Source organism: Arcticibacter sp., assembly GCF_045629565.1.
Lineage (GTDB): Bacteria > Bacteroidota > Bacteroidia > Sphingobacteriales > Sphingobacteriaceae > Arcticibacter.
This window is the reverse complement of sequence record NZ_JAZQRL010000042.1, coordinates 1-57,671: the sequence shown is the minus strand read 5'-3', so window position 1 is coordinate 57,671 and position 57,671 is coordinate 1. Positions and strand designations below refer to the sequence as shown.

The following is a 57,671-nucleotide window of genomic DNA, read 5'->3' as shown; positions in this document are numbered from 1 at the left end:
CCCAGCGTTGTGCTGAACAGCTTTCCGAAGAGGGTTAACAAGGTGACACCGAGAACCGTCCAGCCGTGCTCCATAATGGTGACGGGATCAATCAGCATACCTACTGATACAAAAAAGATGGCGCCGAAAAAGTTCTTTATTGGTAATGTGATATGCTCGACCTTCTCCGCTGAAGTGGTTTCTGCGAGAATGGAGCCCATGATAAAAGCACCCAGCTCCGCTGAGAAACCAACCTGGGTAGCAACAACTACCATGCCCAGGCAGAGGCCGATGGATAGTATCAACAGCGTCTCGTCGTCGAGGACACTTTTAGCCTTTCGCAGTAAGGTTGGGATCAGGAATATACCGGCCAGGAACCACAGGATCAGAAAGAAAAGCAGCTTCCCGACGGTAAAGAGCATTTCTGTACCTTCAAACTGCTTGGTGACGGCTACTGTGGATAGTAACACCATCAGGAGGATGACCACGATGTCCTCCACGACAAGAACCCCGAAGACGATACGTGCGTACTGCTTGGTTTTAACGCCGAGCTCATCAAATGCCTTGATGATGATCGTCGTAGAGGAGCTAGCCAGCATACCTCCGAGAAACAGGCTGTCCATGGTCGACCAACCCATCCATTGACCCATGAAGTATCCGGCAAAGGTGATAAAAATGATCTCTACAAAGGCCGTAATGGAGGCCGAGCCTCCCACCCGGACGAGCTTCTTGAAGCTGAACTCAAGACCTAAACTGAACAATAGGAATATTACGCCGATGTCTGCAAAGGTCTTTACATTCTCTGTGTCGGCCACGCTGGGAGTTAGTGACAGATAGGGGCCGACCAGCAATCCCGCAATGATATAACCTAGAACCAGAGGTTGCTTTATGCTTTTAAAAAGTATAGTCACGAAGGCCGCGACAATTAAGATTAGTGCTAAGTCCTCTATAAGTTTCGGTAAGTGTCCCATTCAGTAAAATTGTGTGTGATCGCGACCTAATTTAATAAATTCCGGGGCGTTTCTGAAACATCAGCACTTTTTTACGGGCCCAAAGGTTGAAGGGGTGTGCCAGGGAGGGGCGAAAGCGGGGGGAGGCCATGATAATGATGGTAATCTGTGGCCAGATGATATGACATAGAAAAAGGACGGCTCCTGTCGGATACCGTCCTTTCAAATTATGAGGCTGGAAGAATTAGGCTTCTTCAGCCAATACTTTGGTCACTAGGTCGGCAGCTTCCTTTAGAAGGATTGCTGAGAATACCTGAAGACCTGACTCGTCGATTAATTTTTTCGCTTCTTCAGCGTTTGTTCCCTGCAGACGAACGATGATGGGTACGCGGATATTTCCAAGTTCCTGATAAGCATCAATTACACCCTGAGCAACACGGTCACAACGAACGATACCACCGAAAATATTAATCAGGATAGCTTTCACATTAGGATCTTGAAGGATAATGTTGAATGCCGCTTTTACAGTCTGAGCGTTAGCCGTTCCGCCTACGTCAAGGAAGTTAGCCGGCTCACCACCTGCAAGTTTAATGATATCCATGGTTGCCATAGCAAGACCAGCACCGTTTACCATACAACCCACGTTTCCGTCAAGCTTTACGAAGTTTAGGTTTGATTTGCTCGCTTCGACTTCCATTGGATCTTCTTCAGACTCGTCGCGCAATTCAGCGTATTCTTTGTGACGGAACAAACCGTTATCGTCCAGGTTTACTTTAGCATCAACAGCAAGGATCTTGTTGTCAGATGTTTTAAGAACCGGGTTGATTTCGAACATTGCCGAGTCAGTTTCTTCATATGCCTTATAGAGAGCAGTGACGAACTTGGTCATTTCTTTCATAGCTGCACCGCTTAAACCCAGGTTGTATGCGATACGGCTTGCCTGAAATGGACGAAGACCTAACAGAGGATCGATTTCTTCTTTGAAAATGAGGTGAGGAGTGGTTTCAGCTACGTGCTCGATATCCATTCCGCCTTCAGTAGAATACATAATGATGTTACGTCCTTTTGCACGGTCAAGTAACACGCTGATGTAGAATTCTTTTGGTTCAGTCTCTCCCGGATAGTATACATCCTGAGCAACAAGCACCTTATTTACCTTTTTACCTTCAGGGCCAGTCTGAGGAGTTACAAGCTGCATACCGATGATCTGCTCTGCTCTTTCTTTCACCTCGCCGAGGTTCTTCGCCAGCTTTACACCACCGCCTTTACCACGGCCACCCGCATGAATCTGGGCTTTAATTACTACCCAGTCAGAGTTAAAATCTTCTTTCAGCTTCTTAGCCGCTTCAACTGCCTGCTCGGGGGTATCAGCAACGATACCTTCCTGAACTCTGACACCGAAGCTCTTCAGTATTGCTTTGCCTTGATATTCGTGAATATTCATTATTTTGAAGTTTGCGTGGCGTAAAGCTAATATTTTTTTTCTTTATAGAATACCGAAGACGGGAAGATTCATTCTTTTAAGTAATTTCGTGGGATGCTGCAAGCGACAGGGATTTACAAGAAATACGGCAAGCTGGAGATACTGAAAGGCGTTGATCTGAAGGTTGCCAAAGGTGAGATTGTGACCATTCTCGGTGCCTCGGGCGCGGGTAAGAGTACCCTGCTCCATATTGTGGGGACACTGGATAAATCAGATGCCGGACAGGTGGTGATCGACGGGATAAACGTTTCTGCACTTTCGGCGGCTAAGCTGAGTGCGTTTCGTAATCACCGTCTGGGCTTTATCTTTCAGTTTCATCATCTGCTGCCTGAGTTTACGGCACTCGAAAATGTCTGTATTCCGGCTTTTATCGCCAAAAAAGGCAAGAAGGAATCACAGGTTCGCGCGCTTGAGCTCCTGGATCTGCTTGGGTTGGGTAGTCGTGCGGAACACAAGCCTTCGGAACTTTCGGGTGGTGAGCAGCAGCGGGTGGCTGTCGCACGCGCGCTCATTAATAGCCCTGCTTTAATTCTCGCGGATGAACCATCGGGAAACCTGGATTCAGAAAATGCCCTGAGTTTGCATAGCCTGTTTAAGGACCTCAGGGACCAGTTTAATCAAACCTTCATTATTGTAACGCATAATGAAGAACTGGGCGAAATGTCAGACCGCAAGGTCTTCATGAAAGATGGATTAATATTAAGTGAATAAAGATTGAATATTCTGATTACAGGAGCAACAACATCAAAGGCCTATCAGCTGGAACGGTTACTGAACCGTCCGGATGAGATCATCCTGGCCGACTCCGCAGAGCTCCCTGCCTTTTTATTGAAGAGTAAACGGTTTCTGAAGATCCCCGATGAAAATGCTTCTTCATTTGTTCATGAACTTCTTGCCTTGTGTCTCGATCATGACGTGAGAGAAGTTTATCCTTTGAGACCGCAGGAAATAGCCGGGCTGGTTTCGGCACGACTGCTGTTTGAAGAGTACGGAATAAAAGTCATGACACCTGCGGATTATTCATTAGAGAAGAGCCATGATTAATTATTCAGATTTCGATCCCTCAAAGAAGGCGTTCATTTTCGAGCTGGATAATGTATTGTATCCGGAGAAGGATTATCTGCTACAGGTATATTATCTTTTTGCCAATTTCCTGGAATATATTGAGACGGTTCCTCCAGCCGGCGATCTTATCGCATTCATGCAGAAGACGTATGAGCATCAGGGGAAAGAGCAGATCTTTGATAAAGCTCAGGCAGTTTTTGGTATAGACGAAAAGTATCGTGAGAATTTTTTGCGTCTTCACCGGGAGGCAAAATTACCGCTGAAGTTGCTTCTCTACAAGGAGATGCTTGATTTGCTACAGCAGATTACTGTGGATCGAAAGCAGATCTTCCTGGTGACGGCAGGCAATCCGATTCAACAACTCAATAAAATCAGGCACATGGAATGGAATGGTTTGGAGAATTACCTGAAGGTTTTTTTTACGGACGAGCTAGAGCCGAAGCCGGCGCCGGGGGTGTTGCTTAATATTCTGAAAGATAATGATTTAGATGCCAGTGAGGTGGTGCTGATAGGAACTGCCGGGGATGATGAACTATTTGCAAAAAATGCTGCTATAGCGTTTGTTAGCGTGTAATATTTCCTTTACTTAGGGGAAATATTAGAGATGAAACGAACCTCTTTTTCTAGCCTTCTGCGCGCCTTTCTGATTCTTGGAGCCCTGGCGTTTTCTTTTAGTGCCTGTAAGAAAAGTGACGGTCCTGAACGGGAAGTAGGCCAGGAGGAAAGGGAGGGCCTTCTTAAGGATTCTGTTTATCTCTATACCAAGTTCGTTTATTTGTGGGAGGATGTTTTGCCGAATTCTTTCGATACCAGGAGATATGACACTCCGGAGGATGTTTTGGAAGCGCTTGCACAATATAAGAAAGACGCGGGCGGAAGACCTGTGGATCGCTATAGTTTTCTTGATCGTACCGGGGCGGTCTCTGAGGAAATTCAGGAAGGTCTGGCAGGCGACTTTGGGTTTGATATTCGCTATACTGCCGATAATGATCTGCGTGTTAAGCTGGTGCAACCTAATTCTCCGGCAAGTGAGGCAGGATTGCAACGGAGCTGGCGCATCCTCAGTATCAACGGCAATACGAATATCAGCCAGTCAGCTTTGCAACCGGCTAATTTCAAAATATTGTTTGATGCATTGGCGGGCAGTTCCATCGTCTTAAAGTTGCGAAAGCCGGATAATTCAGAGGTTACCGTGACACTTCCACGTAAGCAATATGCGCTTAACCCTATTCCGTTTTCAGAAGTTTACACCACGGGTAATGGCAAAAAGGTAGGTTATTTTGTTTTTAATAGCTTCATTTCAATTGAGAATAATCAAATACCTACTGCTACAAAAACGAAGATTGACGCAATAATGGCTCGTTTTCAAACTGCTGGTGTGACGGAGATGATTATGGACCTTCGTTATAATGGAGGAGGGTCAGTGCAGACGGCGGAATACCTCACTGACTTGCTGGCGCCGGTCACGGCTAACGGTAAGGTGATGTACACATACCATATGAACAAAAACCTGGCCGCCGACAAGAACTTTAAAGCAGCCTTCGCACCTGTTAACATCAGTAAGAAAGGAACGCTGAACCTGAATAATATCTATTTTATCACGACAGGAGGTACTGCTTCCGCAAGTGAGTTGCTGATCAATAATCTTAAACCCTATCTGCCTGTATGGATAGTCGGAGAGCAATATACGTATGGAAAGCCTGTTGGGTTCTTCCCAATCCCAATCTTTGACACGGAGCTATATGCTGTTTCGTTTGAGACGTTGAACAGCAGGGAAGAAGGTCGCTATTACTCAGGCATCGCAGCCAATAGAATGGAGCGTGATGACCTGCTTGAGCCGTTTGGGTCGACCACTGAAGATTGCCTTGCACAGGCGCTATATCATGCCGAACACGGGGCATTCAGCAGTCGAACGATGGCGGGCGTCTCATCAATAGAGCGGTCTGCTTCTGCAAGAGCCAGTGTTCTATTAAATACAGTTCTTGACCGTAAAGGCAATAAGGATATGTTCAAGTTCGACGTGCCGGTTAAGCGACTTCCCTAAGATCGACCGCAACTACTTTCGATACACCTTGTTCTACCATCGTCACTCCGTAGACGACATCGGTGCTGGCAATCGTTCTCTTATTGTGTGATACCACAATAAACTGTGATTCTGCCGAAAATTTGCGGATAATCTTATTGAACTTGTCAATGTTGGTGTCATCCAGCGGAGCGTCCACCTCATCGAAGATACAGAATGGAGCAGGTTTCAACAGGTACAGTGAGAACAATAGGGCGGTGGCTGTAAGTGTCTTTTCGCCTCCGGAGAGCTGATTGATAGATAGTGGACGTTTTCCTTTAGGCCGGGCAACAATGTCAATATCGGAGTCGAGAGGCGACTGAGGGTTTGACAATATCAAGTCACAGCTGTCTTCTTCGTTGAACAGAGATCGGAATACGCGAACGAAGTTTTCCCTTACCTGGGTGAATGCGTCCATGAACTTGTCGCGCGCAGTGTCGTCAATCTCCTTGATGGTAGCCATCAGTGAAGCTTTCGCTTCAGCAAGATCTTTCTTTTCTTTTTGGATAAAGGTGTACCGATCTGTCATCTCCTTAAAGGCCTCCATAGCCATGGAGTTGATGGCCCCAAAGTCGTCGAGTTGTTTTTTGAGCTTATGTGTTTTTTCTTTGAGGCTTTCTTCAGACTCGCCTTGGGGAACTTCCGAATCAAGCAGGTCCTCAATATCTACAGAGAATTCAACGGAAAGACGTTCCTTCAAGGAAGTGAGGTTCATTCGCAGATCATTCTTTTTAGCAGACAGCTCCGCAGCTATCAGTTCTGCATGTTCTTTATTTTTTCTCAGTGTACTGATGTTATTTTCAGTCTCAGTAATCAGGGAACGGGAAGAAAAGTACTCTTTTTCGGATTCGCTTACGCCTTTTTCGAACTCCTCCTTTTGCGCATACATTTTTGCCAGATCATCGTCTGACATGTCAGCATGCCCGAGGATTTCGGTTATTGCAGCTTTGCATTTACTCAGGTCGAGACTGTTGGCAGCCATGTTTTTTTCCAGAGATTCCTGCTGGTTCTCCCGGTGTTCAAGATCTTTTTGCAGTCCCGATACTTTGTTCTGCTGCTGATGGAACCGGATGTTATCCTGGTTATAATCGTTTGCTTTTTCGTTTACCAGCTCCGATAACTCCTGGTATTCCTGTTGTTTTTCCATCAGCTCCATGCCCATTTCATGACGTAGTTCTTTAAGCTTGGTTAAAGCCGGCTCCGAAATGGCCAGTTCGTTGTTGATGGATTGCATCTTCTGCTCGATATCCTGTTTGCGGTTCTGACTGTTTTGAATGAATGTCAGATATTGTTCCTTGCGGGTTTGCAAGGTGATGCGTTCATTGTTCAGGCGGTTGATATCTTGTTCAAGCAGTCTTACTTCCGTTCTTTTGGAGGAGGCTCTTAAGGATTCCAGGCGTTGGGTTTCCTTTTGAAGGGTGTCTTTAAGCGCTTCAATCTGCACATCCAGCAACTGTATATCTTTGCTAAGCTTGTCGAGGTTACGCGCCCGGCCTATACGCTTTCCGTCGAAGAGCCCGACGGAACCTCCGGACATGGTCAGGCGGCTCTTGCTGTATTTTCCGGTGCTGCTCAAGTAAACAACATTTTGGTCGGGCAGGGTTTCCGCCATTTCAGACTCGTCGTTAGATGTCACCAGGTAGACGTTACGCAGCAGCTGGTGACAAAGTCTGTAATATTTTGAGTCGGTTTCTATAATGCTCAGTGCCGGGATAACGTTGTCGGGTACCATGGAAACCTTGCCGGGTTCAGGAAGATTCTGGAGAGCCTCCATAATGAAGAAGTTCGCTCTTCCCTTTGATGCACTGCTCAGGAGTTGGATGGCATGAACCGCTTCTGCCTGTGATTCGACTACATAGTGATTCATGACCGGTTCCAGGTAGTTTTCGATAGCAACCCGATATTCTTCTTTACAGAAAAGTATATCGGATAACAAGGGCGCCTTTTTTGCCCATGTGGTGTTCTTTTTAAGGAAGCGAATGGATTCAGGGAATCCCTCGAGGCTATCAACAAGGGACTTTGTCAGGTTATATTCGTTGCGAAGTGCATCAAGCTTACGGCTGTGTAACGATTGCTGTTCGCGGGTATGAAGTATCGCTTCCTCTGAAAATTTTATCTGATCAGCCAGGGTTCTTTCGAACTCTTCTAATTCAGAAAATTCTTTGTTTTTTATTTCCAGTTGTTGATCGAGGGCAGCGATTGCGACGTTGAATTCATTGAGCTCGGCCTCCTTCGATTGCGTGTCCTCGAGGTGGCGCTTGCTTTCTTCATAAAGCGCGTCGCGCTGGATCTTCAGGATAGTAAGGTCTTTTTCGGTAGTGTAGACCTGATTCTGCACTTCGCTGTTTTGTTTGGCAAACTGGTCGAGCTTATGCTTTGCGGTTTGCTGTTGAAGGCGAAGTTCATCGACCTCCATTTTTCTGGAAGAGAGTGCGGATTCTAAAGTCTGCAGATTTTCCTGTTCCTGAAGATGTTCTTCCGAAAGGCGCTTGATGTTATATACGACGCTATCGAGTTGATTCTTATCTTTGAGGAGCTCGCTATTCAAACGATCTTCTTTATCCCGGAGGTGTCGCAGCTGTTCATTTTTTATCTTCTTTTCATTTTCGAAAGTGCGGATCTTTGAAATGAATTCATTGCTTGCTTTTTGCTGAGCGGAGAGGTTTTTCTCGCGGGTAAGATTTTCAGTTTTTAGCTCGTGTAAAGAACTTTCGAGGCTCTCAAGCTTCGCTATCAGTGCTGTTCTTTCCGCCAATTGCTCTTCTTCCTGGCTGGCGATGCGGCCGAGGGAATCACGGAATCCGGTTATGTGGAAAGACGCGAGTGAGATACTGAGGTTTTTGTATTGCTCCTTAAGCTTATAATAGCGGTCTGCTTTTTTTGCCTGGTTTTCCAGGGTCTTCATATTCTTCTCGATTTCATAGAGAAGGTCGTTGACACGGCTGAGGTCAGCTTCCGTATCGCGAAGTTTGTTGAAGGTCTGCTTTTTACGCAGCTTGTATTTGGATATGCCTGAAGCTTCTTCGAAAAGTCCCCTCCGGGAGCCTTCTTTGTTGGCGATGATCTCGTCGATCATGCGAAGTTCGATGATCGAGTAGGAATCGGATCCGATGCCGGTATCAAGAAAAAGATCGTTGATGTCTTTCAGGCGGCACTGGACATCGTTCAGACGGTATTCGCTGTCACCATTTCGGTATAGTTTACGTGTGATGGTAACATGGGCGAATTCTGTAGGCAGGATGTTTTTGGTATTGTCGAAGGTCAAAGAAACTTCCGCCAGCTGAGACGGCTTACGGGTCTTTGTTCCGTTAAAGATGATATTTTCCATCTTTTCCGAACGAAGCATTTTTGTGCTTTGTTCGCCGAGTACCCACCGAATGGCGTCTACAACATTGGATTTACCGCAGCCATTTGGTCCGGCTATCGCTGTAATTCCCTCATTAAAATTGATCGTTATCTTATCCCCAAAACTTTTGAAGCCTTTGACTTCCAGCCGCGTTAGTTGCATTTCCCCTTATGTTATCCCTCAATCCCCTTACAGGGCATTTTTTTGAGTAGCAAAGTAATGAAATTACTACGAATTATGAGAATCGGTATTTAAGCCTTAACTTTAAAGAATGGGAGAGTACTTACCGTTTTTGTTCGCCATAGCCTATGTTATATACGGGTTCTACAATAACCTGAAGAAGGCGCAGGAAGAAGCCAAAAAGAGAAATCCGGCGAAACCCTGGGATGCGGGTCAGACTCCTGAAAACGAGGAATGGCCCTGGGAAAAGGAAGTGGCACCACAACCTGTACGGCCATCGTACACAGAACCTGAGCCGATTTTGGTGAAAGAGGTCCCTCATCCGGATTATCACGAACCTAAATATGAGTCGGTTTATCAGCAGCCTGCCTATGCGGAGTACGTGAAACCGAAACCTGCCAGAAAGAAAAAGAGTGTTATTCCGACGAGTGTTACGATATCAGATCGAATCAATCAGCATGACGGAGCCGGGGATGCTTATGATTTCAATATGCGGGACGCTGTGATTAAGAAAGCGATATTAGACAGGCCTCAATATTGAGGAATGTATTGATACAATACGAGGTCTTCCTCTTCCCGGATGTTATAAGCAGCATGATTGTGCAACAGAACTATGCGATTGCTTATTTCGAGCAGAGGCTGATACATGTGGTCCGTCAGGATTATACCCTTTGTTTTTCCTAAGCAGCGAATGATATCCTGCAGGACTTCCACCTGGTAAGGCGCGATTTCAGAGAATGGTTCATCTAAAAGAAAATACTCTGCTGGCCGTGATAAAATCCATAAGCATTCGAGAAACCTGCGTTCTCCTCCTGAAATATTGGCTAGCTTCATCTTTTGCAGCTCTGCGTATTTCTGGCTGATTTCAGGGGTAACCAGGGTATGACTGCATTCAGACAATACATCTTTCACACGAAGAAAGCGTGGTATAAAGTTGTCCTGAGGAAGGTATGCTATTGTGCCTCCCAGGTACGAACGGGAAATGATCTTACCCTCTAGCGTTAAATGTTTAAATTGGGGCCTGAGTGTACCGAATATTACCTTCAGAAGACTTGACTTGCCACAGCCGTTGCGACCCAGCAAACCAACCACCTCGCCGCGGTTGCAGCAGATGTAGCAGCCTGATAAGATATCTTTGCTGCCGAATGCCAACGCAACACTATCAACTTCCAGCATATAACAGGGAATTTATGAACGTTATCAATAGCGAAAATGCAATAAAGTCAGCGAGACAAGAGCTTATGTAGAGTTTGGTAGTGCTGTAGCCGTTGTTTTGAAAGTAAGACCAGTATTTTCGGACGTCGAAAATACTGGTGAAATATAGTATGAGATAAAGGGATACCTTCACGGCAAAAGCACCTGGCATTGATGTGGATTCCACATAGACATACAGGGCTGCAATCCAACCAATAGCAAACCATACATAGTATAACCGGTAGAATTGAAGATAAATTTTCACCTAAGCAAATTAGGAAATTAATACCTGTTATACAACGGTTTATTAAGGTGCGCCTTTCAAATTCAGATCTTTTAGTCTTGTGCGAATTTTTCTCATGAACCCCTTTCCCGGATCTGTTTTTACTGTGAGATAGGAAGAGTCGGATTCCTTCCAAAGCTCATGCCCGATAAACTTCTGGTATTCGTAATGTCCGATCAGGTAGTCGATATTGTATTTCGTTTTCAGATATCTGACGAGATTTTCATTCGCTTTCAGCTGCGCCCGGGTCAGCGGATCTTTAGCGCTTCCCACATTTTCCACACCGATGGCACAGTGGTTTAGCCCAATCACATGTCTCGCGAATACAGTATCAGGAAGTAGTTGAAAGATCGTGCCGTCCCGGTCAATCAGGAACTGCGACGATACGTTCAAGGTACTGGCTGAGGAAATGCTTTTTCTGGCTTCTGGTAGCGTAGGGGAATAGAATGCATGGAATGTGCGTTCAATATCAGGGATCGCTGTCCAATGTAAAACAACCATTCTGGGCTGAATGGTTGCCCTGTCTTTTTTTATGCCGTGACGGCTTTCCAGGTATTCGATGGACAACTTTTCCCGCTCATCGTCAAATACTATCGGTTTGTGGAAAATACGAAAGGTTGAAGAAGAGCAGGAAGAGAATAATAGTGCTGACAGGATTAATGACTTAATACAGTTATCAGTTGTTTTTTTTAACATGCGGAGCCTCAATGGATTTAACTACTTAATTTTATTCTGGTTGATTCCACCAAAGCGGGGTGAGTAACCGATACCTTTCAGAATTGTCGCCGACAGCCTCGGGGTTACGATTTTGTTCGTTGGTTTCGTATACCATGGCCTGTATCCACTGGTTAGGGTTATTGACATCAAATACTACAGCATTAATGTTTGCAGGGCGCTGTAAGCCAGGTCCGTAAATTTGCTGGCTGTAGTCCATCCTTCTCATATCAACCCATGTTTCAGGATTTAAGCATTGCGTAATGTACTTCTGCCGCATGATATGGCTTAACCCCTGGGTTAAATCGCCGAAATGGGCGTTTACGCCGTTAGTCAGCTGTGCTTGCCAGTACAGATTAATATCGGTGGCGCTAACGCCCAGTTTTCTCATATTCGCTTTGACTCCCTCTTCATAGGCGACAAGTGCCCCTGTCTGATCTCCAGATCTCAGGCGTGCCTCCGCTTCAATAAGCTTCACTTCAGAGTAAGTAATAAAAGGGAATGGCGAGTCAATATTGGTGTAGTATCCGCTCTGACTGAATCTTCCGTAGTCATTTTCGGAAGTTTTCTCGCCGGTGCCGTTTTGGCCTCCCACCAGGCCTGCACCAGGCTTTAGTCCTCTATACTGCCCGTCAGAAGCGGCCGGTGTCATGATCTTGCTGATTCTGGGATCTTGAAACCTGGTGTTTGTGACCGGGAGGGTATTGAGCATGTCAACGAAAAACTGTGTCCAGGCGAAGTATCTCGGATCGCTGGCACTTGTGAATCCGCCCCAGCTTGCCCAGGGGTTTTGATCAGTAGTCATGCCTCCTCTGATGTAAGCAAACTCTGCGTCCATACCATCGCTGTTGAATGCATTTTGACAAGCTTCAATTATACGTGCGGAGTTATATAAGCTCGATTTTTTAGAGAGATGGTTCAGGTATCTCGCTTTGAGAGCCCAGGCAAAGCGCTTCCATTTTTCAACGTCTCCCTGGTACATGATATCACCTCCGTTAGCGTTGAGATTGGTTTTATTTGATGGATCATTAAACGCTGCTATGGCTTCATCGAGTATCTGATCAATTCGCTGGTAGACGGTCTGCTGATCCTGCATATTGGGGGTGAGATTGATCTGAGCTTTGCCTGAATAGTACTCATCCAGAACAATTGATCCGTACTGATCAGTAAGTAAACCGAAATTCATGGCCAGAAGTGTCTTTCCTGCTCCGACAAAATGGGGATTTCCTTCTTCTACACCCAGATTGATAAGGTCTACGCAATTAGGCATTGTGAAAACGTATGCATTTTGCCAGAGGAAATAGCTTGCGGTGAAACGCCATGTTTCGGCGTTGAGGTTGGTGCCGGTTTTTAATTTTGTGGCGCCATATTGCGTTACGCCTGCGATTTCACGTGCGCCCCTCCACATAGCCGCTCCGTTTGAAGTGGTGATAGCACCCGCAATACGGCTTGCTGCCGGAACTTTCGTGGGGTTATTAGGGTCAACGTTAACATCAAGATATTTATCACATGAGCTGACTAAAAGCGCAGCCGTTATTAAGAGTATGTTTCTTTTTATATGTTGTCTCATTGTTGCAGGTATTAGAAAGTCAATTTAAGCCCAAAATCAAATCCGCGGGTGGCGGGAACCCCAAGATTGTCGAACCCAAAGGAACCTGTGCCCCCCACTCCGGCTCCACTGCCGGATACTTCAGGATCGACACCTGAGTAGTCGGTAATCAGTACGAGATTTCGACCTGTTAGAGAAAGTTGCAGCGTTTTAAAAGGCGTCCTTGAAAGCAGCGCGGCCGGAAGATTGTAAGCGAAAGTTGCATACCGCAGGCGAGCCCAGCTTCCGTTTTCGACAAAGTCATATCCCTGGTTAGCATAGATAGTTTGATAGTAGTCCTGAGTAAGCGCTACGGACCTTGCATTCGGTTGTCCTGTTGACTCGACAATGCCTTCAAACACCATGCTTCCTCTGTCTAGCGTTTTATTGCTTAAACCAGAACGAACCAGCGCATTTTGAGTTCCATTATAGATGTCTCCACCAACTCTGAAATCCCATAGGAAGGATAAAGATGCGTTCTTATATCGGAAGGTATTGGTTATGCCCCCCAGCCAGTCCGGATTTCTGTCACCGATCAGTTGATACGTAGACTGGACCTGTGGATAGCCAGTATCGCCTATGAGCAATACACCCTCGTTATTCCGTTTCCATACTCTCCCGTTAATTCCATACATAGTGCCGTTCAGGAATGCGGCACCCTGGGCTGCGTTATTGTCGACCCAGGCGTCAGAAAGTTCAACACGGTCGATGTTACCTGGAAGATTGCTTACCTTGGATCTGTTCATGCTGTAATTTACGTCGATTGCCCATTTGAAATCTGTGCGTGTTATAGCCTGAAAGTTCAGTATCACCTCGGCTCCTTTGTTCTCGATACGACCGCCATTTAAATAGGCGAGGAAAGAAGCGGAGGAAGGAGGGGTTCGAATGCTTAATATCTGGTCATCGGAATTGGTTTTATAGTAGGTGACATCAAGCCCCAACCTGTTGTTTAAGAATTTGATATCTGCTCCCAGTTCTATGGAGTTGGTAAACTCAGGACGAAGATCAGGATTTCCATAGTTTTCATTCACGTTAGTGATGAAACCCCGTGGGTTAATGGTGGAAGCATTCGTCGTGGTACCAAGCGTTGTCGCCAGAACATGCGCAGGTGCGTCTTTACCGACCCTTGCCCAGGAAGCACGAAGCTTTGCGAATGAAACAAAGTTATTCTCAGCGGTGGAACCCAGTTCTTTCAGGAGGTCTGTAAGAATAATGGACGTACTTACAGAAGGATAGAAGAATGATCTGTCGCTAACAGGTAGAGTGGACGACCAGTCATTTCTCCCCCTGAAGTTCAGATATATTATTTCTTTCCAATCCAGATTCAAATCTCCAAAGAGGCCGATGATCCGTCTTCTTTCGATCCGGTTGCTAACCGTCCTCGTAGCAGTGGGCGTGTTATTCAGACTAGGGAAAGTAGGGTCGTAGAAGTCTATTCCCGTGGAGGTAGTCGTATTTCTTCTAAAATCTTCAATATTGTGACCGATTGTGAAGCTGGCGTTGAATTGGTCTGCAAAAGACTTTTTCACGGTGGCAAGTAAGGTGGATGTGGTTACCTGATTGGTGCTGATTGCTTTTGCGATAGCACCATTCTCTTCACCTGCGACAATCGTTCCGGCTCCGCGTACGCTCTGGAAGTCGTCTGTATAGTAGTCGGTTCCGAGCCGGTAAGTGATGTTCAGGAAATCGAACGGATCATAAACCATATTTCCGATGGCCAGAATTCGATTCACGTCACTGGTGATGGGTTTGTTTCGTATTGTCCAGTAAGGGTTATCGTTTCCAGTGGCACTTAAAACGCGTTGGTTGCCGTTTTCATCGAGATATTCTTTCATATTATCGCTCCGGGGCCAGAAAAGTGCACCCATGATGCCGTTTGCGCTGCCTTGAGAAAAGTAATCTCTGGAAGACTGAATATAATTTGCACTTGCACCTACTGTTAATTTCTTGCCGACTTTTGTGTCAGCGTTAAACCGTGCCGACTTCCTTACAAAATCTGTCTTGTCTACTATACCACCCTGATCAAATAAGGAGGCGGAGGCGTAAAAAGTGCTCCGATCCGTGTTTCCGCTTACGGAGATATCATGACTTTGAGTAAATCCTGTTTTGAAGAAATCACCGAGATTGTCGTATATGGGATCTGTCGCCGCATATTCAGGGCCCCATGAATTGGCTGCAGTAGTGCTGAATGCGCCCCTCTCTCCCTGCTTATACCGGGACTGGAGCTCGGGAAGCTTGTTCACATTATCTAATGAAAAAGCCGTGTTATAGGAAATCGTCGGAGATCCGCCGGACCCTTTCTTCGTGGTGATTACTATGGCACCCGAGGCGGCCCGTATTCCGTATAGGGCCGCCGCCGCAGGTCCTTTCAAGACGGTTACACTGGCGATGTCTTCAGGATTTATATCGACTGCCCTGTTGGACGCAGGGGCGACCCCCGCCGCCAGTCCACCTTGTGAAACAGGAGTAGTGTTGTCAATTGGGATGCCGTCTACAACGAAAAGAGGCTGATTATTCCCACTAAGGGACGTGCCTCCCCTTATGATTATGTTCGAAGATGCGCCGGGTGAGCCTCCTGAATTGGTAATTTGAACGCCTGCGGCTTTCCCCTGGAGTGCATTTACTAAATTCGGCTGCTGTGATTCTCCAATTTCTCTGGCTCCCACGTTTTGAGTAGAAAACCCGAGGCTCTTAGTCTGCTGCTCACGTCCAAAAGCTGTTACAGCCACCTCTTTCAATGTTGTAGCGTCAGATTGAAGACGTACATCTATTGTGCTTTGTGATCCAACTCTTACCTCTTGGGTTACCATTCCGACGAAGCTGAACACCAGAACCTGGCCCGGGTTTACTCTGATGGAGTATCTTCCATCATTTCCAGTGCCTGTTGCTTGCGTTGTTCCCTTGATTTTGACAGAAACGCCTGGCAAAGCAATGCCGTCCTCTGATGAGACGACCCTACCAGTCACAGTTATCTGTTGAGCCATAACTTGTGACAAGCAGATGCTCATCCCAAGTGTTAATAGAAGTAACAGTTTTCTCATATCGTTGTATTTTGTTCTTATAGAAGCGTTAATTGACGCAATTTAGTGATTCGTAATTGGATTTTGTTAGTGTTTGTACGTATTTTGATAAAATAATTGCATGAATGTGCAGGTTTATTGCTCTTATTATTAAAAAAGACTGCTATTTTATGCGATTCTTAGCTTTTTTGTCTTGTTTTTTGTTGGAAATGGTAGTTTTATGGCTGTTTATTTATAAGATGATGGTAGTTGTTGTTGGTTGGATTCTAAATTGCGTCAAAATGACGATTGGTAAAACAGTTTGTTTAGCCATACTGCTTTTTTAGGTTCCTCAGGTTGTAATTGGTTTCTAGTATTAAGTTATAAAAAAGTTTTGATATTAAAAAGACTGCCCTTCATGGGCGACCTTGAAAGTTTATTAAGCTTTCGAGGTCGCCCATGAAGGGCAGTCTTTCCAATAATATGACGATCTTATCCTAAATAGGACTTCAGAATTTTACTTCTTGATGTATGCCTTAGCCGCTGCAATGCCTTGTCCTTAATCTGACGAACGCGCTCGCGGGTGAGATTAAACTGTTCTCCAATTTCTTCAAGCGATAGGGGTTGATTATTTGTTATTCCGAAAAATAAGGAGACTATCTCCCTTTCCCGGTCTGTGAGCGTTTGAAGAGAACGTTTTATTTCTTCTGCCAGTGACTCGTTGATCAAAATACTATCAGTGTTCGGATCTGAATTTTCCAGCACATCAAGAAGCGTATTTTCCTCTCCTTGAACGAAAGGAGCATCCATCGATACGTGTCTGCCTGAGTTGCTAAGCGTATCTGAGATCTTATCTACTGTTGTCTCAAGGGTGTCTGCAAGTTCTTCAGGAGATGGTTCCCGTTCATACTCTTGCTCTAGTTTGGAAAATGCCTTACTGATTTTGCTTAATGAGCCGACCTGATTAAGCGGAAGTCTGACAATACGCGATTGCTCAGCAATGGCTTGCAGTATTGATTGGCGGATCCACCATACTGCGTAGGAAATAAATTTGAAGCCTTTGGTTTCGTCGAATCGTTTTGCTGCCTTTATAAGGCCCAGGTTGCCTTCGTTGATCAGGTCTCCAAGAGTAAGCCCCTGGTTTTGATACTGCTTTGCTACTGATACCACAAAGCGTAGATTTGTTTTGGTTAATCGCTCCAACGCGGCTCTATCGCCTTCCCGGATTTTTTGAGCAAGAATAACTTCTTCCTCTGCTGTGATAAGATCTACTTTGCCAATCTCGTGAAGGTACTTATCGAGTGACTGTGACTCACGGTTGGTTATGGATTGAGAAATTTTAAGTTGCCTCATTTATAGTACGCTACCCCTTTCTGATCGTTAATTCCAATTAGTGCAATAACAACATTTAAGATAAAAAAGTTGTTAAATATTCATAATAAAAATATTAATTCAAAATCAAATAACAACATCAAAATGCCCGATTTAAGGTCAAAGCGCCGATATAGGAAAGGTTTCTTTAACTCCGATACCTTTTTCGGTCATTCGTAAAGTACAGCATTCGATGTCGGCGTCATGTCCGAAGAACAGAACGTATTCATTCTCAAAGGCTTCAGATAAAAACGTCGCTTTCTCGGTCATTGTTTGTAATGGATTGACATCATATGCGGGCACATAGGGAACTGGAATGTGCGCTGCTGTCGGAATTAGATCGGCGACAAAGACGACGGTTTTGTGCTTGTATGGCAAGGTCGGGATCATCATCGATTGAGTATGGCCAGAGCTTATACGGGTCGAAATGCTCTTTGGGAGCTGGCTCGGGTTATCCATATCCAGGAAATGCAAGACGCTATGCTCCTCTAAAGGGAGAAGGTTCTCCTTCAGAAAGGATGACTTTTCACGGGCATTGGGGTTCATTGCCCAGTCCCATTGCGCTTGGTTGGTCCAGTATTTAGCATTTGGAAATGCTGGAACATACTTACCCTCAATAATTTTTACGGCACCGCCAGCATGATCAAGGTGAAGATGGGTAAGGTAGACATCGGTGACATCATTTCTTGAGAATCCTTGAGCGGCTAATGATTTATCAGTAGAATCATCGCCGTGCAGGTAATAGTGGCGCATCAGCTTTTGATCCTGTTTGTCTCCGATTCCCGTATCTATAAGGATCAATCGCCCTTCATCCTCAATAAGAAGAGACCGCATTGCCAATCTGATGAGGTTATTCTCATCCGCGGGCGCGATCTTGCTCCATATGGTTTTCGGAACGACGCCGAACATGGCACCGCCGTCCAGTCTGAAATATCCGTTAATAATTGAATATAAGTTCATGATTTAGATTAGGTTAAATTTTGGTCGAAAAAAAAGACCCGCTTGCAGGCAGGTCTTTGTAATAGGTTAAACAGAGTGCGATTACAAGTGGATCACTTCTCCGTAAGCGTCAGCCGCAGCTTCCATGATCGCTTCGCTCATGGTAGGGTGTGGATGTACCGTTTTTACGATGTCCATACCAGTGGTTTCCAGCTTGCGGGCAACCACCACTTCGGCGATCATTTCGGTTACGTTGGCACCGATCAGGTGAGCACCCAGGAATTCTCCATATTTCGCGTCAAAGATCACTTTAACGAAACCGTCTTTAGTTCCGGCTGCGCTTGCTTTACCCGAAGCAGAGAATGGGAATTTACCCACTTTAACTTCATATCCTGCTTCCTTTGCTGCCTTCTCCGTGTATCCTACGGAAGCCACTTCAGGAGAACAGTAGGTACATCCGGGGATGTTGTTGTAATTCAGAGGCTCGGGATGGTGCCCTGCGATCTTCTCAACGCAAATAATACCTTCAGCAGATGCTACGTGAGCGAGGGCCTGGCCTTTAACGATATCGCCGATAGCGTAAACACCTTCTATGTTTGTTTTGTAGAAGTCGTCAACCAGCACGCGGCCTTTCTCTGTTTTTACACCAGTTTCTTCAAGACCTATGTTTTCGATATTAGGAGTGATACCTACAGCGGAAAGGACGATATCCGCTTCAAGTGTTTCAGTTCCTTTTGCCGTTTTAACCTGTGCTTTACAACCAGCTCCGGAAGTATCAACAGATTCTACGTTGGCGCTTGTCAGGATGTTGATACCCGCTTTCTTCAAGCTGCGCTCCAGTTGCTTTGAAATTTCTTCGTCTTCTACAGGGACGATTCTGTCCATGAATTCCACAACAGTCACCTTGGTTCCCATTGCATTATAGAAGTAAGCGAACTCAATGCCGATTGCACCGGAGCCTACAACGATAAGGCTTTTAGGCTGCTCAGGCAGGTTCATTGCCTGGCGGTATCCGATGATCTTCTTTCCGTCCTGTTTCAGGTTCGGAAGTTCACGAGAGCGTGCGCCTGTTGCCAGGATCGTATGTTTAGCGGTATATTCTTTTGCTGAACCATCAGCGGCCTTCACTTCAACTTTGCCACCTTTTTTAATTTTGGCAGTTCCCATGATCACATCGATCTTATTTTTCTTCATCAGGAACTGGATTCCTTTGCTCATGCCGTCTGCAACACCTCTGCTGCGCTTAACTACAGCACCAAAGTCAGCTTCACCACCCTGAACCTTGATTCCGTAATCAGAAGCGTGATTAATGTATTCAAATACCTGCGCACTTTTCAGAAGGGCCTTTGTTGGAATACATCCCCAGTTAAGGCATATGCCGCCTAAAGATTCGCGCTCAATAATGGCTGTTTTAAGGCCAAGTTGTGAAGCTCTGATTGCAGCTACATAACCGCCGGGTCCGCTTCCGATAACTATCAAGTCGTAATTCATGAATTTCTTATATAAAAATGTAAAACGGTCAAATCTACAAATTGTATGTGGTTTTTAGAAACGAATAAAAAGGCCCTTTTTAAGCCTTTAGCCACAGTGTTGAGCGCTGTTTGAGAACTTCGCGGTGCACTGTGTGAAATTAAGCTAAAAACCTACAAGATTAATAGATTTGATAATAAACAAATCTATTTTATAAAAAAAATTCATCAAATGGTTCAAAATAATGAAACTCTTAACATTAAATTCATGTACAAAGCGGTAATAATCTGAAAAACGTAATTATCTTTGCGCCAATAATTCACAGAATTAAGAATTAATTAAAATTTATGAAGAAGTTTTTACTTTTTACACTTGTTGGACTACTTGGATTTGCCTCAGTGAAGGCTCAGGTGACGACGAGTAGCTTAACGGGAACGGTAAGAGATGCAAATGGAGAGGCTCTTATCGGTGCTACTGTTAAAGCGATTCATGGACCGACTGGAACGCAATACGGAGCTTCCACTAACTCCGAAGGGCGGGTTAGCATTTCCAATATGAGAATTGGAGGCCCTTACACCATAAGGATTAGTTTCCTTGGTCTTAACTCGGAATCGTTATCTAATGCTTACCTTAAATTAGGTGAGCCTTTTAGTTTCGACGTTGTATTAAAAGGTACAGGAAGTGAGCTTCAGGAAGTTGTGGTAACCGGCAAGGTTGATCCGCTATTAAATAGCAGACGCACCGGAGCATCAACTACGATCAGCAAAGATCAACTCGAATCTCTTCCTTCGGTTGGAAGATCGTTAAGTGATTTCACTCGTCTAACTCCACAGTCAAGTGGTAGTGGTTATGGTTTTGGTGGTGCTAGTTATAAGTACACGAATATTACTGTTGATGGAGCTACAAATACGAACTTATTTGGACTTAGTGGCCCGGCTCCAGGTGCCAAAGCTGGTGCGCAGCCTATTTCTCTGGATGCAATACAAGAAGTTCAGGTGGTGTTAGCACCTTATGATGTTGTTTATGGTAACTTCACAGGAGCAGGCGTAAATGCAGTTACCCGTTCTGGTACCAATCAAGTTGAAGGGTCTGCATATTTCTTCGTAAGAAACCAGGATCTTGAAGGAAAAAATCCCGTTACGAACAAAAGATACGATAATTTCCACCAGTACCAATATGGTGTTCGCGTAGGAGGACCACTTATCGAGAATAAATTGTTTTATTTCATCAATGGTGAGCAAACACGGCAGGATAATCCTTCAACATATAATGTTGGTGATGCAGGAGCCGCGATCAGCAAAACTTCAGCAGACGAGATCGCAAGAATTGCAAGAGGCTACGGATATGAAGTAGGTTCATATGATGGTGCTAATCCTCAAAGTACAAATAGCGACAAGTTGTTTGCAAGAGTAGATTGGAACATCAATGATAAGCATCAGTTGATGGTTCGTCATAATTACATCAGCGGATATACAGACAAACTAACCAGAAGTGCTTCTGAATTTAACTTTTCAAACAACGGTCAATCGCAGAAAAGTACTCAGAACATTACTGCGATCGAACTGAGAAGTGCTTTTTCGTCAGGTTGGTCGAATAACCTGATCCTGGGACATACATCTATAAAGGATAAGGCGCAAACCAAAGGCGTATTGTTTCCAATGGTCACTATTAATAATATCGACGGTATTTCGGGTAACAAAGCGGTTATTGGTTCTCAGAATAATAACGTCGCTAACGAACTGGATCAGACCATATTCGAGATTACGAACAACGTGAAGTTCCTTTCAGGTAATCACAACTTTACTTTTGGTACGCATAACGAGTTCTATAAGTTCAGAAACTTATTTATGAGCAACCTGTATGGAAACTGGACTTTTAATAATATAGAGGACTTTGAGGCCGGAAAGGCGTTGACTATGTCTTCCAATTATTCATTGCTTCCAGGCGGTGAACTGCCTCAGGCAAAATTTGGTGCGGGACAGCTTGCTTTTTATGCACAGGACGAATATACTTTCTCAGACAGGTTAAAAGTAACCGGCGGGCTTCGTGTTGATATTCCGTTGATTTTTGATACACCAAGTGCGAATGCGGATGTTGAGGCGGCTTTCCCAGGTCAGCGTACCGACAGAAAACCAAAGTCTTCTCTGATGTTCTCTCCCAGAGTTGGATTTAATTATGCTGCGAATGCAGAGCGTTCATTGCAATTTCGAGGAGGCTTAGGAATATTCACAGGAAGGGTTCCTTTTGTTTGGGTAGGAAACCAGTTTACAAATGCCGGAACAACTCAGGGAAGTATTTCTGCATCTCAACCAGATGCTTTTATAGCTGATCCAAACAATCAGTCTGCGGTGACCATCAATGGCCAGCCCCAGGCAGGTAAAGTAGCTTCACGCGCAGCAATTAACCTTATTGACAAAAACTTCAAGTTTTCACAGGTGCTTCGTGTGAATCTTGCTTCTGACTTTAAGTTGCCGGGCGATATCACTGCAACTTTAGAAGGTATCTATTCAAAAACATTGAATAATATTTTGTTTCAGGATCTGAATATTGAGCAAAACGGAACCCTTAATCCAGACCTGACAGGTGGTGCGGATAAGCGTCCGATCTACAAATCTCAAGTAAACAGCAAGTTCACTAATGTGATGTATCTGACAAATACCGACAAAGGGTATACTTACTCGTTAACGGCTCAGGCTCAGAAATCCTTTGCGATGGGTCTGAATGCGAACTTTGGGTATACATACGGACAGGCGAGAGACGTTACAAGCGGTACCGGTGATGTCGCATTCTCTACATGGAGATTTAACCAAATTTCAGGCGATCCGAACCGTCCTGGACTAGCGATTTCAAGTTATGAGATCCGTCACCGTTTGGTAGGGGGACTAAACTACCGTTTGAATTACGGCAAAGATGATGCCTTTGGAACTACATTCTCATTATTTTACTCAGGTTTCTCCGGCACACCGTTTACATATCTTTATAACAATGACCTTAACGGTGATGCAAACGGATCAGCAGGTAATGACTTGATCTTTGTTCCAGCTAATGCAAGCCAGATCAAGTTTAGCGGAGACGCTACAGCTCAAGCTGCGCAATGGGAAGCTCTTCAGGCCTTCATTGATGGCGATAGCTACCTAAGAACTAGAAAAGGTCAATATGCTGAGCGTAATGGCGCAAGAACTCCCTGGAGTCATAATTTCGATTTGAGAATTCTACAGGATGTTGGCGCAGCTTTCGGTTCAACCAAGAACAGATTGCAGATCTCTGCGGATATTTCCAATGTTGGGAATTTGTTGAAGAAGTCATGGGGACGTCAATACTACGTATCGAACCAAGCATATTCGTTGATTTCATACAGTGCAGCAAACGGAAACTATTCGTTTAAAGCACCTACTACTGGTAAAGCTTACCAAGTAGATGCAATATCTTCTACATGGCAAATGCAGCTAGGTATTAGATATTTATTCAACTAGCGTATTACTGAAAGAATCGAAGGCTCCCTCATTAGGGAGCCTTTTTTTGTTGCGCTGGGATCGAGCAGCATGATTGTATCGTTTTTGCCTCGACCATCGTATGTGTTTATGGTGGACAGCGTGAACTACTAATCAATCAAAAGATTAGAAGACAAGAGTCAGAACCGACTAACCTTGATTATTGCACACTATTTAGTATCAATTACGCCTTATGAATTATCCTAAAACCTACACGACCTTTAAATCCACTCTTGGAAAAGCTTTTGCCTTGTTGACGCTTATCGCGCTTTTAGCCGGCTGTGAAAAAGATGGTTCTCAACGAAGTAACGACCCGCTCGCTAGTGGGTACTCTATTCTCGTCAATAACGGGAATGTTCTCGTCAGTGGTTTTAAATCTAACAATGGCGCGTTCAGTACTAAATATTGGATAAATGGTCAAAGTGCCGAGCAATCCGGATATAATGCGCTTGTGAAAAATCAAACCATTTACAGGCAAGCTGTGGACGAGCAGTTTAGAAACGCTTATACGTATAAAGGCCGTGATGGGGTTATTCAGAACTATAGTTTCGACCAGGGTAGCGGTGCAGAAGGTGGCCGAATATTCTATTATAAGAATAATTCGATGGTGCGTATGGGGAATGATAGTATTGGAACTTTAACATCAGTTAGTTTCCATGATGATAAACCTACGTTTGCCGGTTCTTTGGGGAAAATGTCACCTGGTGTGTCGGGTGGTTTGTCCTATGTTCCTCAAACAGCTTTTATATGGGATGGTCATTCTCCTTTGATTGAATTGACGCTTCCGGAGCAAAGTACGCTTTTTTGGGGAGTTAGCACGGTTTTTTCAAACGGATTTAATGAGGTTTATGTTGGAGGGCTTTGCGGTGTCCCTATGTACTGGCAAAATACCGAACCCGTTGTGCTGGATGCACGTTTTGGCGAAGTTTGGCAAATTACAAAGTCAGGTTCAGATATTTATGCGGCTGGATTGATTAATAAATATAATTCCAACAGTACGGGGCATACGGCATGTTATTGGAAAAACGGAGTTCTTCATGAGCTGGAAGACAATGCCCAGGCTTTTGGGATTTTTATAGATGGAGAAGATATTTACGTATCCGGAGCGGTGGGGGGTGTCCCTGCAAAGTACAGGCCGTGTTATTGGAAAAATGGAACAAGAGTCGACCTGCCGATGTAATACGAGCATGATGCCGTCGATCGATTCGAGTAATATTGGCTAGCAAGTTAGTACAAACAATTTCTTGAAGGCGGTTGTACTATGTTGGATGTCTTTATCAACTCAAATCGTCTGGCTTTTCATCCTCGCAATACCTATAGCGTGTGTTGCCTGGACTTTTACCCATGAGGAAGTATTCCGCGAGCCTCGTGAATACTGCGTGCAATGCAGTCAGAAAGGAAGAACTTTATTTCAGAGAAAGTTCTTCTATCTGTTTACCTGCGAGTATTGCTTCAGTCACTATATCACTATCTTCTTTTTGATATTGACGGACTTCAAGTTGTTAATGGATGACTGGAGAGGATATATTATTGCAGGTTTCGCATTGGTTTGGGTGGCCAATCAGTATATGAGTTTGTACGGATATTTGCGTATTGATCTTAAAAAAGAAAAGCTCCTCACCAAGAAGGAGGAGCAGGAATTGGATCGCTAAACTTTGATGATAATATTCTTTTTATACATAGGCCATAATAGTAATAAAAAGAACAGCACAAATGTGATTGCCCAGGCCAGGGATGCAATATCCGCGGATAACCAGGATGTGAAAAATGAGTTGTATAGCCATGTATGCAAATTCACTTCTTCCCCGTTTGTGTTGACTTTTATCATTCCCATTGTTTTTGCAATCATTGCTGACAGGAAAAAAACCGTAATGGCATTTACTCCGTAAGCTACAAAGATCTTACACCACTTCTTGTGGCCCTGCACGTCAATTATCCAGTAGAATAGAGCTAGTATCATTGAAGCAAGGCCACCACAATAAAGAACATAGGAGCTTGTCCACAAAGCTTTGTTGATAGGGAAGAACAGTCCCCAGGCCATTCCAAGAATCCAGGCGACAAGCCCCAGGCTAAAGAGCCAGGCAGTTTTTTCGGCAGCCAACTTTTCCTTACTTTTTAAAATGCCGCCCATCAATATCCCGAAAAGTCCTGTGGCTACAGCCGGTAGCGTACTTAAGACGCCTTCAGGATCCCAGGTTTTGGAGGATTTCCAGGTATGATTCTCCGTAAGGATTAGTCTATCCGTCCATGCTGCCAGATTTGTTTCTTTGTCCAGATTTGGAGCGCCGAACCCAGGCACCGGCACAAAGGTCATAAGGATCCAATAAAGTATCAGAATACTGGTCATGATAATAAGCTGGGTTTTGGGCTTGGTTTTTATGAAAATGGCAGCACATATAAAGTAAACTATTCCTATACGTTGTAACACACCCATGATCCTTACATTCTCAAAATCAAACTTGGGAAATAATGCCAGGAATAAACCAAGCAAAAATAAAATGCAGCCTCTCTTCGCCGCCTTGCCGAGAAGCTGGCTATGGCTTCCCAAGTCTGCTTTCTTGCTCTGAAGAGCAAAGACAATTGCTACGCCAACTATGAAAAGGAAAAACGGAAATACGAGGTCGGTAGGAGTGCAGCCATGCCATTCGGCATGTTTTAGGGGAGGATAGATCTTAGCCCAGCTTCCGGGATTATTAACAAGAATCATCGCTGCCACTGTAAGGCCGCGAAAAGCATCCAACGACAGAAGTCGGTTATTAGAATGAGCCATTTGTTGTGTATTAAGGTTAACGTAAATATATGCGTTATGATGCGTTTTTGAAAAATAGTACGCATTTATTTGCAAATGCCAGTCCTTCCGTCTATCTTCATTATAACTATTGATTATCACTGTCGTCTGTTGAAAAGCTTTTCATAACGGGGATACGATATTTCCGATGAAACCAATATTCAATAAAGTATTCTAATACTTTAAAGGTAAATTCGGCTACGCAGAATTTTTGATAGAGCGCTTAACGATGAAGAGGTACACATTTACATTTATTTTATTCCTTATTAGTGCAAAGATAGGCCTGTGCCAGGAAGCAACCGGAGAGTCATCCGTGAACGTCAATGAACTGATGCGAAATGTTTTTAAGCGAAAGACCATCTCATCCAAACAATTGAAAAACAGAATTCATTCTGAATTCGCAGCGTATCCGGAAGCTGCATTTGCTGTCGCTTATCGGGACATAGAAACGGGCGACAAGTTTACTATTAATGAGCACGAGAGTTTTCATGCAGCAAGTACGATGAAAACCCCTGTACTAGTTGAAGCTTTTAAGCAGGCTGCTGACGACAAAATTTCGCTCGACGACTCAATACTTGTTCAAAACTCGTTTAAGAGCATCGTAGATGGTAGTATGTTCGCTGTTGATTCGGCAGATGACAGCGAAAAAGACCTTTACAATTTGATCGGGTTCAGAGTTTCAGTGCGTGATATTCTGTTTCGGATGATCACCCGCAGTAGTAATCTGGCTACAAATATGATCATGGAGAAGCTCGGCGCGGAGAATGTGAGTCAGACAATGCACCATCTTGGCGCAAAGGATATTCGCGTTTTACGCGGGGTGGAAGACATCAAAGCCTTTGAACAAGGATTAAACAACACGGCTACCGCTAATGACCTGGCGGTTATTTTCGAAAAGATTGCCATGAACCAAATGGTAAGTGCAGAAGCGTCTGAGGAGATGATTGAGATATTGATGAGTCAACATCATAAAAATATCATTGGAGGCAAGTTGCCTCCTGATGTGAAGGTGGCGAGTAAAAGCGGATCTATCACGTCGGTTTGTCATGATTCGGGAATTGTCTTTTTGCCGGACGGCAGGAAATATGTAGTAGTACTGTTGACACGGGGAATCGAGGATCACAAGGCAGCATCACAGCTCCTTTCGAATGTATCGAAACACATCTACGAGTTTAATAAGAGTAAACATAAATCTCCCAAATAGAAAATGCGGACAGCTCTTATTCTGAAAGCAGATTTAACTCATCCAAAATGGGATTATAGATATGGAATGATAGGATGATCATGTCGGAATTAAAAAGAACCATTACGCAACTTCCTGCCATCCTTCTGGTGGTGAGTTCAATTATAGGTCTGGAGGAGGATATGTTGAACGTAGTGCGGAGGATTAAATGAAAAATTTCTAATAAGAAAAACTTACCGAAATAATATTCAACAATCAGATAACATCATATGAAGTTTGGCAATTTGATTTCCTTTAAGGTTTTTATGCTTTGCAACCTGATTACTTCAGGCGTGTTTTCGCAGCAGCATAAACTCAATACGAGATGGATTAAGGAGAGGAGAGACGTTGAGAAGACTACAGTATTGCTTAATAACGAGCGGGGACTTATTCCTCTGAAGGATCTGACCGACAATCGTATGGTCAGTGTTAGCTTTGATTCCAAGTACGCACCGGCGTTTGACCGGGTTTTAAATCTTCATGCCAAGGTAGAAAGTGTAGATGCCCGGGGATATCTGGGTAAGTCCGGCCGAATGGGAGATTTGAGTTACGATTTAAAGTTCTTTAACACGATAATCGTGCAGATTTCAGCCGATCAGTTACAGGATAATCAAGTTTTAAACTTTATTACGGACAATCAGAAAAATAAGCAAATCATCATCGCGGCCTTCGGTGGTAAGGAGGTTTTGTCCAGATTGAATGATCTATCTGTGCCGATTATCTGGACGCAACATTATTCTGTAGAAGCAGTAGATTATGTAGCCCAGGCAATTTTTGGCGGTCTGCCTGTTACGGCGAGGCTCATGTTCGATATCTCAAAAAAGTACAGGAAAGGTGCGGGATTCGACACTGAGGTAATCCGTCTTACTTATACAGTGCCTGAAGAGCTGGGTATTAATTCTAAAGACCTGCAAAAACCTGTAGACGCAATTATTGCTGAAGCTATTGCTCAACGAGCGACACCAAGCGCCGTCCTGATGTTGATAAAAGATGGCAAAGTAATCCTGAACCAGGCGTTCGGCTCTCACACTTATGAGGGCGGGCAGAAAACGAAGACGACCGATATATATGATTTGGCATCTGTAACTAAGATAACTGCTACTACTCCCGCTGTGATGAGGCTGTTTGAGGAGCGCAAGTTAAACCTGGATACCCCGGTAAGTGCCTATATACCGAAGGCTTGGGACACCGATAAACGAAATATCCCTGTTCGTCAGGTTATGCTCCATGAGGCCGGCTTTGTTCCTTTTATTCCGTTTTTTAAGGACATCAAGGCCAATGATTTTCGTAGAGATTCTTCTGCTGCTTATCCGGTTGCCGCATCGCAGAACTATTACTTCCGTAAGGGTTTTTTTAAAGATATGATGTGGCCGCTAATGCTGAACTCCGCGTTACGCGACACAGGTAAATACGTTTACTCTGACTTGAGTATGTATTTCATGAAGGAGATTGTGGAGAGCATAACATCTCAACCTCTGGAGAGCTATGTTCAGGAGAACTTCTATAAACCCCTGGGAATGCAACGAGCCGGGTATAATCCGCTTTATAGATTTCCTAAAGAGCAAATCGTTCCTACAGAAGTAGATACACTATTCAGGAATACACTGTTGCAGGGCTATGTGCACGATCCCGGAGCATCTATGGTTGGTGGTATTTCAGGTCATGCCGGTCTGTTTGGATCTGCTACAGACCTGGCTATCTTTTACCAGATGCTTCTTAATGGGGGCACTTATGGGGGGATCCGGTATTTCAAGCCCGAGACCATTAAAACATTCAGCTCAAAACAATCGCGCACGAGTCGTCGGGGATTAGGTTTCGACAGGAGTGATGTGAAGACTGAATACCCTTCGAAACTTGCTTCAGGTAATACGTTTGGACATACAGGATATACCGGTATAAGATTATGGGTTGACAGGGATGTAAACTTAATTTATATACTCTTAACAAACAGAGTTCACCCTGTTACGTCAAACAAGCTGAATGATTTGAGTATCAGTTCCCGGCTTATGGATTCGATTTACGAAGTTTTGTCTAAAACGGAATAAAAATCGGTTTGTTTTGCGTTTTTATGCAATGTATTTAACAAAAGTTGCAAGAATTGCTCTATTTTGGGTGATAAATTCAGTATATTTAGGTATTGTCTATTGGCTTAATTCATGAAAACGGTAATTGCAATCTTTATGTGCCTCTTTGGCGCTTCTTTGTTGTCAAAAGCAGAAGGAACGGACTCGCTTTTGGCAAGTCATTACGGAAATATACTGCACCAAATAAGAACCGAGTTTGCTCCTGACAGGCGTACTGACCTTTTTGACCTCACTGTCGTTAATGGTGTGCTAGAAGTGGAAACCACAAGAGAGGACGCCCTGGCAAAGTTCAGGTTGTTGATCAGGGAAAACAAGGAAGGGAAGCTGAAGTTGGTGGAAAAACTGCTTCCCGCCAAAGACTTAGGTGAAAAAGTGTTTGGAATAGTGAGGTTGTCGGTTTCCAACCATCGGCAGGAACCTGCACATTCTTCAGAAATGGTGACGCAGACTCTGCTGGGAACACCGGTGCAACTGCTGAAAAAGCACAAGGGATATTATTTGGTGAGAACCCCCGACCGATATATTTCATGGCTAAGTGCAGAGGAGGTTATCCCGCTCACAAGTCGTGAAATGCAGCAGTGGAAAAAGGCCAACAGGGTTGTCTACATGCCAGAATATGGGCATTCTTTCATCACAGCATCCAATAAGTCTCTCCCGGTGTCTGATCTTGTAAGTGGAAACATACTGGAAGTTGTTGGTAAGCGCAAAAAGTTTAGCAAAGTGAAATATCCCGATGGTCGGATCGCATGGGTTTTAAATAAAGAAGTGATGAGTCTGGATGACTGGCTGTCGAGACCATTGCCTGCTGGTGAGGATGTGCTAAAAACGGCATTTAAATTTGTCGGCGTTCCGTATCTATGGGGCGGCACGTCTTCTAAAGGAATGGATTGCAGTGGATTTACTAAGACCTGCTATTTTCTTAACGGGATCCAACTATCTCGTGACGCGTCGCAGCAAGCGCTTTACGGTGAAAAGATCGATATTTATGATAACGATAGCTTGAGTGTAGAAAAGTGCCTGGCGAACTTAAGAGCCGGTGACCTTCTTTTCTTCGCCGCCGGACGTGCAAAAAATATGAACGCGCGGGTTACACACACTGCGATCTATATCGGCGAAGGGGAGTTCATTCAGGCAGCAGGGCTTATAAGAATAAACAGTTTGAAGGAGGATGCTCCCAATTATGCCGATTTCCAGAGCCGGACGATTGTAGGAGCCCGACGGATCCTTAATTCAGTTGGTACACCCGGTATCAGCCGTATAGGACAAAGTGAACTTTACAAAACAGCATCACAATAATATTTATGCATAGCAGAAGAGATTTTATCAAAACAACAGGTTTGCTAACAGGCGCAACTATGATAACAGGATCGTCCGACTTAATTGCTAAGGCGTCATCAGAATGGGCTGGCAAAGGTAAAATGCAGCTAAGTTATAAGGCATATACGCTTAACCTTCGTCATGCTTTTAACCTTGCTACAAGCTCGAGGACGACCACTCCGGTCGTGCTTACGCAGTTGAGTTATAATGGCGTTACCGGATATGGGGAAGCATCGATGCCTCCGTATCTTGGCGAATCGCATGAAACGGTACTTAGGTTTCTTTCTAAAGTTGACCTTTCGGCATTTGAAGATCCTTTCCAGATGGAAAAGATCCTGGATTATGTTGATGGAATTGAAGAAGGAAATAAAGCCGCAAAAGCGTCCGTAGATATTGCCCTGCATGATCTTATAGGTAAAATTATCAAGCAGCCATGGTACAAAATCTGGGGATATGATGCGACCAATACTCCGAACACATCCTTTACTATCGGAATAGATACACCTGAAGTAGTACGAAAGAAGGTGAAAGAGGCCGATCCGTATAAAATTCTGAAAGTGAAGCTCGGACGGGATACCGATAAGCAGATGATAGAGACTATTCGTGAAATGACCGACAAGCCTCTCTGTGTGGATATTAATCAAGGTTGGACAGACAGACAAATGGCACTGGATATGGCTCACTGGCTTAAGGAAAAAGGGATCGTTTTCCTGGAGCAACCGATGCCCAAGGAGCGGATTGATGATAATGCATGGCTTACCGAAAACAGCCCACTTCCCACTATCGGAGATGAGGCGGTTCAGCGATTGGACGATGTGCTGAAAGCGTATAAAGTCTATAACGGCATTAATATCAAACTGATGAAGTGTACAGGAATGCGCGAAGCACATAAGATGCTGACTTTAGGCCGGGCCCTGGATATGAAGATCATGATCGGCTGCATGACCGAGACCTCGTGCGCAATTTCCGCTGCTGCACAATTATCGCCAATGACTGACTGGGCCGATCTCGATGGTGCACTTTTAATCAGTAATGATGTGTATAAAGGAACAACTGTGGTTGACGGTAAGGTAACGTTGAGTTCAAAACCCGGTATAGGCGTTGAGAAAATCTAATATGTACAGATTTCTGTGGCTTCTTTTGTTTATGATCGGTTCAAGCTTAAGCAAAGGTTATTCTCAGCAAGAAAATGACTGGCTTTTGTCTATGCTGAGGGAGAAGGCCAGTCCGCAATTAAAAGAGATACTTAGTAAACCCGACGAATACCGGGTTCAAGTGGTCTACACTCAGATTGATCGTGACAAAAGGAATAAACCGCATTTTACTTCTTATAAGCTAACTCCTGTTGATCACTATTTTTATCCAGCTTCTACGGTAAAGCTGCCAACAGCACTGCTTGCATTGGAAAAACTCCACCAGTTAAATGTAAAGGGTTTGAATATGTATTCCAGTATGCTTACAGACAGTGGTTTCAGTCGCCAGTTAAAGATATCGCAAGATCTGTCTTCCGATAGCAAAAAGCCTTCTGTAGCGCATTATCTCAAGAAGATTTTTATTGTGAGTGATAATGATGCCTATAACCGACTCTACGAGTTCAATGGCCAGCAGTTTTTAAATGAAAGGCTCTGGGCGCTAGGTTTCAAAAATACGAGAATTACCCACCGGTTCCAATATCCCTTAACGGAAGAAGAAAACAGGCATACAAACCCCATTCGTTTTTATAACGCCGACCAGCTCGTATATGAACAGAAGGGTGAATACAGCAATGTGAAGTTTAATTATCCAAATAGCATCTTGGTTGGAGAAAAGCATATGGATAACGACGATAAGCTCTGGGACGGACCTATGGATTTTTCGCGTAAGAATAATTTCCCCTTAACTGAGCAGCAGGATATGCTCCGGCGCGTATTGTTTCCTGAGTCTGTACCTCGGCATAAGCGCTTTAAACTGAAGGAGGAAGATTATGCTTTATTGTACAAGTATATGTCTATGCACCCTGCAGAAAGCGATTATCCAAAATATGATCCTAAAGAGTTCTTTGAGTCCTATGCGAAGTTCTTCTTTTATAGGGCCGGGAAACAGAAAAAGCCTGATTACATAAAAATTTTTAACAAGGCAGGCTGGTCGCATGGGTTTTTGACTGATAATGCATATATCATTGACCTAAAGAATAATGTTGAGTTTTTGGTGAGTGCTACCATCTATGTCAATAGTGACGGGGTGATAAACGACAATAAATACGAGTACGAAGAGAAGGGCTACCCTTTTTTTAAAGAAGTTGGGGAAATCCTTTATCATCACGAGTTGGCGAGAAAACGATATCATGATCCAGATCTTAAAAGGTTTGAGTAAGATTGCGTAGTTGTGCGTTTTTTATACATTTATCTGCAAGGTGTTGCATGATTCAAAAATTACATTTATCTTCATCTTATTCAGCTACTACACTAACTAATTTCCCTGAACATGATAGTTCTCTTGCGTATCGCACTTGTTTTGATAGGATGTAACGCTGCTTTTGCACAAACAGACTCCAGTGCTGTAGTCAATGCGGAGTGGCTTACCACTAAGATTTCAAAGGGAGTAGTCTTAAAGCGAACTTCCTTCACTCAAAATCTGTTTGCCTCTAACCAATATATCAGCATTCTGGAAATTAAGCAGAAACGGCGATACGCGATTGATCTAGCGTATGAAGATTCCGTACTACGAACGACAAGTGATTTTGGAAAAACGCATAAAGCTGTAGCGGCTATAAACGGTACGTTCTTTAATATGGCTAAAGGCGGATCGGTAGATTACCTTCGGTCAGACGGGTCTGTTATCAACAATAACATCCTGAATAAAGACGGTTCACGGGCCCTGCATCAAAAAGCTGCTATCGCTATCAAGAAGGGCAAACTGTCCCTTTTACAATGGGATGGTTCCGCTAACTGGGAAAATTTTATCAAGGCTGACGACGTTATGGCGACTGGTCCCTTGCTTCTTCAAGACAAGTCGTATGTTTTCCTTGACTCCTCAGCTTTCAACACTGCGCGTCACCCTCGGTCGCTTATTGCTAAGGGTCGAAGAAATAAAGTCTATTTCATTGTCATTGACGGTAGGAGGGATATTGCGGAGGGAATGTCTCTTTTTGAAGCGAGGAAGGTATTAAAATGGCTGAAGCTAAGCGATGGTATTAATTTAGACGGAGGAGGGTCATCCACACTTTGGGTGGCGGAACAGGATTTTGATGGAGTGGTTAGTTATCCTTCAGACAATAAGAAATGGGATCACGAAGGGCAGCGGAAGGTGGCCAATGTAATTTTGCTAAAAAACAATAAAAGATAAGTTATGCTGAAAAAGACATTAGCGAGTATGTTTCTTGTGATTCTCTTAGCTGGAGCCTCACAGGCGCAATTTCGAACGGGTGCCGACCAGACCGAGAGGTATCTTCCCTATCTCAAGGGTAAGAGAATTGGGATGGTAGTTAACCCTACTTCTATAATAGGAAGCAAATCGAGTGTGGATAGCCTTTTTTCTTTGGGTGTTAATATAGTTAAAGTATTCGGCCCTGAACATGGTTTCCGAGGCGATGTCGGCGCGGGAGTTCATGTTGACGATGCAAAAGATCCGGCAACCGGCATTGCTGTAGTCTCGTTATATGGAAAGAATAACAAGCCAACCAGGGAGATGCTGCAAGACATCGACTTAATGGTGTTTGATATTCAGGATGTCGGTGCAAGGTATTATACCTATCTGGCTACAATGCACAGAGTTATGGAAGCGTGTGCAGAGAATGGCAAAGAATTACTGATCCTCGACAGGCCAAATCCAAACGGGTATTTTGTGGATGGGCCGGTACTAAATATGGAGCTAAAGTCCGGTATAGGCATGCACCCCGTGCCAGTTGCTCACGGTATGACCGTTGCAGAATATGCTCAGATGATTAATGGAGAAGGGTGGCTGGCCAATGGGGTTAGATGTAACATAAAGGTCATCCCTCTTATGGGCTATACCCATAATATGCCATATGTGCTTCCCGTGGCGCCATCACCTAATCTGAATTCCAATGCATCTATATTGCTTTACCCTTCTTTGTGTCTTTTTGAGGGAACAATAATCAGTCAGGGCAGAGGAACACCGTTTCCTTTTACCGTGCTGGGCAATCCTGACTTAAAGGGGAAATATGATTTTTCCTTTACTCCTGAAAGTATTAAAGGTATGAGTGAAACGCCCTTATTTCAGGGGCAGCAGTGTTTTGGATTAGACTTGCGTGATGTTGATCTTGAGAAACTGAAAGCCGCAAAGAAAATTAACCTGTCGTGGCTGATAGAAATGTATAAGAGTTATCCTGATAAGGAGAAGTTCTTTGATTTTAAACAAAGTAAGCAGATTGGAAACTTCGACAAGCTCGCAGGAACTAAGGAATTGAAAGAGCAGATTGTTGCCGGTTTATCTGAAACCAAAATTCGCGCAAGTTGGGAGCCTAAATTGTCTGATTTTAAGAAAATGCGAACAAAATATCTACTTTATAAGTAAAAATTCATTAAAAACGCATATTTCTTGAATAAATGCCTGAGGTGCTGTAGTTTTTTTTCCTATGATTTGCATGTTTGTGCAAATTTATAATCAAAAGTTGCATAAACATATCGTAAAATGAATATCTATTATTAAATTTGTTATTGCCAGGGTGCTCTTTATTGCTGTAAAGGACGTTCTGGATTCGGATACATCAAATCAATAAACTCAAACCAAACAAATGTTATGAAAAAAAGGCTACTCACATTTCTAATGGGCCTCATCATGATCACTGTGCAAACTGTTGCACAGCAAAGGACAATAACCGGAACGGTTATTTCCGCTGATGACGGTGGTCCTCTGCCCGGAGTTTCTGTAAAGATTAAGGGTACTACTCAGGGAACCAGTACTGACCAAAACGGTAAGTACACCATACGTGCTAATCAAGGCCAGGTTCTCGTGTTCAGCTTTATCGGTTCAGCCAGCCAGGAGAGGGTAATTGGCTCGGCAGGTCAAGTTGATATTAAGCTGGCCTCAGATGCAAAATCTCTTAATGAGGTCGTCGTCGTTGGTTACGGTACCCAGAAAAGAGCTAACTTAACTGGGGCAGTCTCGACGGTAGATACAGAACTGCTCGAAGCACGGCCAATTACAGATGTCGGTCGTGGTTTGCAGGGTGCTGTACCAGGATTGACTATCACGACAGCAACCGGGGACCTAAATTCAACGCCCAAGATTCGTCTTCGTGGTGTTACAGGTTCATTGAATACCGGATCAGCGGGAGCGCAACCTCTTATTCTCGTAGACAACGTTGAAATTCCGAATCTTAATATGGTTAATCCCGATGATATTGAATCCATATCAGTATTAAAAGACGCTGCGTCTGCATCAATCTACGGAACCAGAGGAGCATGGGGTGTAATTTTGATTACTACTAAGTCAGGAAAAAAAGGAGCTGCTAACAGGATTACCTATTCCAATAATGTGGCCTGGTCTGCTCCAACAACATTGCCTGTCATGGCTAAAGCGTCTGACAACTCGATCGCGTCGTTGACTGCGATTCAGCGTTCGAATCCGAGTGCAACATCTTATGCTGTAATCGGCTACTCTGTTGATCCTGCATCTATTGAAAAGATGAAGGAATGGGAGTCACTTTACTCAGGACAGAATCTCGGAGATGAGATGGTGAAAGGCCGTGACTTCGATATTATTGGCGGCAAGCTGTATTTCTATCGCAGCTGGGATGCCGGGAAGATGTATATGAAAGACTGGACCCCTCAACAAAAGCACGATATTAACATCACAGGCGGTAGCGAGAAAACAAGTTATAACCTGGGCGTTGGATATCTCGGACAGGATGGTGTTTTGAAAGTAAATCCTGATGAGAACGATCGTTACAACTTATCCCTTGGGGTGAATACATCAGTAACTGATTGGTTTGATGCGCGCGGTAAGGTGCTTTACACCAATACCAAAACCAAAACGCCTTTTATTTATAGCGGTACGCAATACGGACCCTGGTATTATCTGTACAGATGGCCGGCAAATTATCCTTACGGAACTTATGAAGGTAAGCCTTTTCGTGGTGCAATCGCGGAAGTAGAGCAGGCGAAAATGGATGCTACAACAAATGCGATGGCACGAGTGTCTGTGGGAGGAACTTTAAAACCCGTCAAGGGGCTAACTATTGATGCTGACTATACCTATACCAATGTAAATGAGCATTTGCATCAAACTGGTGGACCTACCTATGCCTATGACTTCTGGTCATTTAATGGAACCGCGCTCGATTACAAAAACTTTCAAAGTGCTAGTTATAATAGAGTAAGATACTACTCTTACTGGAACGAAATTAATACAGGTAAGTTGTTTGCTACTTACAGCAAGGATATAAAAGATCATTCATTCAAAGCAATTGTCGGTGGTGATATTGAATTATACCGTGCAACAGACCAGTCTTCTGAGAAAAGAAATCTTTTGGATGCCGGCTATGGTGAAATCGACCTGGCAACAGGAGACCAATATGTGGATGGAGCTAATTCGCATTGGTCAACCTTGGGTTTCTTCGGAAGATTGAACTACGCCTATAAAGATAAATATCTTTTGGAGTTGAACGGGCGATTCGACGGGTCTTCGAAGTTTCCGGTTAACGACTTATGGGGCTTTTTCCCTTCAATTTCTGCCGGTTATGTTTTGACGCAGGAAGATTATATGGACTGGAGTAAAACGTTTCTATCATTTCTGAAAATCAGAGCATCCTATGGATCAGTAGGAAACCAGGCCGTGGGAGATTACAAGTTTCTTCCTATTATGGGTGTGCCGGCGGCTGGCTCAGGATGGGTAATGAACGGAATTAATCAACCAACGCTGAACACTCCGAATTTGTTTTCTAGTACTTTGACCTGGGAAACCGTTAGTACAACCGATATCGGTGTCGATGCCAAGTTTTTCAATGGCAGGTTAGGTTTAACGTTTGATTGGTTCCAAAGAAAAACAACCGATATGCTTACTGCAGGAGTAACTGTACCTTCCTCTCTTGGTGCAGGCGCACCGCTTAGAAATTTTGGAGAGCTGGATGCGAAAGGTTGGGAACTGGCTGTTGATTTTAATCACCGCTTTTCGAACGGATTGGGTATCAACCTTGCCGCAAATTTATCTGACGCAACGGAAAGAATTACTAAATTTTCAAGTGCTACAAGAGCCCTTCCAGGACCAATAGCAGGGATAAATACAACCTATTATGAAGGTATGTCTTTGGGTGAAATATGGGGTTATCAAACCGATCGTCTGTTCACCGAGAATGATTTTGCCGGAGTGGGAGCAAATGGCCGTTACATTTATAAGGATGGCGTTCCTTCTCAGGCTCAACTCGAAACAGGATCTTTTTACTTCGGGCCAGGCGATATAAAGTACGTTGATTTAAACGGTGATGGTGTTATTTATCAGGGAACCAACACGGTTGACGATCCGGGAGACAAAAAGGTGATCGGAAACTCTACTCCTCGTTACCAATACGGTTTTCGCGTAGGAGCGGACTTTAAAGGATTCGATCTGGATGTATATTTTCAAGGAGTTGGCAAAAGGGAACTTTGGGCAAGTGGAAACATAGTTTTCCCGGGTTTCAGAGCTGCTGAAGGCTGGTATGAGCATCAAATGGATTACTGGACACCGGAAAATACAAACACTTTTTATCCAAGACCTGCTGACTATGGTGCAGTGGTTGATAAATGGAACTTCCAGCCGCAAACCAGATACCTGCTGGATATGTCTTATTTAAGGATGAAGAATATCACGCTGGGATATACCTTGCCTAAATCTCTTACAGAAAGAATTAGACTTGACAGACTGCGGTTGTATTTCAGCGGTGAAAACCTGTTAACGTTTGACAAGCTTGATGTTCCTATTGATCCCGAGATTGACTTTAGCCAGTCCCAACTTGATTTAGACAGAGCAGGTTTTGGAAGAGCGTACCCGTACAGGAAAACATTCTCTTTCGGTCTTCAAGTTACATTTTAATTAGATACAGATGAAAACCAAGATATATATCATAATAGCTCTTATGGCAACGATAGCCATGGGCTGTAAGAAAACGGACGAGTTCCTTACAAAAAATCCGTTGGATCGTTTGACAGATGACACCTACTGGACCAGTGAAGGGAATGTTCGTACTTTCGCATTTGGATTCTATACCCGTTACTTTCCCGGGTATGCGGCAAGCTTCGATCTGACCTTCGGGGGATATTTTTCGGGTGAAACGCTGAACGACGATTTCGCTCCAACGACACCTACTATCCTCACCCGTACAGTACCCGATAAGGCGGATCTGGTGAAAGAATGGAATTTTACCAATATCAGAAAAGCCAACCTTTTCATCAAACGCGTTCAGCAGGTACCCATGGCGCAAGAGGCCAAAAATAACTGGACAGGAGTTGGTAGGTTCTTCAGAGCTTTGGAATATGCCGACAAGGTTAAAAAGTATGGGGATTTTCCGTACTACAATCAGGAGCTTACAGAAAACGATACTGAGGCTCTTTACAGACCCCGTGATCCGCGTGAGCTGGTGATGGACAGTGTCTTAGCAGATTTTAGATATGCTGCTGCAAATGTTCGGGTTTCTGACGGAGCTACTGGCGCCCAAGGTTTAATTGTAAACAAGTATGTTGTTTTGGCTTTCATGTCAAGAGTGTTTTTGTTTGAAGGTACATGGCAAAAGTATCAGGAAAACAATCTTACAAAGGCGGCGGAGTATCTCGAAGCTTCCAAATGGGCAGCAAACGAGCTGATTACCAGTGGTGCTTTTTCTATAGCTCCAGATTACAGGAAACTGTTTAATTCTCTGGATCTGGCAGGTAATCCGGAAATAATCATGTATCGGAGTTACGTTGTCGGGGTTCTGACTCATGCGCTAAACAGTTATAATAATAAGGAGCCTCAGTCAGGAGTATCAAAAGATGCTGTGGAGTCCTATCTTGACAAAAATGGTTTACCTATTGCTCACCCGTCCTCTGTGTATAAGGGAGACAAGTCAATTGCCAACGTAATGGCCGACCGGGACCCCCGTCTGGCTTTTACCTTAGCTCCAACGGTTCGTTTGAACGGAGTAGTAGCAAATTTTTCAAGTTCTGGTTATGCAACGCATAAATTCCTGAATGAGGATATCAGGGATCTGACAGAAGGGAACTCTAACCTGAATCCAACAGATGCTCCGGTTATCCGTTACGCTGAGGTGCTGCTTAACTATGCAGAAGCGGCAGCAGAACTGGGATCTCTTACCCAGGCTGACCTTGACAAAACAATCAACAGGATCAGAAAGAGGGCAGGTGTCAATTTACCGGATCTTACTGTATCTGGAACGCAGACGCTTGTCAATGGAATGTCCTATGACGATCCTAACCGAGATCCTTCTGTTTCTTCCATTATTTGGGAAATCAGAAGAGAGCGAAGGGTTGAGCTCATGATGGAAGGATTCCGTAATGACGACCTGAAGCGTTGGAAGAAGTATGAATATCTGGATACAAAAGCGAATCCTGATATCAACAGAGGTGCTTGGATAAAGAAATCTGACTATCCAACTACTACAGCTGTGATTGAAGGCTCAGCACCTGAAGGATATATTATTCCAGCTCCTAAAGCAGAGTCTCAAAGGGTATTTGATAATCCCCGAGTATACTTGTCGCCACTGCCTCAAGATCAGATCAAATTATATCAGGATAACGGTGTTACACTAACCCAAAACGCTGGTTGGGAATAGAATTGTCCTAATAACCCTCCGGTAATCTCCGGAGGGTTTTTACTAAAAGAACTATGATTAAAAGTTTTACCTGCCTGCTTCTTTCCTTCCTCTTTATTAGCCATACGGCGCAAAGTCAGAACACAAGCCCCAAGCGAGAGTTCAGGGGCGTATGGGTGGCCACGGTTCAGAATATCGACTGGCCCTCAAAGAAAGGGCTCAACTCCAACAGCCAAAAGCAAGAGCTTACCCAAATATTTGATGAGCATCAAAAGTCGGGTATGAACGCCATCATGTTCCAGATCCGTCCTTCCGCTGACGCACTTTACGCAAAGAGTTCCGAAGAATGGAGTATGTTCCTATCCGGAAAGCAGGGAGTAGCTCCATCTCCATTATATGACCCGCTTGAGTTTGCCATACAGGAAGCGCATTTGCGAGGGATGGAACTGCATGCCTGGTTCAACCCTTACCGTGCTACCAACGATCTTGTCGATGCCAATATCAGCCAGCGGCACATCACCCGTACCAAACCGGAGTGGTTTTTTACTTATGCCGGTAAGAAATATTTTAATCCGGGGATCCCTGAGGTAAGGCAATATATCGTAGCCATCATCATGAATGTTGTTCGTAATTACGACATCGACGGAGTTCATTTCGATGATTACTTTTATCCTTATCCGGGAAAAGATGCCCTTCCCGACAGCTTAGCCTATGCCGCCTACGGAAGCAATAAGTTTGCCTCGATCGAAGACTGGCGACGCAATAACGTTGATATGCTGATCAAGGAATTAAACGACAGCATACACGCGGAAAAGAAACATGTCAAGTTTGGTATCAGTCCTTTCGGAATCTGGAGAAACAAGAAAGATGACGCTTTTGGTTCAGAGACAAACGGACTTTCAGGATATAGTGCCTTATATGCGGATGCCCGTAAATGGCTTTCCGAAGGTTGGATTGACTATATTAATCCGCAGGTTTATTTCCCTTTTAAATACCCCGCAGCAGCTTATGAGAAGCTGGTGGACTGGTGGAGCGATAACGCTTTTGGAAAACATGTCTACATTGGTCAGGGTGTATACAGGGCTGCCGAACAGCGTGATGGGTGGAAGCAAAAAAATCAGCTTCCTGAACAGGTACGTTACCTTAGAAAAAATCCAAGGGTTCAGGGAAGTGTGTATTTCAGCTCCAAGTCTTTAACAAATAATCTGGCAGGCTTCCAGGACTCTCTTCGTCAAGATCTTTACCGTTCAAAAGCACTGATTCCGACGATGATATGGCTTGATGCTATACCGCCGCAGTCCCCGTTGAAACTTGCCGCGAAGCGGTCTAAAGGAAGCAACGAACTTACCTGGGAAAGCCCTCTCCCTGTCCGCGATAACGAGCCTGCTTATGGTTATGTCGTTTACCGGTTTGGGCAAGGCGAAACGATAGATATTAATAATCCTGACAAGATTCTCCATATCAGTTTTGATAGCTCCAAACGGTCTTTTGTAGACACCGACACCAGGAAAAGAGCCAGATATACTTACGTAGTCACAACGCTTGACAGGCTTAAGAATGAAAGTCTTCCTTCAAACAATATTAAGGTTAAATCAAAATAAAATGAGATACATCAGACCCTTCACATTCGTGCTTGCACTACTTTGTTTCAACACTTTGCTGCATGGGCAGTCTGTGCGGTTCGCTTTTGTAACTGATACACATGTTGGCGGTTCTACTGGTGCAGAAGACCTTCGACGCACTGTTAAGGACATCAATGCAGATAGCTCACTGGAGTTCGTTGTGGTAACAGGAGATATCACGGAGTTTGGCTCAGATCTTGAATTGGCTCTGGCACGTCAGATTCTGGACAGCCTCAACAAGCCATGGCATGTGATAGGAGGGAACCATGATTCCAATTGGTCTGAAAGTGGTGCGAATAGCTTCCGTAAAGTGTTCGGGTCTGAAACTTTTGCTTTTGTTCACAGCGGATACCAATTCGCTGCAACAAGCTCAGGGCCAAATATGCGAATGAGTCCCGGACAAGTGCCCCGGGAAAACCTGGTCTGGTTAGACTCCGTATTAAACACGATGAAAGACCCGGGGATGCCCCTGATCTACATTAATCACTATCCTCAGGATTCATCATTAAACAATTGGTACGACGCTCTGGACAAAGTAAAGAAAAGAAATGTTCAGCTGATGCTATGCGGACACGGACACCAGAATCGTCTTTATAACTTTGAGGGGATTCCTCAGGTAATGGGGCGTTCCAATCTAAGGGCTAAAGACAGCATCGGAGGGTACAATATCGTAACCATCAAAGATCGTGTGGCTACATTTGAAGAGCGTAAACCTGTGATCGAAACGCAGAGTAAATGGTTGGAAGTTCCAATGGTCAATTATCATTTTTCGTCTTCCACGCAGCAATATCCGCGCCCTTCTTATGCAGTAAATGCAAAGTTTCCCGGGGTGAAGAAAGTATGGGAATTTCAGGACCAAAGTGACATCGGCAGCGGCATGGCGATTGGCGAAGGACGTGTTGTAGCGGCTAATACCAATGGAAATCTTTACGCCCTCGATCTGAAGACGGGAAAAAAGAAGTGGTCTTTCCATACAAATGGTAAGATCTACTCCACACCAGCCGTTTCCGGCAACTATGTTGTAGTAGGCTCTTCAGATAATAATATTTACTGTGTGTCCATTGCCGACGGGAAGCTTGTGTGGAAATATGAAGCGGAAAAGGCCGTGTTGGGCTCGCCGGTAATTGAGAATAACATAGCCTATATCGGTAGTTCTGACGGTCATTTCAGAGCGCTGGATCTTCAATCAGGCAAGCTTGTATGGGACTTTGCTGATGTAAAAGGATTCGTAGTGACCCGCCCGCTTATCTACCAGGATAAAATCTTCTTTGGGTGCTGGGGACATGATTTTTACGCCCTTGACAAGAAGACGGGAACACTGGTATGGAAGTGGAACAATGGAAATGCAAACAGGATGTTCTCGCCTGCAGCCTGTTACCCGGTAGCATCAAACGGCAGGGTTTTTATTGTCGCACCTGATCGCTTTATGACAGCTTTCGATGCAGCAACAGGCAAAGTCATCTGGAGACAACAGATGAAAGAAGGGCGCGTTCGCGAATCGATGGGGCTTTCCCAAGACGGTAAGCTGGTTTATGTAAAGACAATGGACGGCCAGCTGTTTGGTGTTTCCACGAAAGCTGACTCTTTAGAAATTGGCTTGACTACACAGTTGAAGCTGCCCTATGAGCTAAGCCCATCTGAAATTGTCGAAAATAAAAGTTTGATCTATGTACCAAGTAATTCGGGTCTGGCTACAGCCATAGACAGAAAGAGCGGTCGTGTGGTCTGGCAATATAAAAGCTCCAATGCGCTGGTGAACCCCATGTTGCCGTTTGGTAAAAGGTCGGTTCTTATGAGCACAATGGACGGAAAAATAGTATGTCTTGACTACCAGAATTAGAAAAGACAGCGTAATACAAACAACAATGAAGAAAATTTTACTTATTGCGTTTCTGTTCTCCTCGACAGGAACGTTTGCACAACGCTTTTTAGAAGCTACCGCCGGGTCAACACACTGGGCAGACAGCACATTGAAAAAATTATCAAAAAAGCAGAAGATAGCCCAACTGATGGTTATCCGTACATCTACAACCAGCCCGTCCGGGGTCACTTTTTTTGAGAAGGATGTCTTGAAGTACATTCGCAAATACAATATAGGATCCATCTGCCTGTTCCAGGGAACGTCGATTCAGCAAGCCATGCTCATCAACAAGCTGCAGGCAAAAGCAAAGACGCCGCTAATGGTATGTGTTGATGGCGAAACAGGTCTGGGAATGCGTTTTTCAGACGTTGTTCCTTTTCCGGATCAACTAACCATCGGCGCTGTTCAGCATCCGTCTATCGCCTACAACGTGGGCGAAACTATAGCCGCTCAATGTAAGCGGATCGGTATACAGGTTGACTACGCGCCGGTTGTAGATATCAATAATAATCCGGCGAATCCGGTTATCAATTTCCGTTCATTCGGGGAGGATAAGTATAAAGTAGCATCATTCGGTAGCAGCATCATGAAAGGGATGCAGGACAATGGCATACTTGCCTGCGCAAAACATTTCCCGGGTCACGGAGATGTTTCTGTAGACTCTCATTATGATCTGCCCGTTATTAATAAATCTTTTGCGCAGCTTGATGAGCTTGAGCTCTACCCCTTTAAAACGATGATAAAAGACGGCATCGGGAGTGTTATGGTAGCACACCTGTATATTCCGGCTATTGACACGACGGCCAACCGGGCAACATCTTTATCGCCTGATAATGTCAGTAAATTACTCCGTCAGGACCTCGGTTTTAAAGGATTAACATTTACAGATGCGCTTGAAATGAAGGGTGTTTCCAAGTTTTTCCCCCAGGGAGAAGCCGCGGTGCAGTCGCTGATTGCAGGTAACGACATGCTTTGCCTGCCAGGAGATATAAAAGGCAGTATTCGCAAAGTCCGGAAAGCGATACGAAAGAAGGAATTAAGCTGGAAAGATATTGATGAGAAAGTCAACCGCGTACTTCTTGCAAAATACAACCTTGGACTTCATGAGGTGACAAAAATCGACACCCATTCACTTGCCAGTGATTTAAACGCACGTACCAACGGCCTCAAACAACAGGTCTATAAAAACGCCATAACGCTGCTGCGTAATGACAATTCTCAACTGCTTTCTAACCTGAAAGCAAAAAGAGTAGCATACATTGGGGTTGGTATCGATAAGGCCAACCAGTTTGCAGGCGAGCTGGGTAGCCGGTTAAAAGCAGATTTCTATTATCTGCCGTATTCCGCTAGCCAGGTTTCAGCAGACAGCCTGCTACAACTAATCGGCGATAAATACGACGCCGTGATACTGGGGGTACATAAATACAAAAAATATCCTGCCGGAAATTTTGGTGTAAACGAAGACGTCGTACGCTTTATCAACACATTAGGCAATAAAGAAAACGTATTTAGTTTTATATTCGGAAATCCTTATTTGATCAGCAATTTCTCCGAGACAAAAAACCTTGTTGCATGTTATGAGGATGATCCGCTGATGCACGATACGGCTATTGATTTTATAGAAGGCAGACTTATTCCCGGAGGGTCACTGCCAGTAACAGTGTCTCCCAAATACCTGTTTGGCTCAGGAATTAAGGCCAAACCGGTATCATTTACGTCGCAGGGCCGCTAACACGCTTAGGGCGCCAGTGCGTCCAGACCACGAAATTCCTGCTAGCACAGGAGATGAGTGCTTATATATTATAATTGAGAACAATACAGCAGTTTTAAAATACAATGGAAAGAATAACAGAGAAGGATTCAAATTATACCAACCTAGAGACGATGTCAGTGAAGGAGATCCTCGAAAATATCAATAGAGAGGATAAAACTGTACCAAATGCTGTTGAAAAGGTTATCCCTCAAATTGAAAAGCTGGCCGAAATAGTATCTGAAAAAATGAAGGCGGGTGGAAGAATGTTTTACATCGGGGCCGGCACCAGCGGCCGTCTTGGCGTACTGGATGCTTCTGAATGTCCGCCTACTTTTGGTGTTCCCTTTGACTGGATTGTGGGCATAATAGCTGGTGGTGACACCGCAATACGCAAAGCAGTCGAGTTTGCTGAAGATGATGTAAATCAGGCCTGGATTGATTTGAAGGAATATGATATTGACGAAGGCGATGTAGTGGTAGGAATAGCGGCTTCCGGAACAACACCTTATGTAATTGGCGGTTTAAAAAAAGCCAATGAAAATAATATTGTAACAGGCTGTATCGTGTGTAATACAGGGAGTCCTGTAGCTGCAGAAGCCAAGTACCCGATAGAAGTTGTTGTAGGTCCGGAATTTATTACCGGCTCCACACGTATGAAGTCGGGCACTGCCCAAAAGCTTGTGCTGAACATGTTGAGCACCTGTGTGATGATCCGACTGGGACGCGTTCAGGGCAATAAGATGGTCGATATGCAGCTTACTAACAAGAAGCTATACGAACGCGGTGTGAAGATTATCATGAACGAAACAGGTGCTCCCGAACCAGATGCTGCAGAACTGCTGCAGAAGTATGGCAGCGTACGTAAAGCTATAGAGGCCACAGCCAAGTAATCTCATTCTTTCAAAGTTCATTATGTCTCCAATAGTATTATTATCCTTTCTCATAGGGTACTTTGCTCTTTTGATTGTTGTATCTTACTTCACATCTAAGGGCTCGTCCGATAACTCTTCTTTCTTCATTGCAAACCGTAATTCCAAGTGGTATTTCGTTGCTTTTGGCATGATTGGTACAGCCCTGTCGGGGGTGACCTTCATCTCTGTTCCGGGTGCTGTTATTAACAGTAGTTTTGGTTACTTCCAGTTCGTTCTGGGCAATGCAGTAGGCTTCGTGCTGATTGCTACTGTTTTGTTGCCCTTATATTATCGAATCAACCTGATCTCCATCTATACCTATCTGGAGAACAGGCTTGGTCATTGGAGTTATAAGTCTGGTGCAATGATCTTTCTGATTTCCCGTACCATAGGCTCTGCTTTCAGGCTCTACCTGGTAGCCATTGTGCTTCAGAAATTTATATTTGATGCATGGAATGTCCCTTTCTGGGTAACCATTGCTATCTGTCTGGTTCTCATCTGGTCATATACATTTAAAGGAGGATTGAAAACGATCATCATCACCGATACCCTGCAAACCGTTTTCCTGCTTTCTTCCGTAATCTTATCGATATATTTCATATCAAAAAGCCTCAATCTTGATATCGCCGGAACGATTGAAACCGTTAAAAACAGCTCCTATTCGAAGATGTTCTTCTGGGAAGACTTTATCGGTAACAAGAACCACTTTATTAAGCAATTTTTGGGAGGTATATTTGTAACTATCGCAATGACAGGCCTTGACCAGGATTTGATGCAGAAGAATCTGAGCTGTAAGAACATCGGTGAGGCGCAGAAAAATATGCTTACGTTCACAGGTGTGTTCGTGCTCATGAACATCTTTTTCCTGAGCGTCGGGGCATTACTTTACAGCTATGCAGGAGCGAAAGGAATCGATGTAGCGGGCCTGGGCACTCCAGATCATGTATTTCCGGAGATTGCCTTAAACTACCTGGGGGTGCTCCCTGCTATTGTCTTCATGTTGGGTCTTACTGCCGCGACCTTTGCGACAACCGATTCAGCGTTGACAGCACTCACGACTTCTTTCTGTGTTGACTTCTTGAATTTTAATAAGAAAGACAATCATAATGATTCCAAACTAATCCGTACCCGTCATATGGTGCATGTGGTTTTCTCCGTTATTATGTTATTGGTGATCCTCGTTTTCAAGGCCATTAATGATGATTCGGTAGTCAACTCGATATTTAAAGCAGCCGGCTATACATACGGACCGCTGCTCGGATTATTTGCGTTCGGCATGATTTCAAAAAGAGCGGTTAAGGATAAGCTGGTTCCGTTTTTCTGTATCTTGTCTCCGGTAATCTCATTCCTGATCGACAAGTATTCACCGGCCCTGATAGGCTATTCTATCGGGTTTGAGCTCATCGTTATCAATGGTCTGATTACCTATTTGCTTCTTTTCATAACGAGCAGGCATCATACAGAAGAAGAAAGCAAGAGCGTAGTTTATTAATATTGCACTGGTTTAACTTGTACGACGTTTTATGAATATAGGAACGATGCTTGAGGCGGTCATACCGAAAGCAAGGATTAAGGCGAGGTTGATTGATGTGGTTTCTTATGCTTCAGATGCAGGGTTCTATTACCTGCAGCCAAAAGCAGTAGTCCAGCCCGTCTCAGAAGAGGAGGTGAAACGATTATTCCGTTTCTCACATGAGCATCGTATTCCCCTGACATTCCGTGCGGCAGGTACCAGCTTGTCCGGACAATCCATTACTGACGGGATTTTGGTAGATCTCAGTCAGTACTGGAGCCTGGTGCGGGTCGAAGAGGCAGGAGAATCCATAAGGGTTCAGCCGGGGGTAACTGGGGCGGTTGTCAACGCTCAATTGAAAAAGTATAAAAAGAAGATCGGACCAGATCCCGCCAGTATCAATTCGGCGATGATGGGAGGGATACTTTCCAACAACGCCAGTGGAATGTGTTGTGGCGTCAGTCGAAACTCTTACCACACCACGAAGTATATTCGTTTCCTATTACCCAACGGGTTAAGCTATTCAACCGAAAATAAAGAAGACTACAGCAGGTTTCGCCACGAGAGTCCGGCCATATACGACAAGCTCGTCGCCCTGCGTGAACAGATCCGGAGCAATCCGGAGATGTACGCGCGTATTCGCAGTAAATACAAGACCAAGAATACGGTAGGCTATTCCGTCAACTCTTTTATCGATCACGAAGAGCCGATGGATATCCTTGCACATCTCCTTATAGGAGCGGAGGGGACACTTGGATTTATTGCTGAGGCAGTAATGCAGACGGTGCCCGATTACCCTATGAAATCTACCGCTCTCATTTACTTCCCTGATATTTTTGCAGCCTGCAAGGCTATAGTGCCGCTTACAAACTCCGGCGCTGAAGCGGTCGAATTAATGGACCGCGCATCACTTCGGTCGGTGGAGCATATCCCTGGGGTACCCGATGTGTTGAAAACCCTGCCTGAAAGTGCAGCGGCCCTGTTGGTGGAGTATCAGGGAAATACTCAGCTCGAACTCGATGAAAAAAGCGAGCGCTTCCTTGCCGTAGCGCCAACGCTCTCTATGCTAAACGCGCCTGTGTTCACCACGAACCCCATGGAGCAGGCCTTCCTATGGAAAATCCGGAAAGGTATGTTCCCGGCAGTGGGAGCGGTGAGGGCTAGTGGAAGCACGGTTATCCTTGAAGATATCGCTTTCCCTGTAGCACAACTGGGCGAGGCCATCCTTGATTTGCATGGCTTATTTAAGGCCCACGGTTATTATCAGGCCATCATATTTGGACATGCGAAAGACGGCAATATCCATTTCGTAGTGACCCAGTCCTTCGAAACACCTTCAGAGATCGACCGGTACGATCGCTTTCTGAAGGATGTGGTTGAGCTTGTTGTAAATAAGTACGATGGCGCTTTGAAGGCGGAACACGGTACGGGCCGAAATATGGCTCCGTTTGTTAGTACGGAGTGGGGAAAGGAAATCTATGAAGTGATGAAATCACTCAAGAGCGTTATCGACCCGGAAAACCTGCTGAATCCGGGAGTCATTATTAATGCCGACAAGAACGCGCACATTCAGAACCTGAAGGAATTGCCAAAAGTAGAGGAAGAGGTCGACAAATGTATGGAGTGCGGCTTTTGCGAATACAAATGCCCGAGTCGTAACATTACCTTAACACCCCGCAGGCGTATTGTTGTGAGGCGTGAGCTGCTACGACTCAAGCGCCAGGGTAAAACACAAACCTATAAAGAGTTATTGAACGAATACCAGTACGACGGGCTGGAAACTTGTGCCGTAGACGGCCTGTGTGCCACGGCCTGTCCCGTCGACATCAATACAGGATCCCTCGTGAAGCGGCTCCGCAGAGAAAGCCATAGCGGTTTTGCCAATAACATGGCTATGATGGTGGCTAAAAATTTTCGCCCGGTAGCAGGTGCGGTGAAGCTAGCCCTTCAGGCAGGTAACGTGATGAATAAGATCCTCGGCCAAAATACGCTCGTAAAGACGACCGGTGCCATTAAAAAGGTGGTTCCCGTTATGCCTTTGTGGAGCAACCAGCTGCATGCCTCTGTTGACACGAAGGCCTTCGGCTCTACAAACGTCAAATCAGAGAAAACTGTCGCCATCTATTTTCCGACCTGCATCTCGCGCAATATGGGGGGATCAGCTGATAGAGAAGATAGTATTGTAGATGTATTCAGGAAAGTTTCTCAAAAGGCCGATGTCGGTTTCTGGATACCCGACGATATAGCGGGCGCCTGCTGCGGACAGCTATTCTCGTCAAAGGGGTTCAAAGATGCCTATAACTACACCGTTAATCAGACCATAGAAAAGCTTTGGAACTGGACCGATCAGGGAAAGTATCCGGTCGTGCTCGATATCACCTCTTGCACACATACGCTCCAGGGTTGCAGATCGGCGCTGAATCCCGACAATCAGCTCCGCTATGATGCGATGAAGATCATCGATAGTATTGATTATATCAGCGATTACCTGTTGCCAAAGCTGACCATCCGGCAAAAAAAGAATGCCATAGTGCTTCATCCGGTTTGCTCCTTGCAGCACATGGGGCTCGAAGCGAAATTTGTCAGCATCGCCCGTCAGATGGCCGAGGTGGTGGATGTGCCGCTTCATGCGGGATGCTGCGGAATGGCGGGCGACAGAGGCTTTCTCTTTCCGGAACTGACACGCTCAGCCACCATGCCGGAATCGCTGGAGGTGAAGCAGAAAGAATACGAAGGGTATTACTCTACATCCAAGACTTGCGAAATGGCCATGTCGGATGCTGTCGGCAAGAATTATAAATCCATAATTTACCTGCTGAATGATTGTATATAGAGGTTACGTAAATAAAGCTTGTTCAGATTCTTAAAGAACCTGAACAGCCTCCGCATAGCGTGTCAGCTGAGGATCCTTCGGGTCCAGATCTGTAATGAGGTAATTAACAGCATTCAGCCCGCAAATCTTCATCTTCTGAACTGACTCAAGCTTTTCGCCGATACTGATGATAGCCGTCTTCTGGGCCGACTTCAGCATAGCCTTCTTCACCTGTACCACCTCCCAATCAGATTCTGTTACCCCAGCGTCGTAAGAGAGGCCATTGGTGCCCATAATACAAAGGTCCACCTTGATATCTGCCAAAAGGTTAATCGTGAGAGCACCCGTATTGATATGAGAATTTTTAGAAAGTTGTCCGCCTATAAGGATCACTTCAACACCCGCACGCTCAGTTAATTCCAAACCAACCAGGGGGCTGACCGTAAATACCGTACACTCAATGTTATCCGGCACAGAGCGCGCCCATTCAATCATGGTAGTACCACCGCCGGCCAGCAGCACCATACCGTTTTGCAAAAGATTCATGGTTTTCTGCACAATGATCTTTTTAGCGTCTTTCGCGTAGACTTCATTCTGCTGAAAAGGATAGTGAAAGGATTTCGACAAAGCCCCACCGTAAACTTTCAGGATCTTGCCACTCTCGGCAAGTTCATTCAGGTCTCTTCGGATCGTATCTTCTGATACTGCCAGCTGAACGCTGAGGTCAGAGGATAGTACTTTATTGTGAAGGTTTATCTGTTTTATGATATAGGCTTGTCTTTCTTCTTTTAACATACGAATGGAAGTATTGAGTTCAAATATATAGAAAAACACAAGTTTTAAGCTGTTAATGTAACGGGAATATAGCAGATACGCTATTTTCTTCAACCATACGGGGCCAATGTTGTTCTTAAAGTCATAAACATGACAACATATGATTAAACTGGCTTATCTCATTCTCGCTTCCCTTATATTTGCTTCCTGTAACTCTTCATCCAGCCCTGAATCTAAAACAGTTACCGAAAAAAGAGACACCATACAATTCGCTAAAGGAAAAATGTTATTTGAACGGGAAGATTGCGCGGGATGCCATGCTGAAAATCAGACTATTATCGGTCCTTCATTCAGGCATCTGGCAGCTGAATATCCCGCAACGGAAGCCAATATTGCTCATTTAGCGCATATTATTCAAATTGGCGTGAAGCCCAACCAGGGTGTCTGGGGTGGCCGGGAGATGCCTCCCCACCCGAAGCTCAGCCGTGAAGAGGCAGAAGAAATCGTGAAATACATGCTATCCTTTCCAGCCGATCCGGATAAACCTTTTCTATACAACACCAAGTAGATGAACAAAAAACGCAATTATATATTAATACTGATCGTCATAGCAGGACTGCTTTACATGATGAAAGACGCTTTCTTCCAACCGGGCGTTGAGGAGTTGAAGGGCAATTTTAAGGAGCTCGGCTTTACACGTAATGAGAACAATACCGGACCCGTGGTACGTCTATACTCCGTTAGTCTGACAGATACGCTATGGAAAGAGATGGAAACCTACGGAAACTATATGCCCCATACCAAGTATGGCGTAACAAAGGTTTTCTTTTTTTTAAACGGGACTTCCTCCCCCTCAAACATATCATTGGATACGCAGAAACCCGCAGAAGAATATCAGGATAACTGCGTGGCGATGTATGAAAAAGACGCCAATAGCCAGGTGAGGCTCGTACGCTATCCGTTTCGTTGAGGTTTTAGCGCATAAACCTCTATAAACAGGCATAATCAAACAGCGCAAATGTTTAGTTTTGCAGCATAATTAACAAAAATGAGAAGGATACATTTTTTTATTACATCCTGCCTGCTGGTGGCCATGCTTTTCTGCTCGGTCGTCAAGGCAGACGAAGGGATGTGGGTGCCGATGCTCATCGGCAAGAACTATGAACAGATGAAGAAACAGGGATTCAAGCTTACTCCCGAAGATCTTTACAACGTCAACAAAGCCAGTTTGAAAGATGCGATCGTTTCCTTTGGCGGATTCTGCACCGGAGAGATCGTTTCTAAAAATGGACTGATCTTTACCAATCACCACTGTGGATACGATGCTATCGTGACGAAATCTACACCTCAGGACAACATTCTTGACAACGGATTTTGGGCGAAGCAGTATGCAGAAGAAAAGCCAATCGAAGGCTTATTCGTTAACTTCCTTGTACGCATGCAGGATGTGACCGAGCAGATCAATGCCGCAACCCAAGGCATCGCCGAAGACAAAAAGGAGGATGCTATCCAGGCAGCTGGGGTACGTATTGCTGCCGATGCTACGAAAGGAACACATTACGAAGGCTTTGTACGTGATTTCTATAAAGGAAACCAGTACTTCTTATACATCTTCGAGAAGTTCACTGACGTGCGTCTGGTAGGTACACCGCCACAGTCCATCGGTAAATTTGGTGGCGATACAGATAACTGGCAATGGCCAAGGCATACCGGAGACTTTTCCGTTTTCCGGGTGTATGCAGGAGCCGATAATAAGCCTGCTGAATATTCAGCAAACAACAAACCGTACACACCGAAAAAGTTCCTTCCAATCTCTATTAAAGAGTTGAAGAACGGCGACTTCTCTATGGTATATGGTTTCCCTGGCAGAACGGATCGTTTTCTTACATCAAGCGGAGTGAAGCTTGCTACAGAAAGAACATCTCCCACAATTGTTAAGCTTCGCGACATCCGTCTGAAAGCCTGGGACGAAGTAATGGAAAAAGATGTTGCTACCCGTCTGAAACTATCTTCTGTGCATGCAAGAATCGCCAACTACTGGAAGTACTTCATCGGGCAAACCGAGCAGTTAAAGCGTTTGAAAATTTATGAAAAGAAGGTAAAAGAAGAAGAAGAGTTTGCTGCATGGGCAGCCAATAAGCCCGAATATGCAAACCTGATCAAAGATTATCAGGAGATTTACGCAGCCTATGCACCTTTTGCTGTTCAGCGAACCTATATCAACGAGGGATTCTTTGCATCAAACTGGGTAAGACAGGCTATCCCTGCAAAATCGGCCTTAACACTGCTGGAGTCTAAAAAGGGCGATGCAGCAGCGTTGAAAGAAGCACAGGATAAGCTTAACGCCAGCATCGCAGAGTACGAAGAGACGTATAACGAGCAGGCAGATAAAAAGATTTTCGTTCAGATTCTTACAGCTTTCTATAACGATATTCCAAAGAACCAGCACCCTAAGTTTTATACCGTCATCGCACAGGATTACTGGCAGGGAACGCCTGAGGCAACATTCCAGAAATTTGCCAATGAGCTTTGGGAAAAATCGAACTTCATCCGTCCGGAAAGAATGAAAGCTTTCTGGAGCAACCCAAGCTTGAAAGGTATTGAGCAGGATCCAGGATACAAATATGCTGTCAACCTGATGCCTGCAGATTATATCCGCAACAACTTCGGTACAGCAATCTCCGATTTCGAAAACAAGAAAGCAGCCCTGGATAAAACCTACATGAAGGCCCTTCTGGAGAAGAACAAAGGAAAGCTGATGTATCCCGATGCAAACTCCACCATGCGCATCACCTACGGAAACGTTCAGAGCTACAACCCGAAGAACGGTATTACCTATGATATCACAACTACTATTGATGGTGTTATGGAGAAATACGTTCCCGGAGACGCGGAATTTGATTTGCCTCAAAACCTGATCGATGCGTACAACGCGAAGAACTATGGTCAGTACGCTGACGCGAACGGAGACCTGGTGGTGAACTTCATCAGTAACAACGATATCACAGGCGGTAACTCGGGTTCGCCGGTTATTAATGCTGAAGGAGAGTTGATCGGACTGGCATTCGACGGAAACTGGGAGGCTATGTCGGGCGACATCGCATTTGATAAAGAGTACAAACGTACGATCAGTGTAGATTCCCGTTATGTGCTATGGTGCATTGACATCCTTGGAGGTGCCAAGAACATCATCGCAGAATTGGATATCCGCAAGGATCCCGTGATAAAAACTACAAAGAAAGCGAAAAAGAAATAGCGCTTAAGACCCAAAAAGGCGTCTGTCCCCATTCGGATAGACGCCTTTTTTATGCGCTAAATCTTCAATCAAATATCATCAGGTTCCCGTTCCGGAAAAAACTCACCGGTTAACGTAATCATTCCATTCTCGAAGTCGGCCTCGAAGTCGATCTGCATCTTCGCCTTGTCACTCAGATCCAGATCTGCACACGCGTTATATAATCCCAGGATGTAGCGTGCTGTAAAAGAACCTCTTCCTTCGTTATCCACCGTCATGGAGCTGGTGTCCAGCTCGAGATGGTCAACGCTTCCCCGCTCACGAAAATGATAGCCCATCAGCAGATCTTCTACATGCTTGATCTCATTCTCAAAAGTTTGTGCCAAAATAGCTTTCTTATCAGCACCGTCCTGTATCGCCTCAATAGCCTGAGGCGACATCGCAAATTTGGTTGTTTCCTGCATAGCTCAGTCGTTTTGTTTCGATCCATGGAGCGAGCCCGTCTTTACCTTTTCGGCAATTTCCAGACTTCGCTTGATGCGGGTGTCGACAGTTTTAGCAGAACGGATGTAATAGATTAGCCCACGTTTTCGCCCGGGAAGAAGTTTTTCAAACTCAAAGCTGAAGTGATCGTCCTGAGTCAGCACCTCCAGCAGCTCCTCCGGAAGCTGCAATCCGTCATGCACATCACTGCGCACCCTTACGTTGAAAGCAACATGCGGAGCCAGTTTATGTTTTTTTATCAGTTGTTTACTGGAGATGATGACGTATCCACCCTGACGTGGATTCAATGCACAGGGGAATTCCTCAGCTCCGTTGATCGAACATAAGATTCGCACGGCGCCTTTGCCTTCCCTGAAAACAAGGCAGACATCTTCCGGCACCACAATGACATAGTGGTGCATTGGTCCTGCTGCCTCGTGCAGGAAGCCTGTAAATTCTGCTGTTTTGTTAGTGATAGATGAATTCACCAAATTCCGATTTGATCGTTACCTGTTTCTTGTCGGCAGCCTCCACGCGGCCAACAACCTGTGCATCGATATGGAAGCTTTGAGAAATAGCAATAATATCATCGGCAACCTCCTGCGGGACATAGATCTCCATACGGTGACCCATGTTGAAAACCTTGTACATTTCCTCCCAGCTCGTGCCAGACTCTTCCTTGATCAGCTTAAAGAGCGGTGGAAGAGAGAATAAATTATCTTTTATAACATGCAGGTTCTCGATAAAGTGCAGGACTTTCGTTTGTGCACCACCGCTGCAATGTACCATTCCGTGGATCTTAGAACGGTGACTTTCCAAAATCTTTTTAATGACCGGTGCATAGGTACGAGTAGGAGAGAGTACCAGTTTACCTGCGGTCATGGTTTTACCGGGACCTATTTCAATTTCGTCGGTCAGTTTTTTGCTTCCCGAAAACACCAGTTCATAAGGCACCGAAGGATCATAACTTTCGGGGTAAGCGACAGCAACCGACTTACTAAACACATCATGACGTGCTGAAGTCAGTCCATTTGATCCCATGCCCCCGTTATATTCCGTCTCGTAAGTCGCCTGACCCGACGAAGAGAGTCCCACAATCACATCGCCCGGCTGAATAGTATGATTGGAGATGACATCAGAGCGCTTCATGCGGCAGGTTACCGTAGAATCCACGATCAGCGTACGCACCACATCGCCCACGTCAGCCGTTTCGCCGCCTGTGGAGTAAATACCAATGCCCATCTCACGCAGCTCAGCCAGGATATCCTCTGTTCCGTTAATCAGAGCAGCGATAACCTCGCCCGGAACCAGGTTTTTATTTCGTCCGATAGTAGAAGAAAGCAGGATCTGATCTATGGCGCCAACACATAGCAAATCGTCAATGTTCATGATGATGGCGTCCTGGGCAATACCTTTCCAAACAGATAAATCGCCTGTTTCCTTCCAGTACACATAGGCCAGGGAAGATTTGGTACCGGCACCATCCGCGTGCATAATATTGCACCACTCCTCATCACCACCCAGGATATCCGGGATGATCTTACAGAAAGCCTGCGGATATAAACCTTTATCAATGTTTTTTATGGCATTGTGTACGTCTTCTTTTCCAGCAGACACGCCTCGTTGGTTGTATTTAAGATCTGACATCAGGGGCAAAGATAGTGATGATGCAGACATTTACAGACATAAAAATCGGCCGTTTTTAAGGTAATTCACCGAACCTTTATATCTTTAGGTAGCCCATTTGAACCTTTAAGCCCAAACCATGATTGTAACGGGGATACGCCCGCTTCTTTGTTCCATGATCTTGCTGCAAAGCTCTGCCTATGCACAAACCCAAGCAAAAAACAAGAGGGAGCGTTTGCTTATGGATTTCGACTGGCGTTTCTCGGCGATACCCCATACGGGCCGTTTAATGGAGGTAACGACAATCCTGTTCTGAGTACTACACCCGATAGTACAACCTACGGACCCGGACACCACACCGTGTTCCGTGAAGGTCAACAAGATTATATCCTTTACCACCGCCTGACGCCAAATAAAGAAAAGGCTGTGCTTCGGCAATTATGTATTGACTCCCTGAACTATATTCCAGACGGAAGTATCAAAAAGATCATTCCGAAAGGTGTACGCCCTTTCATAAAGGCTAATGTCGCCCGGAAATAGAAAGAGGGGCTGTGTCATGACATAAATGATCACTACGCATTCCGGAAAGAGATCATTTAGGATGTAGAAGAAAACGATACACGCTTTCCTACAGGGAAATCTGCTCGATCCCTGTTGTCTGCCGTTCGTTGCTTCGTCGCTTTTACCAGCATTTTTGTTGTTGCCGCCATTTTCGTGGTGAGCTTCTCTTTCCGTTGTTTCCAGTCCCTTAGCAGCCTGTTGCCTTCATAACACATTATACTAAAGGACGCTGCCCGTGTTTGCTGTTCTTCGTTAAGTTCCATATTCACCG

43 protein-coding genes (1 of these 43 running past the window's edge) are annotated in these 57,671 nt (G+C 44.7%); 27 read left to right on the top strand and 16 right to left on the bottom strand.

The genetic code is table 11. The features are described from left to right. Both ACKI5J_RS05565 and sucC read right to left on the bottom strand, forming a co-directional pair. Positions 1-950: the 5' end (the start) of a cation:proton antiporter gene (locus ACKI5J_RS05565; RefSeq protein ID WP_407427350.1), read on the bottom strand. It extends 1,327 nt beyond the left edge of the window; 950 of the gene's 2,277 nt are visible here — the first part of the coding sequence; it begins with the start codon at positions 948-950; the stop codon falls past the left edge of the window. A gap of 223 nt (positions 951-1,173) precedes the next feature. After that, positions 1,174-2,373, bottom strand: coding sequence for an ADP-forming succinate--CoA ligase subunit beta (gene sucC, locus ACKI5J_RS05560; RefSeq protein WP_407427348.1), 1,200 nt, complete (start codon positions 2,371-2,373; stop codon positions 1,174-1,176). Between the two features lie 93 nt (positions 2,374-2,466). Here sucC and ACKI5J_RS05555 point away from each other — a divergent pair, with 93 nt between their 5' ends. Genes ACKI5J_RS05555 through ACKI5J_RS05540 form a run of 4 tightly spaced genes read left to right on the top strand, consistent with a single transcriptional unit; the run spans position 2,467 to position 5,521 of the window. Further along, positions 2,467-3,123 carry an ABC transporter ATP-binding protein gene (locus ACKI5J_RS05555; RefSeq protein ID WP_407427346.1) on the top strand — a complete coding sequence of 219 codons (657 nt, stop codon included), beginning with the start codon at positions 2,467-2,469 and terminating at the stop codon, positions 3,121-3,123. A gap of 3 nt (positions 3,124-3,126) precedes the next feature. Further along, positions 3,127-3,456 carry a hypothetical protein gene (locus ACKI5J_RS05550; RefSeq protein ID WP_407427344.1) on the top strand — a complete coding sequence of 110 codons (330 nt, stop codon included), beginning with the start codon at positions 3,127-3,129 and terminating at the stop codon, positions 3,454-3,456. Next, positions 3,449-4,051: an HAD hydrolase-like protein gene (locus ACKI5J_RS05545; RefSeq protein ID WP_407427342.1), complete on the top strand. Its 603-nt coding sequence runs from the start codon at positions 3,449-3,451 to the stop codon at positions 4,049-4,051. Before ACKI5J_RS05550 ends, ACKI5J_RS05545 begins: the two co-directional genes overlap by 8 nt. Positions 4,052-4,081: 30 nt before the next feature. Beyond that, positions 4,082-5,521, top strand: a complete 1,440-nt coding sequence (locus ACKI5J_RS05540) for a S41 family peptidase (protein WP_407427340.1) — start codon at positions 4,082-4,084, stop codon at positions 5,519-5,521. On the opposite strand, the gene smc is transcribed toward ACKI5J_RS05540, so the two are convergent. Then, a complete protein-coding gene (gene smc / locus ACKI5J_RS05535) occupies positions 5,505-9,047 on the bottom strand; it encodes a chromosome segregation protein SMC (protein ID WP_407427338.1) in 3,543 nt (1,180 codons plus the stop codon). The genes ACKI5J_RS05540 and smc overlap by 17 nt on opposite strands. Before the next feature lie 109 nt (positions 9,048-9,156). On the opposite strand from smc, the gene ACKI5J_RS05530 reads away from it, so the two are divergent. Further along, positions 9,157-9,606, top strand: coding sequence for a hypothetical protein (locus ACKI5J_RS05530; protein ID WP_407427336.1), 450 nt, complete (start codon positions 9,157-9,159; stop codon positions 9,604-9,606). Here the strand turns inward: ACKI5J_RS05530 and ACKI5J_RS05525 are convergent. The 7 genes from ACKI5J_RS05525 to lpdA all read right to left on the bottom strand — a co-directional run bounded on the left by ACKI5J_RS05525 (position 9,597) and on the right by lpdA (position 19,644). Beyond that, on the bottom strand, positions 9,597-10,241 hold the full coding sequence (locus tag ACKI5J_RS05525; protein WP_407427334.1) for an ATP-binding cassette domain-containing protein: 645 nt from the start codon (positions 10,239-10,241) through the stop codon (positions 9,597-9,599). The genes ACKI5J_RS05530 and ACKI5J_RS05525 overlap by 10 nt on opposite strands. A 325-nt stretch (positions 10,242-10,566) precedes the next feature. Continuing rightward, complete coding sequence (locus tag ACKI5J_RS05520; protein WP_407427332.1) at positions 10,567-11,238, bottom strand: N-acetylmuramoyl-L-alanine amidase; 672 nt, start codon at positions 11,236-11,238, stop codon at positions 10,567-10,569. Positions 11,239-11,269: 31 nt separating this feature from the next. Then, on the bottom strand, positions 11,270-12,826 hold the full coding sequence (locus ACKI5J_RS05515; protein ID WP_407427330.1) for a SusD/RagB family nutrient-binding outer membrane lipoprotein: 1,557 nt from the start codon (positions 12,824-12,826) through the stop codon (positions 11,270-11,272). Positions 12,827-12,837: 11 nt separating this feature from the next. Continuing rightward, a complete protein-coding gene (locus tag ACKI5J_RS05510; protein WP_407427328.1) occupies positions 12,838-15,885 on the bottom strand; it encodes a SusC/RagA family TonB-linked outer membrane protein in 3,048 nt (1,015 codons plus the stop codon). 450 nt (positions 15,886-16,335) lie between these two features. Next, positions 16,336-17,196 carry an RNA polymerase sigma factor RpoD/SigA gene (locus tag ACKI5J_RS05505; protein ID WP_106292909.1) on the bottom strand — a complete coding sequence of 287 codons (861 nt, stop codon included), beginning with the start codon at positions 17,194-17,196 and terminating at the stop codon, positions 16,336-16,338. Between the two features lie 138 nt (positions 17,197-17,334). Further along, positions 17,335-18,174: an MBL fold metallo-hydrolase gene (locus ACKI5J_RS05500; protein ID WP_407427325.1), complete on the bottom strand. Its 840-nt coding sequence runs from the start codon at positions 18,172-18,174 to the stop codon at positions 17,335-17,337. 81 nt (positions 18,175-18,255) lie between these two features. Next, on the bottom strand, positions 18,256-19,644 hold the full coding sequence (gene lpdA / locus ACKI5J_RS05495) for a dihydrolipoyl dehydrogenase (RefSeq protein WP_407427323.1): 1,389 nt from the start codon (positions 19,642-19,644) through the stop codon (positions 18,256-18,258). 326 nt (positions 19,645-19,970) lie between these two features. Between lpdA and ACKI5J_RS05490 the strand changes: the two genes are divergently transcribed. The 3 genes from ACKI5J_RS05490 to ACKI5J_RS05480 all read left to right on the top strand — a co-directional run bounded on the left by ACKI5J_RS05490 (position 19,971) and on the right by ACKI5J_RS05480 (position 24,766). Beyond that, positions 19,971-23,096, top strand: coding sequence for a carboxypeptidase regulatory-like domain-containing protein (locus ACKI5J_RS05490; RefSeq protein ID WP_407427321.1), 3,126 nt, complete (start codon positions 19,971-19,973; stop codon positions 23,094-23,096). A gap of 211 nt (positions 23,097-23,307) precedes the next feature. Further along, positions 23,308-24,294, top strand: a complete 987-nt coding sequence (locus tag ACKI5J_RS05485) for a hypothetical protein (RefSeq protein WP_407427319.1) — start codon at positions 23,308-23,310, stop codon at positions 24,292-24,294. An 88-nt stretch (positions 24,295-24,382) separates the two neighbouring features. After that, positions 24,383-24,766, top strand: a complete 384-nt coding sequence (locus ACKI5J_RS05480) for a hypothetical protein (protein WP_407427317.1) — start codon at positions 24,383-24,385, stop codon at positions 24,764-24,766. On the opposite strand, the gene ACKI5J_RS05475 is transcribed toward ACKI5J_RS05480, so the two are convergent. Continuing rightward, complete coding sequence (locus ACKI5J_RS05475; RefSeq protein WP_407427315.1) at positions 24,763-25,884, bottom strand: acyltransferase family protein; 1,122 nt, start codon at positions 25,882-25,884, stop codon at positions 24,763-24,765. The two genes, ACKI5J_RS05480 and ACKI5J_RS05475, sit on opposite strands and share 4 nt — an antisense overlap. Positions 25,885-26,131: 247 nt before the next feature. Here ACKI5J_RS05475 and ACKI5J_RS05470 point away from each other — a divergent pair, with 247 nt between their 5' ends. The 15 genes from ACKI5J_RS05470 (at position 26,132) to ACKI5J_RS05400 (ending at position 50,742) form a co-directional block, all read left to right on the top strand. Beyond that, positions 26,132-27,106, top strand: a complete 975-nt coding sequence (locus tag ACKI5J_RS05470) for a serine hydrolase (RefSeq protein ID WP_407427313.1) — start codon at positions 26,132-26,134, stop codon at positions 27,104-27,106. Positions 27,107-27,354: 248 nt separating this feature from the next. Then, entirely contained in the window at positions 27,355-29,169 is a 1,815-nt protein-coding gene (locus ACKI5J_RS05465) for a serine hydrolase domain-containing protein (RefSeq protein ID WP_407427311.1), read from the top strand. Positions 29,170-29,280: 111 nt separating this feature from the next. After that, positions 29,281-30,504: an NlpC/P60 family protein gene (locus ACKI5J_RS05460; RefSeq protein WP_407427309.1), complete on the top strand. Its 1,224-nt coding sequence runs from the start codon at positions 29,281-29,283 to the stop codon at positions 30,502-30,504. 5 nt (positions 30,505-30,509) lie between these two features. After that, positions 30,510-31,640 (top strand): dipeptide epimerase, encoded by a 1,131-nt coding sequence (locus ACKI5J_RS05455; protein WP_407427307.1) that lies wholly within the window; start codon positions 30,510-30,512, stop codon positions 31,638-31,640. 1 nt (position 31,641) lies between these two features. Then, complete coding sequence (locus ACKI5J_RS05450; protein WP_407427305.1) at positions 31,642-32,877, top strand: serine hydrolase; 1,236 nt, start codon at positions 31,642-31,644, stop codon at positions 32,875-32,877. A gap of 111 nt (positions 32,878-32,988) precedes the next feature. After that, on the top strand, positions 32,989-33,849 hold the full coding sequence (locus ACKI5J_RS05445; RefSeq protein ID WP_407427303.1) for a phosphodiester glycosidase family protein: 861 nt from the start codon (positions 32,989-32,991) through the stop codon (positions 33,847-33,849). Between the two features lie 27 nt (positions 33,850-33,876). Continuing rightward, positions 33,877-35,040, top strand: a complete 1,164-nt coding sequence (locus ACKI5J_RS05440; RefSeq protein ID WP_407427442.1) for an exo-beta-N-acetylmuramidase NamZ domain-containing protein — start codon at positions 33,877-33,879, stop codon at positions 35,038-35,040. 225 nt (positions 35,041-35,265) lie between these two features. Next, positions 35,266-38,535, top strand: a complete 3,270-nt coding sequence (locus ACKI5J_RS05435; RefSeq protein WP_407427301.1) for a SusC/RagA family TonB-linked outer membrane protein — start codon at positions 35,266-35,268, stop codon at positions 38,533-38,535. A gap of 10 nt (positions 38,536-38,545) precedes the next feature. Then, positions 38,546-40,270, top strand: coding sequence for a RagB/SusD family nutrient uptake outer membrane protein (locus tag ACKI5J_RS05430; RefSeq protein WP_407427299.1), 1,725 nt, complete (start codon positions 38,546-38,548; stop codon positions 40,268-40,270). A gap of 53 nt (positions 40,271-40,323) precedes the next feature. Then, positions 40,324-41,850, top strand: coding sequence for a glycoside hydrolase family 10 protein (locus ACKI5J_RS05425; RefSeq protein WP_407427297.1), 1,527 nt, complete (start codon positions 40,324-40,326; stop codon positions 41,848-41,850). A 1-nt stretch (position 41,851) separates the two neighbouring features. Continuing rightward, entirely contained in the window at positions 41,852-43,711 is a 1,860-nt protein-coding gene (locus tag ACKI5J_RS05420) for a PQQ-binding-like beta-propeller repeat protein (RefSeq protein ID WP_407427295.1), read from the top strand. A gap of 25 nt (positions 43,712-43,736) precedes the next feature. After that, positions 43,737-45,464, top strand: a complete 1,728-nt coding sequence (locus ACKI5J_RS05415; RefSeq protein WP_407427293.1) for a glycoside hydrolase family 3 protein — start codon at positions 43,737-43,739, stop codon at positions 45,462-45,464. Positions 45,465-45,568: 104 nt separating this feature from the next. Continuing rightward, positions 45,569-46,375, top strand: a complete 807-nt coding sequence (gene murQ / locus ACKI5J_RS05410; RefSeq protein ID WP_407427291.1) for an N-acetylmuramic acid 6-phosphate etherase — start codon at positions 45,569-45,571, stop codon at positions 46,373-46,375. Positions 46,376-46,397: 22 nt separating this feature from the next. Then, complete coding sequence (locus ACKI5J_RS05405; protein WP_407427289.1) at positions 46,398-47,888, top strand: sodium:solute symporter; 1,491 nt, start codon at positions 46,398-46,400, stop codon at positions 47,886-47,888. A 31-nt stretch (positions 47,889-47,919) separates the two neighbouring features. Further along, positions 47,920-50,742: an FAD-binding and (Fe-S)-binding domain-containing protein gene (locus ACKI5J_RS05400; protein ID WP_407427287.1), complete on the top strand. Its 2,823-nt coding sequence runs from the start codon at positions 47,920-47,922 to the stop codon at positions 50,740-50,742. 30 nt (positions 50,743-50,772) lie between these two features. Here the strand turns inward: ACKI5J_RS05400 and ACKI5J_RS05395 are convergent, their stop codons facing one another. Then, positions 50,773-51,516 carry a DeoR/GlpR family DNA-binding transcription regulator gene (locus tag ACKI5J_RS05395; RefSeq protein ID WP_407427285.1) on the bottom strand — a complete coding sequence of 248 codons (744 nt, stop codon included), beginning with the start codon at positions 51,514-51,516 and terminating at the stop codon, positions 50,773-50,775. 139 nt (positions 51,517-51,655) lie between these two features. Here ACKI5J_RS05395 and ACKI5J_RS05390 point away from each other — a divergent pair, with 139 nt between their 5' ends. From ACKI5J_RS05390 to ACKI5J_RS05380, 3 genes are all read left to right on the top strand, one after another. After that, complete coding sequence (locus tag ACKI5J_RS05390; protein ID WP_407427283.1) at positions 51,656-52,063, top strand: c-type cytochrome; 408 nt, start codon at positions 51,656-51,658, stop codon at positions 52,061-52,063. Further along, positions 52,064-52,465, top strand: a complete 402-nt coding sequence (locus tag ACKI5J_RS05385; RefSeq protein ID WP_407427281.1) for a hypothetical protein — start codon at positions 52,064-52,066, stop codon at positions 52,463-52,465. It abuts the gene before it with no gap. Between the two features lie 78 nt (positions 52,466-52,543). Beyond that, positions 52,544-54,751, top strand: a complete 2,208-nt coding sequence (locus ACKI5J_RS05380) for a S46 family peptidase (RefSeq protein ID WP_407427279.1) — start codon at positions 52,544-52,546, stop codon at positions 54,749-54,751. Between the two features lie 68 nt (positions 54,752-54,819). On the opposite strand, the gene ACKI5J_RS05375 is transcribed toward ACKI5J_RS05380, so the two are convergent. From ACKI5J_RS05375 to ACKI5J_RS05365, 3 genes are read right to left on the bottom strand one after another with little or no spacing between them, the layout of a single operon-like run. Further along, on the bottom strand, positions 54,820-55,194 hold the full coding sequence (locus ACKI5J_RS05375) for a hypothetical protein (RefSeq protein WP_407427277.1): 375 nt from the start codon (positions 55,192-55,194) through the stop codon (positions 54,820-54,822). A gap of 3 nt (positions 55,195-55,197) precedes the next feature. Further along, positions 55,198-55,701 (bottom strand): YdeI/OmpD-associated family protein, encoded by a 504-nt coding sequence (locus ACKI5J_RS05370; protein ID WP_407427275.1) that lies wholly within the window; start codon positions 55,699-55,701, stop codon positions 55,198-55,200. Further along, positions 55,682-56,860 (bottom strand): AIR synthase related protein, encoded by a 1,179-nt coding sequence (locus ACKI5J_RS05365; protein ID WP_407427440.1) that lies wholly within the window; start codon positions 56,858-56,860, stop codon positions 55,682-55,684. Before ACKI5J_RS05365 ends, ACKI5J_RS05370 begins: the two co-directional genes overlap by 20 nt. Positions 56,861-57,007: 147 nt before the next feature. Between ACKI5J_RS05365 and ACKI5J_RS05360 the strand changes: the two genes are divergently transcribed. After that, positions 57,008-57,379, top strand: coding sequence for a family 43 glycosylhydrolase (locus ACKI5J_RS05360; protein WP_407427273.1), 372 nt, complete (start codon positions 57,008-57,010; stop codon positions 57,377-57,379). 56 nt (positions 57,380-57,435) lie between these two features. On the opposite strand, the gene ACKI5J_RS05355 is transcribed toward ACKI5J_RS05360, so the two are convergent. Next, the coding region (locus ACKI5J_RS05355; protein ID WP_407427271.1) for a hypothetical protein at positions 57,436-57,671 on the bottom strand (236 nt) is incomplete at its 5' end.

Coding starts and splice junctions, on each gene's coding strand:
- sucC (WP_407427348.1), bottom strand. CDS start 2,373: ATGAATATTCACGAATATCAAGGCAAAGCAATACTGAAGAGCTTCGGT.
- ACKI5J_RS05555 (WP_407427346.1), top strand. CDS start 2,467: ATGCTGCAAGCGACAGGGATTTACAAGAAATACGGCAAGCTGGAGATA.
- ACKI5J_RS05545 (WP_407427342.1), top strand. CDS start 3,449: ATGATTAATTATTCAGATTTCGATCCCTCAAAGAAGGCGTTCATTTTC.
- ACKI5J_RS05540 (WP_407427340.1), top strand. CDS start 4,082: ATGAAACGAACCTCTTTTTCTAGCCTTCTGCGCGCCTTTCTGATTCTT.
- smc (WP_407427338.1), bottom strand. CDS start 9,047: ATGCAACTAACGCGGCTGGAAGTCAAAGGCTTCAAAAGTTTTGGGGAT.
- ACKI5J_RS05530 (WP_407427336.1), top strand. CDS start 9,157: ATGGGAGAGTACTTACCGTTTTTGTTCGCCATAGCCTATGTTATATAC.
- ACKI5J_RS05525 (WP_407427334.1), bottom strand. CDS start 10,241: ATGCTGGAAGTTGATAGTGTTGCGTTGGCATTCGGCAGCAAAGATATC.
- ACKI5J_RS05520 (WP_407427332.1), bottom strand. CDS start 11,238: ATGTTAAAAAAAACAACTGATAACTGTATTAAGTCATTAATCCTGTCA.
- ACKI5J_RS05515 (WP_407427330.1), bottom strand. CDS start 12,826: ATGAGACAACATATAAAAAGAAACATACTCTTAATAACGGCTGCGCTT.
- ACKI5J_RS05510 (WP_407427328.1), bottom strand. CDS start 15,885: ATGAGAAAACTGTTACTTCTATTAACACTTGGGATGAGCATCTGCTTG.
- ACKI5J_RS05505 (WP_106292909.1), bottom strand. CDS start 17,196: ATGAGGCAACTTAAAATTTCTCAATCCATAACCAACCGTGAGTCACAG.
- ACKI5J_RS05500 (WP_407427325.1), bottom strand. CDS start 18,174: ATGAACTTATATTCAATTATTAACGGATATTTCAGACTGGACGGCGGT.
- lpdA (WP_407427323.1), bottom strand. CDS start 19,644: ATGAATTACGACTTGATAGTTATCGGAAGCGGACCCGGCGGTTATGTA.
- ACKI5J_RS05490 (WP_407427321.1), top strand. CDS start 19,971: ATGAAGAAGTTTTTACTTTTTACACTTGTTGGACTACTTGGATTTGCC.
- ACKI5J_RS05485 (WP_407427319.1), top strand. CDS start 23,308: ATGAATTATCCTAAAACCTACACGACCTTTAAATCCACTCTTGGAAAA.
- ACKI5J_RS05480 (WP_407427317.1), top strand. CDS start 24,383: ATGTCTTTATCAACTCAAATCGTCTGGCTTTTCATCCTCGCAATACCT.
- ACKI5J_RS05475 (WP_407427315.1), bottom strand. CDS start 25,884: ATGGCTCATTCTAATAACCGACTTCTGTCGTTGGATGCTTTTCGCGGC.
- ACKI5J_RS05470 (WP_407427313.1), top strand. CDS start 26,132: ATGAAGAGGTACACATTTACATTTATTTTATTCCTTATTAGTGCAAAG.
- ACKI5J_RS05465 (WP_407427311.1), top strand. CDS start 27,355: ATGAAGTTTGGCAATTTGATTTCCTTTAAGGTTTTTATGCTTTGCAAC.
- ACKI5J_RS05460 (WP_407427309.1), top strand. CDS start 29,281: ATGAAAACGGTAATTGCAATCTTTATGTGCCTCTTTGGCGCTTCTTTG.
- ACKI5J_RS05455 (WP_407427307.1), top strand. CDS start 30,510: ATGCATAGCAGAAGAGATTTTATCAAAACAACAGGTTTGCTAACAGGC.
- ACKI5J_RS05450 (WP_407427305.1), top strand. CDS start 31,642: ATGTACAGATTTCTGTGGCTTCTTTTGTTTATGATCGGTTCAAGCTTA.
- ACKI5J_RS05445 (WP_407427303.1), top strand. CDS start 32,989: ATGATAGTTCTCTTGCGTATCGCACTTGTTTTGATAGGATGTAACGCT.
- ACKI5J_RS05440 (WP_407427442.1), top strand. CDS start 33,877: ATGTTTCTTGTGATTCTCTTAGCTGGAGCCTCACAGGCGCAATTTCGA.
- ACKI5J_RS05435 (WP_407427301.1), top strand. CDS start 35,266: ATGAAAAAAAGGCTACTCACATTTCTAATGGGCCTCATCATGATCACT.
- ACKI5J_RS05430 (WP_407427299.1), top strand. CDS start 38,546: ATGAAAACCAAGATATATATCATAATAGCTCTTATGGCAACGATAGCC.
- ACKI5J_RS05425 (WP_407427297.1), top strand. CDS start 40,324: ATGATTAAAAGTTTTACCTGCCTGCTTCTTTCCTTCCTCTTTATTAGC.
- ACKI5J_RS05420 (WP_407427295.1), top strand. CDS start 41,852: ATGAGATACATCAGACCCTTCACATTCGTGCTTGCACTACTTTGTTTC.
- ACKI5J_RS05415 (WP_407427293.1), top strand. CDS start 43,737: ATGAAGAAAATTTTACTTATTGCGTTTCTGTTCTCCTCGACAGGAACG.
- murQ (WP_407427291.1), top strand. CDS start 45,569: ATGGAAAGAATAACAGAGAAGGATTCAAATTATACCAACCTAGAGACG.
- ACKI5J_RS05405 (WP_407427289.1), top strand. CDS start 46,398: ATGTCTCCAATAGTATTATTATCCTTTCTCATAGGGTACTTTGCTCTT.
- ACKI5J_RS05400 (WP_407427287.1), top strand. CDS start 47,920: ATGAATATAGGAACGATGCTTGAGGCGGTCATACCGAAAGCAAGGATT.
- ACKI5J_RS05395 (WP_407427285.1), bottom strand. CDS start 51,516: ATGTTAAAAGAAGAAAGACAAGCCTATATCATAAAACAGATAAACCTT.
- ACKI5J_RS05390 (WP_407427283.1), top strand. CDS start 51,656: ATGATTAAACTGGCTTATCTCATTCTCGCTTCCCTTATATTTGCTTCC.
- ACKI5J_RS05385 (WP_407427281.1), top strand. CDS start 52,064: ATGAACAAAAAACGCAATTATATATTAATACTGATCGTCATAGCAGGA.
- ACKI5J_RS05380 (WP_407427279.1), top strand. CDS start 52,544: ATGAGAAGGATACATTTTTTTATTACATCCTGCCTGCTGGTGGCCATG.
- ACKI5J_RS05375 (WP_407427277.1), bottom strand. CDS start 55,194: ATGCAGGAAACAACCAAATTTGCGATGTCGCCTCAGGCTATTGAGGCG.
- ACKI5J_RS05365 (WP_407427440.1), bottom strand. CDS start 56,860: ATGTCAGATCTTAAATACAACCAACGAGGCGTGTCTGCTGGAAAAGAA.